Source organism: Brevibacillus sp. HD3.3A, from assembly GCF_013284375.2.
GTDB classification, from domain to species: Bacteria; Bacillota; Bacilli; order Brevibacillales; family Brevibacillaceae; genus Brevibacillus; species Brevibacillus parabrevis.
Genome location: NZ_CP085874.1, coordinates 4,412,156 through 4,469,826, shown reverse-complemented (window position 1 = coordinate 4,469,826; position 57,671 = coordinate 4,412,156). Strand labels below are relative to the sequence as shown.

The 57,671-nt window shown below is 53.0% G+C and carries 53 protein-coding genes (1 of these 53 cut by a window edge); 34 read left to right on the top strand and 19 right to left on the bottom strand.

What is annotated here, in order from left to right:
• Positions 1–67: 67 nt before the first annotated feature.
• Together HP435_RS29135 and HP435_RS20855 are read right to left on the bottom strand one after the other, a co-directional pair.
• Complete coding sequence (locus tag HP435_RS29135; RefSeq protein WP_255679119.1) at positions 68–190, bottom strand: hypothetical protein; 123 nt, start codon at positions 188–190, stop codon at positions 68–70.
• Positions 191–218: 28 nt separating this feature from the next.
• Positions 219–587 (bottom strand): hypothetical protein, encoded by a 369-nt coding sequence (locus HP435_RS20855; protein WP_173599085.1) that lies wholly within the window; start codon positions 585–587, stop codon positions 219–221.
• Positions 588–818: 231 nt separating this feature from the next.
• Here HP435_RS20855 and HP435_RS20850 point away from each other — a divergent pair, with 231 nt between their 5' ends.
• From HP435_RS20850 to HP435_RS20835, 4 genes are all read left to right on the top strand, one after another.
• Positions 819–2,909, top strand: a complete 2,091-nt coding sequence (locus HP435_RS20850; protein WP_173599086.1) for a carbon starvation CstA family protein — start codon at positions 819–821, stop codon at positions 2,907–2,909.
• On the top strand, positions 2,906–3,118 hold the full coding sequence (locus HP435_RS20845) for a CstA-like transporter-associated (seleno)protein (protein ID WP_063227988.1): 213 nt from the start codon (positions 2,906–2,908) through the stop codon (positions 3,116–3,118). The genes HP435_RS20850 and HP435_RS20845 overlap by 4 nt, the downstream gene beginning before the upstream one ends.
• Before the next feature lie 175 nt (positions 3,119–3,293).
• On the top strand, positions 3,294–4,112 hold the full coding sequence (locus tag HP435_RS20840; RefSeq protein ID WP_122963885.1) for an inositol monophosphatase family protein: 819 nt from the start codon (positions 3,294–3,296) through the stop codon (positions 4,110–4,112).
• Positions 4,113–4,300: 188 nt separating this feature from the next.
• Positions 4,301–5,401, top strand: coding sequence for a glycoside hydrolase family 15 protein (locus tag HP435_RS20835; RefSeq protein ID WP_229049727.1), 1,101 nt, complete (start codon positions 4,301–4,303; stop codon positions 5,399–5,401).
• A 50-nt stretch (positions 5,402–5,451) separates the two neighbouring features.
• On the opposite strand, the gene HP435_RS20830 is transcribed toward HP435_RS20835, so the two are convergent.
• Both HP435_RS20830 and HP435_RS20825 read right to left on the bottom strand, forming a co-directional pair.
• Positions 5,452–6,567, bottom strand: a complete 1,116-nt coding sequence (locus tag HP435_RS20830; protein WP_173599088.1) for an S-layer homology domain-containing protein — start codon at positions 6,565–6,567, stop codon at positions 5,452–5,454.
• An 85-nt stretch (positions 6,568–6,652) separates the two neighbouring features.
• Positions 6,653–7,561 carry a DMT family transporter gene (locus tag HP435_RS20825; protein WP_173599089.1) on the bottom strand — a complete coding sequence of 303 codons (909 nt, stop codon included), beginning with the start codon at positions 7,559–7,561 and terminating at the stop codon, positions 6,653–6,655.
• A gap of 153 nt (positions 7,562–7,714) precedes the next feature.
• Here HP435_RS20825 and HP435_RS20820 point away from each other — a divergent pair, with 153 nt between their 5' ends.
• A complete protein-coding gene (locus HP435_RS20820; protein ID WP_229049726.1) occupies positions 7,715–9,163 on the top strand; it encodes an aminotransferase-like domain-containing protein in 1,449 nt (482 codons plus the stop codon).
• Between the two features lie 617 nt (positions 9,164–9,780).
• Here HP435_RS20820 and HP435_RS20815 read toward each other — a convergent pair.
• The gene (locus tag HP435_RS20815) at positions 9,781–10,683 is read right to left on the bottom strand and encodes a LysR family transcriptional regulator (protein ID WP_229049725.1); all 903 of its coding nucleotides are present in this window, start codon (positions 10,681–10,683) and stop codon (positions 9,781–9,783) included.
• A gap of 134 nt (positions 10,684–10,817) precedes the next feature.
• On the opposite strand from HP435_RS20815, the gene HP435_RS20810 reads away from it, so the two are divergent.
• From HP435_RS20810 to HP435_RS20800, 3 genes are all read left to right on the top strand, one after another.
• Positions 10,818–11,609 (top strand): SagB/ThcOx family dehydrogenase, encoded by a 792-nt coding sequence (locus HP435_RS20810; RefSeq protein ID WP_173599091.1) that lies wholly within the window; start codon positions 10,818–10,820, stop codon positions 11,607–11,609.
• 178 nt (positions 11,610–11,787) lie between these two features.
• Positions 11,788–12,309 carry an SMI1/KNR4 family protein gene (locus HP435_RS20805; protein ID WP_122963891.1) on the top strand — a complete coding sequence of 174 codons (522 nt, stop codon included), beginning with the start codon at positions 11,788–11,790 and terminating at the stop codon, positions 12,307–12,309.
• Between the two features lie 246 nt (positions 12,310–12,555).
• On the top strand, positions 12,556–13,098 hold the full coding sequence (locus HP435_RS20800) for a nitroreductase family protein (protein WP_122963892.1): 543 nt from the start codon (positions 12,556–12,558) through the stop codon (positions 13,096–13,098).
• A gap of 83 nt (positions 13,099–13,181) precedes the next feature.
• Here HP435_RS20800 and HP435_RS20795 read toward each other — a convergent pair whose 3' ends face one another.
• On the bottom strand, positions 13,182–14,609 hold the full coding sequence (locus HP435_RS20795; protein ID WP_229049724.1) for a pyridoxal phosphate-dependent decarboxylase family protein: 1,428 nt from the start codon (positions 14,607–14,609) through the stop codon (positions 13,182–13,184).
• A gap of 91 nt (positions 14,610–14,700) precedes the next feature.
• Here HP435_RS20795 and HP435_RS20790 point away from each other — a divergent pair, with 91 nt between their 5' ends.
• The gene (locus HP435_RS20790) at positions 14,701–16,167 is read left to right on the top strand and encodes an aminotransferase-like domain-containing protein (protein WP_173599092.1); all 1,467 of its coding nucleotides are present in this window, start codon (positions 14,701–14,703) and stop codon (positions 16,165–16,167) included.
• A 36-nt stretch (positions 16,168–16,203) separates the two neighbouring features.
• Here the strand turns inward: HP435_RS20790 and HP435_RS20785 are convergent, their stop codons facing one another.
• The 5 genes from HP435_RS20785 to HP435_RS20765 form a co-directional block, all read right to left on the bottom strand.
• Complete coding sequence (locus HP435_RS20785; protein ID WP_122963894.1) at positions 16,204–16,575, bottom strand: YybH family protein; 372 nt, start codon at positions 16,573–16,575, stop codon at positions 16,204–16,206.
• Positions 16,576–17,151: 576 nt separating this feature from the next.
• Entirely contained in the window at positions 17,152–17,889 is a 738-nt protein-coding gene (locus tag HP435_RS20780; RefSeq protein WP_122963895.1) for an amino acid ABC transporter ATP-binding protein, read from the bottom strand.
• Positions 17,890–17,906: 17 nt separating this feature from the next.
• Positions 17,907–18,602, bottom strand: a complete 696-nt coding sequence (locus HP435_RS20775) for an amino acid ABC transporter permease (protein WP_122963896.1) — start codon at positions 18,600–18,602, stop codon at positions 17,907–17,909.
• Positions 18,589–19,425 carry an amino acid ABC transporter substrate-binding protein gene (locus tag HP435_RS20770; protein ID WP_173596836.1) on the bottom strand — a complete coding sequence of 279 codons (837 nt, stop codon included), beginning with the start codon at positions 19,423–19,425 and terminating at the stop codon, positions 18,589–18,591. Before HP435_RS20770 ends, HP435_RS20775 begins: the two co-directional genes overlap by 14 nt.
• 78 nt (positions 19,426–19,503) lie before the next feature.
• Positions 19,504–20,322 (bottom strand): amino acid ABC transporter substrate-binding protein, encoded by an 819-nt coding sequence (locus HP435_RS20765; RefSeq protein ID WP_122963898.1) that lies wholly within the window; start codon positions 20,320–20,322, stop codon positions 19,504–19,506.
• A gap of 322 nt (positions 20,323–20,644) precedes the next feature.
• Here HP435_RS20765 and HP435_RS20760 point away from each other — a divergent pair, with 322 nt between their 5' ends.
• The 4 genes from HP435_RS20760 (at position 20,645) to abc-f (ending at position 25,339) form a co-directional block, all read left to right on the top strand.
• Positions 20,645–21,046 carry a hypothetical protein gene (locus HP435_RS20760; RefSeq protein ID WP_122963899.1) on the top strand — a complete coding sequence of 134 codons (402 nt, stop codon included), beginning with the start codon at positions 20,645–20,647 and terminating at the stop codon, positions 21,044–21,046.
• 15 nt (positions 21,047–21,061) lie between these two features.
• On the top strand, positions 21,062–22,000 hold the full coding sequence (locus tag HP435_RS20755; RefSeq protein WP_122963900.1) for an AEC family transporter: 939 nt from the start codon (positions 21,062–21,064) through the stop codon (positions 21,998–22,000).
• 149 nt (positions 22,001–22,149) lie between these two features.
• Positions 22,150–22,941, top strand: coding sequence for a stalk domain-containing protein (locus HP435_RS20750; protein ID WP_173599093.1), 792 nt, complete (start codon positions 22,150–22,152; stop codon positions 22,939–22,941).
• 457 nt (positions 22,942–23,398) lie between these two features.
• Positions 23,399–25,339, top strand: a complete 1,941-nt coding sequence (abc-f, locus tag HP435_RS20745; protein ID WP_173599094.1) for a ribosomal protection-like ABC-F family protein — start codon at positions 23,399–23,401, stop codon at positions 25,337–25,339.
• A 204-nt stretch (positions 25,340–25,543) separates the two neighbouring features.
• On the opposite strand, the gene HP435_RS20740 is transcribed toward abc-f, so the two are convergent.
• Complete coding sequence (locus tag HP435_RS20740; RefSeq protein WP_122963903.1) at positions 25,544–26,719, bottom strand: MFS transporter; 1,176 nt, start codon at positions 26,717–26,719, stop codon at positions 25,544–25,546.
• Positions 26,720–26,905: 186 nt separating this feature from the next.
• Here HP435_RS20740 and HP435_RS20735 point away from each other — a divergent pair, with 186 nt between their 5' ends.
• The 3 genes from HP435_RS20735 (at position 26,906) to HP435_RS20725 (ending at position 28,341) form a co-directional block, all read left to right on the top strand.
• Entirely contained in the window at positions 26,906–27,304 is a 399-nt protein-coding gene (locus HP435_RS20735; protein ID WP_063228007.1) for a hypothetical protein, read from the top strand.
• Positions 27,301–27,507, top strand: a complete 207-nt coding sequence (locus HP435_RS20730; protein ID WP_063228008.1) for a YqgQ family protein — start codon at positions 27,301–27,303, stop codon at positions 27,505–27,507. Before HP435_RS20735 ends, HP435_RS20730 begins: the two co-directional genes overlap by 4 nt.
• A 201-nt stretch (positions 27,508–27,708) precedes the next feature.
• Complete coding sequence (locus HP435_RS20725) at positions 27,709–28,341, top strand: DedA family protein (protein WP_229049723.1); 633 nt, start codon at positions 27,709–27,711, stop codon at positions 28,339–28,341.
• 33 nt (positions 28,342–28,374) lie between these two features.
• Here HP435_RS20725 and HP435_RS20720 read toward each other — a convergent pair whose 3' ends face one another.
• Complete coding sequence (locus tag HP435_RS20720) at positions 28,375–28,833, bottom strand: NUDIX hydrolase (RefSeq protein WP_173596840.1); 459 nt, start codon at positions 28,831–28,833, stop codon at positions 28,375–28,377.
• Between the two features lie 15 nt (positions 28,834–28,848).
• Positions 28,849–29,004, bottom strand: coding sequence for a hypothetical protein (locus HP435_RS20715; RefSeq protein ID WP_167470275.1), 156 nt, complete (start codon positions 29,002–29,004; stop codon positions 28,849–28,851).
• Positions 29,005–29,133: 129 nt separating this feature from the next.
• On the opposite strand from HP435_RS20715, the gene tkt reads away from it, so the two are divergent.
• The 3 genes from tkt to HP435_RS20700 all read left to right on the top strand — a co-directional run bounded on the left by tkt (position 29,134) and on the right by HP435_RS20700 (position 34,336).
• A complete protein-coding gene (gene tkt, locus HP435_RS20710) occupies positions 29,134–31,140 on the top strand; it encodes a transketolase (RefSeq protein WP_122963906.1) in 2,007 nt (668 codons plus the stop codon).
• A gap of 169 nt (positions 31,141–31,309) precedes the next feature.
• A complete protein-coding gene (locus HP435_RS20705) occupies positions 31,310–33,889 on the top strand; it encodes a transglycosylase domain-containing protein (protein WP_173599095.1) in 2,580 nt (859 codons plus the stop codon).
• A 96-nt stretch (positions 33,890–33,985) separates the two neighbouring features.
• On the top strand, positions 33,986–34,336 hold the full coding sequence (locus HP435_RS20700) for a hypothetical protein (protein WP_122963908.1): 351 nt from the start codon (positions 33,986–33,988) through the stop codon (positions 34,334–34,336).
• A gap of 142 nt (positions 34,337–34,478) precedes the next feature.
• On the opposite strand, the gene HP435_RS20695 is transcribed toward HP435_RS20700, so the two are convergent.
• Positions 34,479–35,903 (bottom strand): L,D-transpeptidase family protein, encoded by a 1,425-nt coding sequence (locus HP435_RS20695; RefSeq protein WP_173599096.1) that lies wholly within the window; start codon positions 35,901–35,903, stop codon positions 34,479–34,481.
• Between the two features lie 67 nt (positions 35,904–35,970).
• Between HP435_RS20695 and HP435_RS20690 the strand changes: the two genes are divergently transcribed.
• From HP435_RS20690 to HP435_RS20670, 5 genes are all read left to right on the top strand, one after another.
• Entirely contained in the window at positions 35,971–36,672 is a 702-nt protein-coding gene (locus HP435_RS20690) for an AAA family ATPase (protein WP_122963910.1), read from the top strand.
• Positions 36,673–36,780: 108 nt separating this feature from the next.
• The gene (locus HP435_RS20685; protein WP_122963911.1) at positions 36,781–37,329 is read left to right on the top strand and encodes an RNA polymerase sigma factor SigX; all 549 of its coding nucleotides are present in this window, start codon (positions 36,781–36,783) and stop codon (positions 37,327–37,329) included.
• On the top strand, positions 37,326–38,504 hold the full coding sequence (locus HP435_RS20680; protein ID WP_122963912.1) for an anti-sigma factor family protein: 1,179 nt from the start codon (positions 37,326–37,328) through the stop codon (positions 38,502–38,504). Before HP435_RS20685 ends, HP435_RS20680 begins: the two co-directional genes overlap by 4 nt.
• 108 nt (positions 38,505–38,612) lie before the next feature.
• A complete protein-coding gene (locus tag HP435_RS20675) occupies positions 38,613–39,575 on the top strand; it encodes an ABC transporter ATP-binding protein (protein WP_173599097.1) in 963 nt (320 codons plus the stop codon).
• Positions 39,547–40,413, top strand: coding sequence for an ABC transporter permease (locus tag HP435_RS20670; RefSeq protein WP_063228018.1), 867 nt, complete (start codon positions 39,547–39,549; stop codon positions 40,411–40,413). Before HP435_RS20675 ends, HP435_RS20670 begins: the two co-directional genes overlap by 29 nt.
• A 126-nt stretch (positions 40,414–40,539) precedes the next feature.
• Here the strand turns inward: HP435_RS20670 and HP435_RS20665 are convergent, their stop codons facing one another.
• Entirely contained in the window at positions 40,540–40,761 is a 222-nt protein-coding gene (locus tag HP435_RS20665) for a hypothetical protein (protein WP_122963914.1), read from the bottom strand.
• A 227-nt stretch (positions 40,762–40,988) separates the two neighbouring features.
• Here HP435_RS20665 and HP435_RS20660 point away from each other — a divergent pair, with 227 nt between their 5' ends.
• The 3 genes from HP435_RS20660 (at position 40,989) to HP435_RS20650 (ending at position 44,746) form a co-directional block, all read left to right on the top strand.
• On the top strand, positions 40,989–42,299 hold the full coding sequence (locus HP435_RS20660) for a CitMHS family transporter (protein ID WP_122963915.1): 1,311 nt from the start codon (positions 40,989–40,991) through the stop codon (positions 42,297–42,299).
• A gap of 78 nt (positions 42,300–42,377) precedes the next feature.
• The gene (locus HP435_RS20655; protein WP_173599098.1) at positions 42,378–43,988 is read left to right on the top strand and encodes an ATP-binding protein; all 1,611 of its coding nucleotides are present in this window, start codon (positions 42,378–42,380) and stop codon (positions 43,986–43,988) included.
• 38 nt (positions 43,989–44,026) lie between these two features.
• Entirely contained in the window at positions 44,027–44,746 is a 720-nt protein-coding gene (locus tag HP435_RS20650) for a response regulator (RefSeq protein ID WP_122964069.1), read from the top strand.
• 21 nt (positions 44,747–44,767) lie between these two features.
• Here HP435_RS20650 and HP435_RS20645 read toward each other — a convergent pair whose 3' ends face one another.
• Together HP435_RS20645 and trmB are read right to left on the bottom strand one after the other, a co-directional pair.
• Positions 44,768–46,249 (bottom strand): sensor domain-containing diguanylate cyclase, encoded by a 1,482-nt coding sequence (locus tag HP435_RS20645; RefSeq protein WP_122963917.1) that lies wholly within the window; start codon positions 46,247–46,249, stop codon positions 44,768–44,770.
• A 115-nt stretch (positions 46,250–46,364) separates the two neighbouring features.
• Positions 46,365–47,009: a tRNA (guanosine(46)-N7)-methyltransferase TrmB gene (trmB, locus tag HP435_RS20640; RefSeq protein ID WP_173599099.1), complete on the bottom strand. Its 645-nt coding sequence runs from the start codon at positions 47,007–47,009 to the stop codon at positions 46,365–46,367.
• A gap of 453 nt (positions 47,010–47,462) precedes the next feature.
• Between trmB and HP435_RS20635 the strand changes: the two genes are divergently transcribed.
• The 7 genes from HP435_RS20635 to HP435_RS20605 all read left to right on the top strand — a co-directional run bounded on the left by HP435_RS20635 (position 47,463) and on the right by HP435_RS20605 (position 57,512).
• Positions 47,463–47,963, top strand: a complete 501-nt coding sequence (locus HP435_RS20635) for a C40 family peptidase (protein ID WP_122963919.1) — start codon at positions 47,463–47,465, stop codon at positions 47,961–47,963.
• Between the two features lie 396 nt (positions 47,964–48,359).
• Positions 48,360–49,805: a polysaccharide deacetylase family protein gene (locus HP435_RS20630; protein ID WP_370641107.1), complete on the top strand. Its 1,446-nt coding sequence runs from the start codon at positions 48,360–48,362 to the stop codon at positions 49,803–49,805.
• 115 nt (positions 49,806–49,920) lie between these two features.
• Positions 49,921–51,378 carry a polysaccharide deacetylase family protein gene (locus tag HP435_RS20625; RefSeq protein ID WP_122963921.1) on the top strand — a complete coding sequence of 486 codons (1,458 nt, stop codon included), beginning with the start codon at positions 49,921–49,923 and terminating at the stop codon, positions 51,376–51,378.
• Positions 51,379–51,404: 26 nt separating this feature from the next.
• Positions 51,405–52,718, top strand: a complete 1,314-nt coding sequence (locus HP435_RS20620) for a nucleotide sugar dehydrogenase (RefSeq protein WP_173599100.1) — start codon at positions 51,405–51,407, stop codon at positions 52,716–52,718.
• Positions 52,719–52,738: 20 nt separating this feature from the next.
• Positions 52,739–54,601: a glycosyltransferase gene (locus tag HP435_RS20615; protein ID WP_122963923.1), complete on the top strand. Its 1,863-nt coding sequence runs from the start codon at positions 52,739–52,741 to the stop codon at positions 54,599–54,601.
• 45 nt (positions 54,602–54,646) lie between these two features.
• Positions 54,647–56,410, top strand: coding sequence for a polysaccharide deacetylase family protein (locus HP435_RS20610; protein ID WP_173599101.1), 1,764 nt, complete (start codon positions 54,647–54,649; stop codon positions 56,408–56,410).
• A 34-nt stretch (positions 56,411–56,444) separates the two neighbouring features.
• A complete protein-coding gene (locus HP435_RS20605) occupies positions 56,445–57,512 on the top strand; it encodes a glycosyl hydrolase family 18 protein (protein WP_173599137.1) in 1,068 nt (355 codons plus the stop codon).
• 83 nt (positions 57,513–57,595) lie between these two features.
• Here the strand turns inward: HP435_RS20605 and ilvD are convergent, their stop codons facing one another.
• On the bottom strand, positions 57,596–57,671 hold the final stretch of the coding sequence (ilvD, locus tag HP435_RS20600) for a dihydroxy-acid dehydratase (protein ID WP_122963925.1). The gene runs 1,601 nt beyond the window's last position; 76 of the gene's 1,677 nt are visible here — the last part of the coding sequence; its start codon lies beyond the right edge, outside the window; it ends in the stop codon at positions 57,596–57,598.

Sequence of the window (57,671 nt, the reverse complement as noted above, 5' to 3'; positions counted from 1 at the left end):
GGTGTCTCAGACTGCAGCAGCCTCTTTCGCCGGAGATTGCGAGAGAGGCTGCCAGTTCTGAATCGATTTATCCGATATAATACTTCAACGCAAACAGACCGATCACGACAAAGATCAGGCTGACGGCAAAAATCTTGATGCTCTTGACCGTGCCCTGAATCATTTCCATTTCTTTTTTGCTATATTTCATAGTTAGACGACGCTCCTTTTCCGGATAGTTACATGGTCCGAAAAAGAGCGTTGTCCAAAAAACGCGACCCGAATTTGAGCGGCATCAGCTTGAGCCGGTGCAGTCTTTTTTGCACGAGGAACAGCAACAGTTCGAGCAGGAAAACTAGCAAAAACAGAACCGTCGCTGGCGGTTCAACCAGGATCGCCCGAGAGAGTCTGAGGTCGCAGGAAGCGATCGGTGCAGGCGGACGGTAGCCAGCCCAATGAAAAATCCCCTGATGGGCGGGGGTATATGTAGCAGAGTCATCTGCGGATGTCCATTCCGTTGTCAGCGAGGCCGTGGGCAACAGGCACACACAGGCAAGCAAAAGAGCTGCCAGCCATGTGCGGACCAGAGCGGAAGAATGCGCCAGCATGGGGTACCTCCGTTTTTGCATCATCCAATTCCTTACGTTTACGAACGAGGCGGGAAAAGGTTTCGGTATGGGAAAGAAAATGTATGCGTTTTCGCTCAAACGGATATGTTGCATCTCGTGCATGGTTTTGTACGGTTCAGCCATTTTTTGTTCTGTGAGGAAACCCCTTCGTGATACCTTGTACCAAGGTGAATTGCCTGAATTTTGGATAAATGGAAAGGGGCGACTCGAATGAAAAAATGGCTTCTCTCTCTCCTGATTTGGGGCGGGATTGCCGCTTTGGGTGCGGTTGGCTTCGGGATTATCGCGCTCAGCCGTGGAGAATCAGTCAATTCCTTCTGGTTGCTGACCGCTGCATTTTGTACGTACGCGGTTGCTTATCGCTTTTACAGCCGATTTATTGCGCGAAAAATCATGGGGCTGGACGACAAGCGGGCGACACCTGCCGAGGTGAACAACGACGGCAAAGATTTTGTGCCGACGAACAAGTGGATCTTGTTTGGGCACCACTTCGCCGCGATTGCCGGAGCGGGGCCGCTGGTAGGTCCGACTTTGGCGGCACAGATGGGGTATTTGCCAGGGACGATCTGGATCATTGTCGGGGTCGTCATCGGCGGGGCAGTACAAGACTTTGTCATTTTATTCGGTTCCATGCGTCGCAACGGGAAAACGTTGGGGCAGATTGCCAAGGAGGAGATCGGTCCGGTCGGCGGCGTCCTCGCCTTGGTAGGAATTATTGCAATTATGGTCATTTTGATTGCCGTTTTGGCGATGGTTGTTGTAAACGCTCTCGCGGAATCTCCGTGGGCTACTTTCACGATTTTCATGACATTGCCTATCGCGATTTTGATGGGCCTGTACATGCGCTACATTCGCCCCGGACGAGTCATGGAAGGCTCGCTCATCGGTTTGGCGCTGCTGTTTTTCTCCCTCTGGCTGGGCCAGCTTGTCGCTGCATCGCCAACGTGGGGGCCAGCTTTTACGTTCAGCAAAGTCCAGCTCGCCTGGATGATCATCATTTACGGCTTTATCGCTTCCGTCTTGCCAGTCTGGCTGCTGTTGGCGCCGCGTGATTACCTCAGCTCGTTTTTGAAGGTCGGCACCATCGCTGTGCTCGCGGTAGGCATCGTGTTGACGCTGCCGCCGCTGCACATGCCAGCTCTCACCAAGTTTATCGATGGAACGGGCCCGGTTTTTGCAGGCAATCTGTTCCCGTTCTTGTTCATTACGATTGCGTGCGGGGCGGTGTCCGGGTTCCACGCCTTGGTCTCATCCGGTACGACACCGAAGATGATCGCCAAAGAATCGCATGCTCCGCTGATTGGCTACGGCGGCATGCTGATGGAATCCGGCGTGGCGATCATGGCGATGATTGCCGCGTGCGTCTTGACTCCCGGCGTTTACTTCGCCATCAACTCGCCTGCTGCCGTCATCGGCGTCGATGCTGCGGCCGCCGCGCAGACGATTACAGGCTGGGGCTTTACCGTGTCGCCCGATCATTTGACGACGCTTGCCAACGACATTCAGGAAAAAACCATTTTGTCCCGGACAGGCGGAGCACCGTCTCTGGCTATCGGCATGGCGACGATCTTCTCCGGCATTTTGGGCGGAAAAGCACTGATGGCGTTTTGGTACCACTTCGCGATTTTGTTTGAAGCGGTGTTCATTTTGACGACGATTGACGCGGGAACCCGGGTGGGCCGCTTCATGGTTCAGGATATGCTCGGCAACGTGATCCCGAAAATGAAGCAAGTCAACTGGCTGCCGGGGAACCTGATCGGCTCGGCGATCATTACATTCGGCTGGGGCTACTTCCTGCTCCAGGGCGTCATGGACCCGCTCGGTGGCATCTACACGCTGTGGCCGCTGTTCGGTATCGCCAACCAGATGCTCGCCGCGATCGCCTTTACAGTCGGCACGACGCTGATTTTCAAAATGGGCAAGGCCGCTTATTCGTGGGTCACGCTTGTGCCTATGGCGTGGTTGACGACTGCTACCTTGACCGCAGGCTGGCAAAAGCTGTTCCATGCCGATCCGAAAATCGGCTTCCTCGCTCACGCAGACGCTTTCCAGAAGGCGTTGGATTCCGGAACGCTACCAAACGGGGGAAAGACGATCGAGGCCGCGCAAAAAATGATCATGAACGACCATATCGACGCAGCGGTGTGCGCGATTTTCATGGTCATCACCGCGGGGATTATTCTCGATGGAGCGCGGGTGTGGATCAACATCCTGCGCGGCAAGAAGTATCCGCTGCACGAGTCGCCGTACATCGAGTCCAAAGGCGTTGTGATTGACGGCAAAGGACATCATGTCGCATGAGGCGAAAGTGGAGGGAGATGCGCAAGGCATTGCGGCGGGTCAGCTCTGCGATCAAAACGATTTTCGGCATGCCGGACTACGACCGCTACCTCAAGCATTGGTACGAGACGCACGGCGCGCCGGGCATTTTCCCGATGACCGAGCGAGAATACTACATGTACGCCCTGCAAGAGCGCTTTGAAAAAGGCGGGGTAACGCGCTGCTGCTAGTTTGCAACGTCTGTAACAAAAGGTGCCCCTGTCATCAGCAGATGGCGGGTGGGCACCTTTTGTACGCGGTGAACAAGACGCAAATTCAAGTGTGAGCGCAGATTTTGCGTGTGGTGTATCAACAGGTAAAGTATGGTACACTAAAAAGAAAGTCAAGTTTTAGGTGGCGATATGCGTGCAAGCATCAACTCTGGCGGCGCTAAAAGAGCTGGCTCTGCAATGCGCCCGTTCAGCGGGTGAGCTGAGTCTGAAGCGAATGAAAGAGCCTTTTACCGTCGAATATAAGACGTCTGCCTCCGATCTTGTCACAGCAGTAGATAAAGAAGTGGAGAAGCATGTCATCAGCATGATTTTGAAACGCTTTCCCGATCACGGGATTTTGGGGGAAGAGAGCACTTTTGCGCAAGACCCCGCACAGTTCGAGACACTTTGGGTCATCGATCCCATTGATGGAACGACCAACTACGTGCACCAGCAAATCAATTTTTCCGTTTCCATTGCCGTTTATCATAAGGGAGAGGGCCTGGTTGGAGTGGTTTACGATCCTTCCCGCGACGAGCTGTTTTACGCGGTGAAGGGCGAAGGGGCGTACTTGAACGACCGCCCGCTTCATTTGGACCGCATCGTCAGTCTGGAAGAGGCGCTTTTGTGCACGAGCGTGTTCTGGAACAAGCGCGCCGAACAGATGGGCATTGACTTGATCGTCAAAAAGCTCGCGGGAAAAGTGCGCGGGATGCGCCTGCTCGGCAGCGCGGCCTTGGAGATGGCTTACGTGGCGGCAGGCAGGCTGGACGGCTATGTGAGCCTTTCGCTCAATGCCTGGGATTTTGGCGCGGGGCGAATCCTGGTGGAAGAGGCAGGAGGCCGGGTCACGACAATGACGGGCACGCCGCTTCCTTACAACGAAAAAAGCAGCGTAATGGCCTGCAACCCGACTTTTTACGAAGAATTGCAGCAATACCTGCATGTGGCGGAAAATACGCAAACCGATTAGGGGAGCAACACATCGGACAAAACCCACTGGACACAGGCTGCCAGTGGGTTTTGTCTAGGCGAGCGCCGCAAAAGGTGCCTTTCGCGGGGCTTGATGCATATGCTACAAAAAAGCGAGCAGAGCACAAGAGAGCACAAATCGTCAGGCTTTCCATGGAGAAGGCTTGTCTCATAAAAGGGGGAAAGAGTGTGGCTGCCAAAACCTTGATGGCTGACAGTGTACGGTTGATCTTGCAGCACCAGGCGGCGAGTGGAGCGTATCTCGCGTCACCTGGCTTTCTCCACTATCAATACGCCTGGCTGCGCGACGGGACGTTCACGGCGTATGCGATGAATCGCGCAGGGCAACATGACAGCGCTTCCCGCTTTTATGAATGGTGCGGAGATGTCATCGTCAGGCATGAACAAAAGGCCAGAGCAGCCATTTTGGCCGTACAGTCAGGCAAGTGGGATGGCAAAGCAGGCAACGAGCTGTTTTTGCACACGCGCTACACCGTGGATGGCAAAGAAGTGGCGGGCGAGTGGGGCAGCTTTCAACTCGATGGCTATGGGACATGGCTGTGGGGGGTGTCCGAGCATGTCCGGATGAGCGGGGAGCAAGCGATCATCGACAGGCTCGCCCCGGCGATTGAGCTGACTTTGGACTACTTGGCTGCCTGCTGGCCACTGCCCAATTTCGACTGCTGGGAGGAATGGGGCGAACGGATTCACCCTGTCACGCTCGCAGCCGTTTTTGCCGGAGTCAAAGCGATGGAGCGGCATCTGCCCGAGCGCGCATCCGAGCTTGCGCTTTTGGCGGACCGGATTCGTCAGTACGTGCTTGAGCATGGGACGGCAAACGGAAAATTCCTCAAATCTGTCGGCAATCACGCGGTAGACGCCAGTCTTTTGTGGCTGGCATTGCCGTACGGCCTGGTCGAGGTGACAGACCCGCTCATGGTGAAAACGGTAGAGGCGATCGAGCAAGAGTTGCTGTTCGGCTGCGGCGTGCATCGGTATGCGGCGGATACGTACTACGGAGGAGGACAGTGGCCGCTTTTGTCTGCCTGGCTTGGCTGGTACTATGTGCGTGCAGGCAAAACGGACAGGGCACAAGAGATTTTGGACTGGATTGTCGCCAAGCAAGCAGCGGAGGGACTGCCTGAACAGGTGCAGGAGCATTTGCTGGCGCCTGAGCAGTATGCGGCATGGATAGAGAGGGCTGGTCAGCCTGCGGTTCCCTTGTTGTGGTCGCACGCGATGTTTCTCGTTCTTGCTGTTGAGCTTGGCCTGCTTGAGTCTGGAACGTAAAACGCGGCACTCCTGGGCGGGAGGCCGCGTTTTGTTTGCGGAGGCTTGCTTTATTCTTTTTGCCAGGCAATCGACAGCGAGTTGTGTTGTCTGTATGTGATGACAAAGCGCACCTTGCTGTGAGAAAGCACCTTGTCCTCCGGGCCTTGCTTCATCTCGCTGATGGTAGCCGGAAGCTGGGGAGGAGGCTCGATTCCGAACTGGCGGAGCACATCCATGGCGATTTGCACCGCAGTCTGGTTTTGGACGTCGTTAATGTCAATTTTGGTCAGCCCGGCCAGACGCTGGTCTTGTTCGTTTTTGAAGCCGTGGAAATCGGGACCCAATTCGGAAGTATCGTCAAAATGAACATAGAGGACGGCCTGCGTGTCGTCTCCATCCTGTTCGGTTGGCGTGATTTCGCGTTGAATGGTTCGGAACATGCTGTTTACTCCCGGCTGGTATCGTTCCACAAAATAGCCTGGGTGTTGAAAAAGCACCGTGTACAGTTTCTCTTCTTTTGGATCGGCGAATTGCTGGCCAGAGAGCGTCGGCAATTTTTGCGGATCGCTAGGTTGTTGGGGACGAACCTTTAATTGTTTCAAGCCATTGCTTTTGAGCTTCTCCAAAAAGGCGACGGCTTCTGCCCGTGTCAAATAGCTTTGGCCCTGGTAAGACTGGATGCTGGCCTGCCCCGCTGCTTTTCCGCTGGCATAGCCTTTGGCAAGCAGGTAGTGAACGGCAAAATCGCCATGATAGTTCTCGCCATCGGCACCCGCGATGATTTCGGCTACCTCGTATCGGGTAATCGGTCGATCCCGGTACAAATACTGGTTGCGCTCGAAGCGGGACAAGTATTGTTGCTGCAAAGTTGAGTAAGGGTAGTGATAAGGCGCCAAAGCGTCATAAATGGGATCGGCCCAGTGGAGGGCTTGCTTTTTGCTTGGCGGAATCTGGATGTGATAAGTCCGGGCCAGCATGGTGAAAAAAGCGGCGACGGTAACGTGCTCCTCCGGGGCAAAGCGATTTCCCGGATAGCCTTGCACAATGCCTTGCTCGACGGCGCGTGCAATCGTATCTTTGGCCCAGTGTTGTTCAGGCACGTCGGTAAAAGTTGCCGCCCTGGCAGGCAAAACGGACAGCGTGGCAAACAAGACAGCCATGATTGCCAGCAAATAAGGTTTCATTTTTCAGTCACTTCCTTTGCTGTTTGCAAGCGTTAGTGGAAAAGGGGACAAGCCCGTTCATTATACGCACTTGACTGGTAGAAAGTTACAACGGAGCATCCGCTTTTATTTGCTGTTGAGGATGCTTTTTGTTCACGGCAAGCAGCACGCCTGCAAGTGTCACAACACCGCCCGCGATGGACAGCCAGGAAGGAACCTCGCCCAACCAGCCCCAGGCGATCAAAAAGGAGAGGACAGGCGTCAAGTAAAGGGAGCTGGTCGCTTCCTTCGTGCCGACAGCCGAAGTGACGTAAGCCAGAGCCAAATAGGCGACGACGCTCGGAAAGATGCCCAAGTACAGGACACTTTGCGTGACAGCCCACGGGGCGGACAAAATAGCGCTCCCAAGCCCCGGCAAAAAAACGAGCATGAACAGCGTGCCTGCCCAGAGCGTATAGGCGGTAAACGCGAAGACGCCGTATTTTTCTACGTAGTTTCGCTGAAAGGCAAAGTAGATGCTCTCACTCACTGCTGCCAACAAAATCAAGAATATTCCGTTATTAAAAGACAAGGAGCTGTCGGTTCCTAGCGAACAAACAACGACTCCCGTGAAAGCGATCAGCGCCCCAATCCAGCCTCGCGCCCCACAGCGTTCCCGGTAGAACAGAAAGGCAAACAGGGCAGAAAAAATCGGGGTAGTCGTCACAAACAGGCTGGCAACTCCGGCGCTGACCGTCAACTCGCCGATATTGAGTGCCGTATGGTAAACGGAAAAGCCAAGCCCTCCGAGCAGAAAGAAAGCGGGAATGTCTTTTTTCGCGGGAAGCGGCAGGCGAAGGAAAGGAGCAAGCACCAGCAAAAACGCAGAACCGATCAAAAACCGCAGCAACGACAGATGCTCCGGCGAATACCCTTGCAATCCGACGCGAATGCCTGCAAAAGCAGATGCCCACAGCACCAGGCTGACGCCGTGAGCGGCCAACACTCGTCCTTTGGAATTGGAATAAGCCGACACGTGTACAACATCCCCTCGCTATAAAATGAACCCAACCAGTTGAGTTGCTTTTTCCATGGTAATCAAGAAGTGGTAAAATAGCTGCAACCACTCGGGCAACAAAAAAACCAACCACTTTTGCTCAAAAAGAAAAAGGCGAGGGGAGCGGGACAAGTGAGCAGCGAAGGGCCAAACGGCGCCAAGGCAACGCCAAAATACAAGCAGATTATCGCTTACATCAAAAGCAAAATCTCGTCAGGGGAATGGCCCATCGGCAGCAAAATTCCCAGCCAGCGCGTCCTGGCAGCTACTTTTGGGGTCAATCGCAGCACGGTCATCACGGCGCTGGAGGAGCTTGCTGCGGACGGCTTGATCGAGGGCAGGCTGGGGATGGGAACGGTGGTCGTCAACAATACGTGGACACTGCTCGCCACGACGCCTCCGCCGGATTGGGACCAGTACGTCAAGGCGGGCTTGCACAAGCCGAGCCAGACCGCTGTGCATCAGATCAACGAGGATGAATTTAACAGCGAACTGATTCAACTCAGCAAAGGGGAGCTGTCGCCGGAGATTTTCCCGCTGGAAGGGATGAAGCAGGTGATGGAGCGGGTGACGCAGCGGCTGTCACGCTTTGGCTACGAGGAGCCGAGAGGGTATTTGCCGCTGCGCGAAGCGGTGAGCGAATACGTGAAAAGGTTGGGCATCCAGGCGTCCGCCTCGTCCATTTTGATCGTCTCGGGAGCTTTGCAGGCGCTCCAGTTGATATCTGTCGGGCTGTTGCATCGCGGCTCGACGGTCTATCTGGAGCAGCCTTCCTATTTGAACTCTTTGCACGTGTTTCAATCGGCGGGCATGAAGCTGTCCGGTCTGCGGATGGATCAGGAAGGGCTTGTCCCGGACGAGCTTGCACCGGGGAACAGGCAGGGGAGCGGAGCGATTCTCTACACGAATCCGTGCTTTCACAACCCGACAGGCATCCTGATGACAGAACGCCGCCGCCGCGAGTTGCTGCGGGTGTGCGAGCAAGAACGGTTGCCAGTCATCGAGGATGATATATACCGCGAGCTGTGGACGACAGAACCGCCGCCACCGCCGCTCAAGGCCAGAGATCGCCACGGACACGTCCTGTACCTCGGCAGCTTGTCCAAGTCGTTGACACCTGGTTTGCGCATCGGTTGGGTAGTTGGCCCGGAGCCTGTGATTGCCAGGCTCGCCGATCTGAAAATGCAGACAGATTACGGGGCAAGCTCGCTGTCGCAACGGGTGGCAACGGAGTGGCTGGCAAGCGGCATGTACGAGCAGCAGATGAACGAGGTTCGCTGGCAGCTGCTCATGCGCCAGGAGGCAGCCGTCCACGCGCTGAACATGCACATGAACGGGCTGGCAAGCTGGGAAGTGCCCGCGGGCGGCTTTTTTATCTGGCTGAAAATCAATGGCAAGCTGTCCATGACAGAGCTGTTTACCGCAGCGCAGCGCCAAGGGTTGCTGATTAATCCGGGCTATATATACGGCGAGACGCAAGGAGGGTACGTGCGCCTGTCCTATGCCTACGCTTCGGTGGCAGAGCTGTACACCGGGATCGAGCGTCTCGGCAAGATTGTCGCTGCGCTTTTGCAGAAATAAAGGAGGGCGAGTAGAGTAGCTCCTGTTCCGGTAACGGCGGCAACGGGTTCGCTCGCTTGGCTTGGTGACAACGGGTTATGTCTCGTTGGCAGGGTTGTGGTCAGGCCGAAGCGGCTTCATTGCCTGTATAACGGCTGCCAACTGGTTCGCCCGCCTGCCAGCGGCTGTAATGTCCCGCCAGCAGGTTTGTGGTCAAGGAGAAGCGGCTTCATTGCTTGTAACAGCGGCGCTGGTTTGCTCGCCTGCCAGTGGCTATAATGTCGCGCCAGCAGCTTTTTGTGCAGGGAGAAAAGGTTCCATTGTTTGTAACGGTGTCATTAATCTGCTAACCTGCCCACGTCACTAAACCTCCCCAACAGCTTTTCGATCAGGGAAAAGCGGCTCCATTGCTTGTAACGCTGGCAATTAATTCGCAAGCCTGCCCACGTTCCCATGCCTCGCCAGCAGCTTTGCGGTCAGACAGTAACAGCTCGATTGCCTGTAACGTCGGCAATCAATTTTGCTGTCGCAAGCCTGCCCACGCCTCTAAGCCCCGCCAGCAGCTTTGCAGTCAAACAGAAGCCGCTCTTGTTCCTGTAATGGCGGCACCAGATTCGCCGCCCCCTGACGACAACGAACTAAACCTCCCCAACAGCTTTGCGGTCAGGCAAAAACGGCTCCATTGCCTGCACGTACTTTTGACTGTGCACGGCAAATTCGGCGGTCAAGGGGGAGATCGTCTGCCAGTCGCGCACCGCGAGAACGACCTCGCGCCGGATCGGCGGGTCGAGCGGAATGGCGACGACCTTGGGCAGAACAGCGGGCATATACAGCTCCGGCATGATCGTGACGCCGATGTACTCCTGAACCATGGTCAAAATCGTGTACACTTCCCGGACTTCAAACGTAATCGCGGGCGTAATCGCGTTTTCCTGCAACATCTTTTTGATACACCCGTCTTTTGGCATGATAAAACAGCGATCGGCAATCTCGTCGAAGCGCAAAGTCGCCCGATCTTTCAGCGGATGCGTATCAGGCAAAATCACCATCATTTCGTCCAACAGCAGCGGCATCGTTTGCAGCTCGCGGCCCGGAATCGCGGTAAAAGCGATGTCCACCACCGAGCTGCTCATCCATTTGTCGATCTCGTCGCTGTCGCCTTCGAGCAGCATGATCTCCACCGCCGGGAACCGTTTGCGAAAGCTCCCGAGAAGTCCCGGCAAAAAGCGCGAAGCGACGCTCGGAATTGAGGCGATGCGCAAAGTACCGGACGCAAGCCCCCTCGCCAGATTGGCCTCTTCCGTCATGCAAGCGGTAATCGTCAAAATGTCGCGGGCATGCTGCAGCATCCGTTCGCCGATGCTCGTCGGAGTGATGCCGCTGCGACTGCGCAGAAACAGGCAGACGCCGAGTTCTTTTTCCAACGCCTGAATCATTTGCGACACAGCCGATTGCGTAAAACCGATTTCCTCCGCAGCGCGAGTAAAGCTGCCTGCCTTGGCTGCGGCGACCAGTACCTGAAGCTGAGTGAGCGTCATCATGGCTCATTCCTTTTCCATTAGTAAAATCTTATGGAATGTATTATAAAGCATTGTTTTACTGATAGAAAACCTCCCCGTATAGTAAAAGACGTAGCAAGACCAACAACGATTTGAAAAACGGGGAGGATTTTGGCATGCATCCTGAATGGCAACGAATTGCGAATGAATTTATCCAGGCTACATCGTATCGGCTGGGTGATCTGGAAAAGGGCTGGGCTGCCCGCTACGACTTTTCCAAACGGCCGCCGACCTATTTACAGTATGAAGAGGCGTTTGTGCGCATTCCTTTGGGCGAGCCCGACTTTCCAAGCTCCGGTGATTCGGCTGATTTGTGGGAGCTTCTGCAAAATCGCCGCTCCAAACGCAACTTTTTGCCCCAGCCGCTCAGCCTGAACGAGCTGAACTTGCTGCTCTGGGGCACGCAAGGCATCACGGCAGACATGGGAGACTACCAGCTGCGCACGACTCCTTCGGCAGGCGCTTTGTATCCGATCGAGACGTTTTTGCTGATCAACCATGTCGAAGGTTTGGAAAAAGGCTTGTATCATCTCGACGTGGAAAATTGGTGCCTGGAAGGCCTGAAAAAACAAGACGTGTCTGAAGTAGCCTATCAGCTTACAGAGGAGCAGGAGATGACGCGGCGCGCAGCCGTCAATTTTGTCTGGACGGCCAAAGTGGATCGGGTGCGGCATAAATACAACGAACGGGCTTACCGCTACATTTGGTGGGACTCCGGCCACACCGCGCAGAACCTGCATCTGGCAGCAAACGCTTTGGGACTTGGGGTCAGCACGATCGGCCACTGGATGGATCACGACATGAACGAATTTTTGGGAATCGATGGCACGGAGCATTTGTCCGTGTTGATGGCGTCCGTCGGCAAAATCGCCGGAGGGCATTGGCTGGAGGAGCGGCGGCCGAAGTGATGGCGGAAAGCGGGATGGCTGAGGAGGCCATCCTTTTTTATTTACCGGGGAAACAAAAGAGAAAGACTGATTGAAGATAGATTCCGAATTATGGTATGTTTGATAAAAGATTGAATTTGGAAAAACATTTCTTGTTGGTCTATTTTTTTATATTGCTGAAGTTTTGGAGGCTATGAAAATGAACAAGTGGAACCATGTGATCTTTGAAAATTGCAGTGAAAAAATCACAATGGATGATATAAAAAAAGTTGAAGCTGCGCTAGGAGTAACTTTCCCCAAGGATTTTACAGAATGCATGCTGGAAAATAATGATGGTTCCCCAGTTCCTTGCGCGTTTGATTATGGCGAAGTGGAAGGGAAAGTGTTTCATACATTTTATAGCTTGAGTGATGCAGTTGGTCATTACTATATACTTGATGCATATAATGCCACCAAGAATTACTTGCCAGAAGGGGTCATTCCGATTGGTTACGATGCTGGCGGTGGTGATATCTGCTTTGACTATACGAATGGAACGCTTTCTGACCCGGTGGTCGTGTACGCTGACCATGAATTTTTGATCTCTGAATCAGATTTAGATGAATCGGATCTGCAAGAGAAAACATTAAATGAATGGCAAAGACAAGCGATCAGCCCACTGGCAGCGAGCTTCAGTGAATTTTTAGCTAAACTCTATAACTATACGATGAAGAATAGTTAACAGGCTGTGTAAGTTTCTTTATTTGCTCGCATACGTCAAACCGATAGAAAAAGCTTCATCCCAGACGCGAAACAAGAGGTGGTCAGGGTGAAGCTTTTTTCTCCTGCCCTACCAACCTTGCTTCCCGAAAAGCAAAGTGCAGCCAACATGCTTTTCCCCTTGCTTTTCTCCCAGCCAAACGATAACATATGATACTGATAACCATTATCAGGATATAATTATGTCCGTCCAAAGAAGGTGAACGATGTGTCCATTGCCAAAGTCATTCGCGAGCGCCGCTCGATTAAAAAGGCTTATAAACCGGATGCCGTACCCGAACAACTCGTACTGGAACTGTTGAATGATGCTGTATACGCACCGAATCACGGTTTGCGCGAGCCATGGCGCTTCTTGTTTGTGCCGACGGAGAACAAGGCCGCTTTTGTAGAGAAACTGATTACAGCCTATCCGGCCGAATCGCACGAGGCGCGCAGAGAAATGTACAACCAGCCGGCTGCTTACCTGATCGTCATTATGAAGGAAGACCCGCGCCAAAAACAGTGGGAGGAAGATTTCAGCGCCGTTTGCGCGTTGATTCAAAACTTTCAGCTGTTGGCCTGGGAGCGCGATTTGGGCGTTGTCTGGAAAACGAACGCGCACAACTGGGACCCGAAGGCTCACCAGCTGCTGGGCGTTGCGCCAGGCGAGAAAATCGTCGGCTTTTTGCACCTGGGCTTTTTCGACCAGGAAGACGTGCCGGAAGCTCGTCCGCGGACGAGAGCAGAAGAAAAGTTTACAAGATTTGAATAGCAGCAGCTATCTTCCTGTTCAGCAAAAGACGTGCAAAGCGAGGCCCACACAGGGTCTCGCTTTTTTGCATGCTGACGAAGCAGTCACCCTTCCCGCGAATATCCGGCAAAACTATCGCACAACGCTTGCCAGATCACGTCCACATCTTGGCCCACTGTTCGCCAGTTGCTGAAGGCGGCTCGAATTGCCGGGCTTCCTTGATAGTTCGTCGGGGTCATGAACACACGCCCATCCCGACTGAGCTGGCCGAGAAACCGAGTGATGTCATTCATAGTCAGTGGTTCTTCCGCACGCGTTTTCCTTTTCAACGAAAAGCACACGATATTCAGCCTGACGGGCGCGAGCAGTTCGAAGCTGTCGCTGCCCGCGATTTTTTCGCCCAACAGCCGGGCTGCCTCGGCGTTTGACTCCACGATTTCTTTGTACCCAGCGCGTCCGTAAGCCTGCAAGCTGAACCAGGCGGGGAGGGCGCGGAAACGCCGGGAGTTTTCCGGAGTGAGATGAGCAAATTCGGGTTGGGCGATTGCGCTGCCCAAATACGCGGCGTTATTTTGGAAAACGTCTACCTGGAGCGACTTGTGCCGCGTGTACTGCATGGCGGAGTCGTACGGGACATTGAGCCATTTGTGCGCGTCGATGGTGATGGAGTCAGCGTGCTCCAAGCCGTTTACGAGGTGGCTGAAGCGAGGGGAGCATGCCGCGAACCCGCCAAAAGCAGCGTCGACGTGTAGCCAGAAAGCATAGTCGCTTTTCAGCCGGGCGATAGCCGCAAGATCGTCGTAGTCGACCGTGTTGACGGTTCCGGCATTGGCTACGACCACGCACGGCTCGTTGCGATGTTCCTCCAAAAAAGCGCGCAGCGCAGCGATGTCGATTGCTTCCCGGTTCGGCTGGCACGGGATCAAGTGCACGCTTTTTCTGCCGATGCCGAGCATGGAGAGAGATTTATAGATGCTGGAATGCGGAGCGCCACTGGCGATTTTGAGCGGAGGCAACTGGTACAGGCCATCGTTTGCCACGTCCACCCCTTGCTTGCGGGCAGCCCACTGCCTGGCTTGGGCCAGACCAACGAAATTCGCCATCGTCGCGCCGCTGACAAATGCTCCGCTGAAATCGTCCGGGAGCAGGAACAGCTCTCTGAGCATGGCGATCGTCTCCAGCTCCACGTAACCTGCGATCGAATCGGAAATCCCGGACAGGTTCTGGTCGTAAACGCTGACGAGCCAGTCGCCCGCGATGGAAGCCGGGGTCGCCCCGCCTGTGACGAATCCGAGGTAACGCGGCCCGGCGCTTGCGCTCAACTTTTTCGCATACAGCTGCTGAAACCGTTCCAATGCCTGCAAGCCCCCGCGGCCATCTGACGGCAACGACTCCACCGCTTCCGTTTTCGCTTGCGCAGCGACTGGCCGCTCTTCCAGTCCGGCAAAAAACTGGAGCGATTCCTGCACCACCCGATTCAAAAGGGCCGCCAAATCCTGCTGATCTGCTTGCATTTTGCTGACCATTGCCATCCACTCCCTCATCTTTTCTTCCAGTAAAGCAAACCGTTGTTATAACAGTACAGCTTGTGGTAAAACAGTTGGTAAGAAAGAGGGGGAACGGATGCATATTTTATTGGACAAAACCGGGAAAGAATCGTTGACCGTCCAAATCGCCCAAGCCGTGATCGAACGGATCAGCTCTGGGATGTACGAGGCGGGCGAGCTGTTGCCGTCTGTGCGCAAGCTGGCAAAAGAAATCGGGGTCAGCGTGTTGACGGTCATTCGCGCCTATAAAATCGTCGAGGAAAAAGGCTATGCCGTGACGCTGCATGGCAAGGGAACATACGTCAGGCGGCTGGAAAAAGCGGCTCCACCCGCTGCCAGTCACGACTACGAGTGGCAAGAGTCGTATTACGATTACGTGGGAAGGTCGATTTTCGGGCAGCAGACGCCGCGCGGGAGCCGCCTGCTTTTTCCTTTTCACTCTGCGACCTTGTCAAAAGAAGAGCACCTTCCGTTCGAAGCGCTGCAAAAGGCAACCGCTTTGGCAGCGCGTGATCCGCATACTTTTGCCGAATATTCCTCTCCACTCGGCGATCTGCCGCTGCGCGAGCATTTGGCGCATGCTTTTCAGCAAAGAGGCATACGCGTTACGGAAAGCGAGCTGATGGTGACGACGGGATGCCAGCAAGGGATTGACCTCGTGGCTCGCACCTTCGCAGGGCCGGGCGACATCGTCATGGTGGAATCTCCGACGTACCCTGCTGCTTTGGATGCGTTTCGCTCGCGCGGGGCGACGATTTTGCCGATTCCTTGCGACAGCAGCGGAATCCGCATCGATCTGCTGACACGGATGTTCGACCAGCGCCCGCCCAAGCTGATCTACGTGATTCCGACCGGGCAAAATCCAACCGGAAAAATCATGAGCGAGCAGACGCGGAGAAGTTTGCTTGCGCTGGCTGAAAGTTTTCACTGCCTGATCGTCGAGGATGATCCGTGGTCAGAGCTGCATTACACGGCAACCATACCGCCAAGCATTTGCAGCATGGATCAAAACGGGCATGTCATCTATTTGAAAGGCTACAGCAAAGTGATTGCGCCTGGCTTGCGCATCGGCTGTCTGGTTGCCAGAGGGTCTGTCTTTTTGCGGCTGGCCAATGTCAAAGCGATCGCCGATTTGGCGACGCCGCTGTTCAATCAGCGCAGCTTCTATCATTTGTTGCAAAACGTCTCAGACGAGCGTTACTTCGAGTCGGTTTGCGCCAAGATGAAGCGAAAAAAAGAGCGGGTGGACAAGCTTTTGCGGCAGCATGGCGGAGCTGCGCTCACATGGGAAGCGCCGCAGGCTGGCCCTAATTTTTGGCTGCAAACGAGTGCGAATACAGAGGCGCTGTCGCTTCTCGCCAAGCCGCACGGTCTGTCTTTTTTGCCGGGGGCAGCCTGTTTTACCGATTTGTCAGGAGGCGGGCACATCCGGATCGGCTTCGGCTCGGTCCCGGACGACAAGCTGGAGGAAGGCATTGCGCTTTTGTGCAGACTGATCGAAAAACAAGGAAAGGAACTGTACGAACCGGATGCGTTGTCATAAACCATCCTGCTCCTGGCAGTTCCTCTCTCCGGTCTTTTATTTAGGCTGATTGCTCAGATGCTCGTGAATCAGCTTCCAGTCGCCGTCTGCCGTCTTCGTGAACACGTTGGTGGCGCGGCCGCTTCCGGTGACGAACTGGCCGTTGTAGTAGCCCTCGTACTGGTACGTGTACAGACAGGTCGCACAATGCTGGTCTACCGCGATCCATTGCACATCGACAGCGGAATACACTTCTTCCTTGATCACATTCCAGGCGTTCTCGAAGTAACGGCCGATTTCTTCAAGCGATGTGCAGGTCTTGTCCGAGAACCAGTAGACGGCATGTGGGTGCAAGACTTTTTCCACCTGGGAAAAGTCGTGTGTGTTCGTAGCGGCGATGTACTGTTCAAGCGCTTTTTGATAACCCATGGCGAAAATGACCTCCACAACAAAATTCAGGGAATTGTTCAACTATTATGTATTGTAGCGGATTTGGGAAAGGGGCACCAGCCCGCGAAAAAGCCACGAAAAAAAGCCCGCCCGATCTAGAAGGGGGCTATTCGGGCGGTAATGGAGGACGTAATGTCCATCGTAGGGTCTGACAATACCATCATAGACCGGACATGTTAAGGGAGAGTAGAGCCAGCATGAAGCATTTGTTAATTTTAGGCGAAAAGCGGGCGAGAAGGGCAAGCACCCGTTTTTTTTATTTTGCGAGTCAACTAGACAGGCATCCATGCGGACAGAGTTAGGTTGTCATAAGCTGAAAGGAAGCGCTGGCTTCTTTGCGAGTTTACGAGGCCAGTTTTGCTTGATGACGTGAGAAGAGAGGAGAGAAAAGCCATGGGATGCAGGCGCGGTGGTGGTTTCGGCTTCGGAGGTGGCGGGTTTTTTTGGATCATCCTCATCATTCTTCTGGTCACTTCTTTCTGGGATGACTAAGCACGGATAGACGTTAGCAAAAAAGACTCTGCCCGCTTTACTGCGCTGGCAGAGTCTTTTGCTTTACGCTTTCAGGTGCTGCAAAAACTGGCGAGTGCGCTCCTCGCGCGGCTGGGCGAACAGCTTGGCAGGAGTGTCGCGCTCCACGATTACGCCCTGATCCATGAAAATGACTTCGTCCGCCACCTCGCGGGCAAATCCCATCTCATGCGTGACGACGACCATCGTCATGCCTTCCTGGGCCAGCTCCTTCATGACCTTCAATACTTCGCCGACCAGCTCGGGATCGAGGGCGGAAGTCGGCTCGTCGAACAGCATGACTTGCGGGTCCATCGCCAGGGCGCGGGCGATTCCCACGCGCTGCTGCTGGCCGCCGGAGAGCTGCGCCGGGTAATGATCCAGCTTGTCTCCGAGACCTACTTTGGACAACAGCTTGGCTGCTTTCGCCCGCGCGCTGTCCTTGTCTGCCTTTTTGACAGTCACGGGACCTTCCATGACGTTTTCCAGCGCGGTCATATGCGGGAATAGATTGTAGCTTTGAAACACCATGCCTGTCTGTTTGCGCAGTCGGGGGATGCTTGAACGATCAACCTTTTGCGAAAAGTCGAGCTTGACTTCGCCGATCTGCACGCTGCCGCTGGTCGGTACTTCCAGTGCGTTCAGGCAGCGCAGCAGCGTCGTTTTCCCGGAGCCGGAAGGGCCGATGATGACGACGACCTTGCCTTTTTCCACCGTCAGCGAAATTCCTTTTAACACTTGCAAGTTGTGAAACTGTTTATGCAAATCCGTGATGGTAATCATCTGCGTTCACCTGCTTTTTAGACGTAGCGGTCCAGCTTGTTTTCGATCCGGTCTTGAATAAAGGAAAGGACAAAGCAAATCATCCAGTAGATGAGCGCGGCTTCCGAGTAGACAAGCAACGGTTCATAGGTCGAGGCGACGATTTCCTGTGCTTTGCGAAACATCTCGGGAACGAGAATGGCCGCGGCGAGTGACGTATCCTTGACCAGACTGATAAACGAGTTGGACAGAGGGGGAACCGAAACGCGCGCTGCCTGCGGCAACACGACCCGGCGCAACGCTTGCCAGTACGTCATCCCGAGAGAGTAGGCGGCTTCCCACTGTCCTTTGTGAATGGACAGAATCGCGGCGCGCACGACCTCGGAGGAATAGGCGCCGACGCTGAGCGAGAAGCCGATGACGGCCGAAGGAAACGGATCGATCATGATTCCTACGCTCGGCAAACCGAAGAAAATGATGAAAAGCTGCACCAACAGCGGCGTTCCACGGATGAGCGATACATAAAAACGGGCAAGGCCAACCAGCGGCTTGATGCCGGACAGGCGGGCCAATGCGGTCAAAACAGCGAGAATCAGGCCAAAGAAAAAGGAAACGATGGCAAGCGTCAAAGAATAGAGCAAGGCTCCTTTCAGCAGAGGCAGAAAGGAGCTTTGCGCGATATCGATCCATCGGTTCAGGCGTTCCGGGTTGTCAAAGAAGTTACTTAGAAACATCTGCACCAAACCATTTCTCGGAAATTTTTGCGAGCGTACCGTCTTTCGTCATGTCATCCAGCGCTTTGTTGAACGCTTCAACCAGCTCTGTGCTGCCTTTGCGGAAGAGGAACCCGTTTGTCGCTACATTCGGATCTTTGGCGACGATCTTGATTGGCGTATCAGGCTTTTGCTTCAGGAAGTCAAGCAAGGAAAGACCGTCGTTGATCGTAATGTCGACGCGCTTGGAAGTCAAAAGGTCGATCGCCTGGTTGAAACCCTCTACTCCGACGATTTCCGCTCCGTTTTTCTTCGCGATGTCGGTGAGGTTGCTCGTCAGCGTTTGCGCTGCTTTCAAGCCTTTAATATCTTCAAAGCCTTTTACCGTCGTGTTGTCCTTGTGAGTGACGAGCACTGCTGTCGATACGGTATACGGATTGGAGAAGTCGTATTTTTCCTGGCGGTCAGGGCGGATTCCGACCTGATTCGCTACGACATCAAAGCGCTTGGAATCCAGTCCCGCGAACATGGCGTCCCACTGTGTCTCCTGGAACACTGGCTCAACGCCAAGGCGCTTGGCGACTTCGGTTACGACTTCGACGTCATATCCGGTCAGCTTGCCGGATTGATCGTGAAAGGTGAAGGGGGAGTAAGTACCCTCGGTACCAATCAAAATTTTTCCGTCCGCTTTGACTTTTTCCAGCAAGTTTTGCTCTTTTTTCTCTTCGCTGGCAGCTGGAGCAGGCGAAGCGTTGTTTTGTGGCGCCTGAGAGGAAGAGGAGCCGCAACCGGCCAAGGCGACCAGCAAAGCAGATGTGAGAACGGAAAACAATAGTTTTTTCATAAATGAAACCCCCACTAAACCGATATGATTTTTATTAGGAACATACTAAAAGGGACAGACAATTTTGTCAATGAATGTTTACTTCGTGATATCTTCGCTGAACCATTTTTCCGAAATCGCCTTCAACGTGCCGTCTTTTTTCATCTCATCCAGCACCTTGTCAATCTCGGCGACCAGTTCTGTGCTGCCTTTGCGGAACAGGAAGGCGGTTGGCTGGCCTTTGTCGTTTTTAGTGACGATTTGGATTGGCGTATCCGGTTTTTGTTTCAAAAAGTCGAGCACGGACAAGTTGTCGTTGATAGCGACATCGACGCGTTTTTGCGCGATCAGGTCAATCGCCTGGTTGAAGTTGTCGACAGCGACGATCTCTGCCCCGTTCGAGCGGGCGAGGTCTGCGTAGTTGCTGGTCATGGATTGCCCGGCTTTCAAGCCTTTGATGTCTGCAAAACTTTTTAGCGTCGTATTGTCTTTGTGCGCGACGAGAACAGCGCGCGAGATCGTGTACGGCTGGGAAAAATCGTATTTTTCCTGACGGTCAGGGCGTATCCCTACCTGGTTGGCAACCACGTCAAAGCGCTTGGAATCCAGACCCGCAAACATGGCGTCCCATTGCGTTTCCTGGAAAACAGGCTCCACACCGAGCCGCTTGGCAACCTCGCTTACGACCTCCACGTCGTATCCGGTCAGTTTGCCGGACTGATCGTGGTATGTAAACGGCGAGTAAGTGCCTTCTGTCCCGATGACGAGCTTTTTCTCCGCTTTGACTTTTTCCAGCAAGCTTTGCGAAGCAGCTGGCGGTGTAGCGCTATCGGTTTGGGAAGGGGCGCCAGAGCTGCTGCAACCAACGATTCCTACCAACAGACAAGAGAGCAAAGTAGAGAAAACGACTTTTTTCATGATGATTAAATCCCCTTTATGCTGATCGAATTTCATGGATTCATAGTAGTAGCCTCATCGGTCTTTGTCAATCATAAAAATATTTATTCCGATTTGTTTACTATGAATTTCTTGGTCTGCAAACGGTTCCTTTCTCAGGATTCTCCAATTGCCCTATCGCTATGTGCAGGAGCGTCAGAGGGCTTGCAAGTAGTGGTTGAGGTTGTGGGGGCAGATAGCGTACAATAAGTACGACCTTGGGCGTTTGCCCATTTTTTCGGACGAAACATCTTGATGCTTTGGGACAAAGACAACCATGAATGGATAAAAGGAGTCAATCAGCATGTTAAACGACTGGCGTATGTATACCGATGGCAGTGGAACGGAGCAGAAGCATGTAGCCTGGCACGAAGTATTGAAGGAAATCGCGCAGTTGAATGGCGAGAATCGCACGCTGGTGCATGCCGCATACGGTGACCACGTGGATTTGGTGGTGGCTGGCGGCAACAACGGCAAAGTGCTTGTCCAGTGGAAAGAGCACGAGCCAGGCGAGCAGCATTTTGTGCTGACGAATGGCGAGCAGAACGCGGTGATGGCATCGCTCGTGATTGAAGGCAGCGAAGCGGTGTTCCCGCTCTCCTGGTGCGTTCCGCTCGAACAAGCTGTTCCGCTTTGCGGGGATGTTTTGCGGACATGCGATAAAGGCGAGCCGGCAAATTTGCAATGGCTCCCGATCGAAATGTAAGCGGGGGACGGTGCGATGGAATTTCAGACGTTGCAGCAATCCGTACTCATCATGGCCGTCATCATCGGCATTGGTAGCCTGATCGGTTACCGACAGCCGTTGACGGCCGATTCGCGGCAGCTCGTCATTACGATCATTATCAACGTGGCGATGCCCTGCATCATTTTGGACGGGATTTTTCAAACCCAGATCGATAACCAGCTTTTGGTGCAAATTTTTGCAATATTCGTCATTTCGATTGTGTTGAACTGTTTGGGCATCCTGCTCGGCTGGGCAGGAGCGAGGACATTGCCGTTGCCTGCCAAAAAGCGCAGGGAAATCGCGATCTTGTCTGGCCTCGGCAACACGGGCTTTATCGGTCTGCCGCTGTGCGCAGCGCTGTTCGGGCCAAAAGGTGCGCTCCTGGCTGCCATTTTTGACGCTGGCGTCGACGTCGTGCTGTGGACAGTCGGGGTCATGATGCTCCAGGAAAAAGGCTCGTTTTCGCTCAAAGGGCTGAAAACGCTGATCAACATCCCGATGATTGCCATCGTGTTCGGGCTTGGTTCCGCGCTGATCGGCTTTGCCCCGCCTGAGCCAGTCAAGCACCTGTTTGGCACGCTGGCCAAACTGGCTTCGCCGCTCGCCATGATGTATATCGGGATGCTGCTCCCGCTGTTTTTGCGCAGCAAGCCGCAAGTATCATTGCCGCTGCTTGGCATGCCGCTTGCTTTCAAGCTGTTTGTCTTTCCGCTTTTGACGGCGCTGCTGCTCTCCGTGTTTTCGCTGGACAGCGATATCGTCAGTGTGACATTGGTACAGGTGGCCATGCCGACTTTGACGCTCGCCTCGATTTTGTTTGGACGCTACAAGGCAGATGAGGAAATGGGCGCGATGACGACCGTCTTTTCGACGTTGCTGGCGCTTTTGACGATTCCGGCTGTTGTGCTGATGAGCAACTGGCTGTTGCACTAATTTGTTTTTTCCATGGACAACCGGTCTGCTTTCTGGTCAGGCCGGTTGTTCTTTTTGTGGCAAGAGCACTGAAACGAATAAGACCTGAGGTAAGTCTAACAAGATAGAAGATAGAATGAATCCCGGCAAAAAGGAATGGAGGAACGAAGATGAACAAAAAAGCATGGCTGATTGCAGCCCTCAGCCTCCAGCTTGTGTCCGTCTACTCGGTGGCGGCAGCGACAAGCGGGAGCCAAGTACAGACAGCAACGATTTCCGTAGATGGAAAAGCGGCGGCTTTGCAAAAACAGGCCGTTTTGCATCAGCAAAAAACGTACGTACTGGCCCAAGATGCAGCGAGCATCCTGAAAGCAAAGTGGACGCTGCAAGGACAAACAGGGCAGATGAAAGTCGGCAACCATACGATCGCCTACCAGCTGGATTCCGGAGCGGTGACGGTTGACGGCAAGGCGGTTCAAGGTGGCGAAGCAGCGCTGCTTCGCGGCAAAGACGTGTATGTGCCGCTGAGGTGGCTAGTGGAGCAGGCAGGCCAAAAGATTGCCTGGAATGCGGAGAAAAGGGCGGTGGAGATTGTGTCATCCGGACAAAATGATTCGTTCGTCCTCGTGGATGAAAAGCAGTTGACCGAAGCAGAGCAGGAGTTCGTCGAGTCCGTCAAAGGCAAGCAAGGCATTCACCAACAGGGAGACTTGTACGTGATCGCGCGCGGCCAATCTCCTCACCCCGGTTACGGCCTGCAAGTCACGAAGGTGCAGCAGAGCTGGGAGCAGCTTTTGGTCTACGTGAAATTGACGGAGCCAGTTCCAGGGATGATGTATCCGCAAGTGATCACCTATCCGTACTTGACGGCAAAAGTGAAGCTCCCGCCGTACAACACGATTGTGTTCATCGATGCCGATACGAACAAACCTTTGTTTGAAGGGGCGCAAAGCAACCAATAAGTAGCCGTTTCTTTTGCTGACTGCCCCTTGTTTTTCGCTCGCAGCTGTACTATGATGGTGGATAAGATTTACCTAATCCTTGGGAATGGAGGTGTGTGTACGTGTTCGGAACCGTTCAGGCGTGGTTTGTGGTAGAAACTTCCAGTATGACGCATGATTTTTCTTTCAACGGGATCAGTCTGCCCATTTTTGCGCATACAACTGAACGAAGTTTCCATAGGCGTACCATGCATCGACCAGGGACGGTTTGTTCTTGTCAATAATGGGTGACTGATTCGGGCAGCATTTTTGGCTGACGATATCTTCCCCTCGCGATGCCGCAGGTAATGGCCTGCGGCTTTTTTGCGTCCATTTTTGCCTTTTGGCAGACAGATGGCATATGGGGGCAAAAATCGCCGGGGCCGGCCAGGAAAGACCATTATGTTGAACCGTACCACATACCAGGGAGGAAAAAATCATGATTATCGTCGCAACTACTCAATTACAAAAATCGTACGGAGCCGATCCGGTTTTGCAAGATATTACGTTGGAAATAAAAGCGGGCGAGCGGGTAGGAATCGTCGGCCCAAACGGTGCGGGCAAGACGACCTTGTTCAAACTGCTGGCAGGCATCGAAAGTCCGGACTCAGGCGAGCTGTACCGGGCAAAAGGAACGGTGTGGGCGTATTTGCCGCAATCCCCGCAGTATCCGCAGGAGTGGACGGGGCGAGATGTGGTGGCGAGCGCTTTTGCTGAAGTTCGCCACATTCAGGAGCAGATGCGCGAGCTGGAAAGCCAGATGGCGCTGCTCTACGAGGACGAAGCGGCGTTGAATCGGCTGATGCAGCGTTACCAGAAGTTGCAAGACGAATTTGAGCAGCAGGATGGCTACCAGTGGGAGACGCGCATGACTCAGGTCGTGCAAGGATTGGGAGTAAGCGAAGAGCTGCTCGCTACGCCGTTTGCCCAACTGAGCGGAGGGGAGAAAACGAAGGCGGGGCTTGCCAAGCTTTTGTGCCAAAAGAGCGATGTCCTGCTGCTGGATGAGCCGACGAACCATCTGGACGTGGAGTCGATGGAGTGGCTGGAGCAATTTTTGCAGAGCTATCCGGGAACGGTGCTGATTATTTCCCACGACCGTTATTTCCTGGATGCAGTCGTTACTTCTGTCTACCATGTGGACGGCGGGGAAGCGGAGTTTTACATCGGAAACTACAGCGCCTTTGCCACCGAGCGGGAGGAGCGTTTGCTGCGGCAGTTTGCCGCCTACCAGGAGCAGCAGAAAAAGATCAAAAAAATGAAAGAGACAATCAAGCGGCTAAAAGAGTGGGGCAATCGCTCCAACCCGCCAAACGAGGCGTTTCACCGTCGGGCGAAAAGCATGGAAAAAGCGTTGGCCCGGATCGAACGCATCGAGCGGCCGAAAATGGAAGCGGACCGGATGGGGCTGCAATTCAAAAAGACAGACCGCAGCGGCCAGGACGTGCTGATCGTAACAGACGTGCACAAGACGTACGGCGGAAAGCAGCTGTTTGCAGACGCCAGCTTGCTGCTTCGTTTCGGGGAGCGCAAAGCACTGCTCGGGCCAAACGGCTGCGGGAAGTCCACGTTGATCCGCATGCTTTTGGGAGAGACAGAGCCGGATGCAGGCAGGCTCGCAATCGGCAGCAGCGTCAAAGTCGGCTATCTCTCGCAGCAAGCGTTGGAAGGGGATCAAAACCAGCGGCTGATCGAAGCGTTCCGCGATGTCGCGAAAGTGACGGAAGCAGAGGCGAGACATTTGCTGGCGAAGTTTCTGTTTTACGGCGAGCATGTGTTCAAAAAGGTCAGCCAGCTGAGCGGTGGCGAGCGAATGCGTTTGCGCCTGGCCCAGTTGATGCATCAGGACATCAACCTGCTCATTCTCGACGAACCGACGAACCATCTCGATATTGAAGCGCGGGAAACGCTGGAGGAAGCGCTCGCCGATTTCCACGGCTCGCTGTTTATTGTTTCCCACGACCGCTATTTTCTGCAAAAAATGGTAGACGGCGTTTTCTGGGTGGAAGACAAGCGGATCGTGCATGACGTAGGCACGTATGAAGAGGCGAGAGCCAAGCAAAAGGAACGTTCGCAGAAGAGGGCGGACAGACTTGCGGGGGAAGCAAAAGCCAAGCCAGCAGCAAAGCCAAAGCCGCCAGAGCCTAAGCGGGAAGTGGTAGCCACAGAAGCAGCGCCAAAACGCCCGAACACTTACAAGCTGTCTGAGCTGGAACAGCGAATTGCCAAGCTGGAAGAGAAAAAGGCGAGCTTGACCGGGCTGCTTTCCCAAGCAGAGACGGACTATCAGCAACTGGCTGCGTGGCAAACAGAAATCGAGCACGTCCAGCAAGAAATCGATGACTGCTACGTCGCCTGGGTGAGCATGCAGGAAGTGTAAGGCAGGCGGCAAGTGCGTCGATTTGGAAAAGGTTAGAGACTATGTTCATAAAAAAGGCAGCAACAGTCGTCAATAAGACTGTTGCTGCCTCGCTTTTTGCCTGGCGATGTGACTAGGCTTGAATGATTGGCTCCGGGTTCAGCAGTCCTCACCGACGCCTCAAGATCGAACTTTCGGCTGCTGTTCCAGCTCTCGCCTATGGCTCTAAGCTTGCACCGTCGGCTCCGGGTCCGGCAGTCGCCGATGGCTCAACTGGAACCAGAGCAGAATCAGCACCATCAGGACGCCGCCGAGGAAAAACGGGCCGCTGTGCGAAAAGGTGTAGACGGCGCCGCCAGCCAGCGGGCCGAGAATGCGACCGAGGCTGTCCATCGAGCTGATCGCTCCGCTTGTGATCCCCTGGCCTTCCGTTGTTCGCTGCGTAATCATCGCGGTGGCAGTTGCGCGAATCATGCCTTGGCCCGCGCCGAACAAAGACAGAATCAAAGCGAGTACCCAAAAGTTTCCCGACAGCGGAATGGCGAAAAAGCCGATCCCGTAAAAAATCATCCCCACGGTGAGAATGGCCGCTTCCCCGAACTGCTTGACCAGGCGGCCGATCAAGCCGCCCTGCACACAGGCTGCAATGATGCCCATGACGAGGAACATGTAGCCGAGGTCTTTGGATGTGAAGCCGTACAAGTCATGGATGTACAGGGCAAAAGTCGTTTCCAGACCGGAAAAGGCAAACGACACGACGAACAAAATGCCGTACAAAAGAGACAGGGAGCCAAAGAGCGAGACCAGCGGGTTTTGACTGGCCTCTTTTCGCAGGCTCGTCCGCTTTTCCTTCGGCAAGCTTTCCGGCAACGCATAAAGAATGAAGAAAAACGTCAGCAGCGCGACAAGCCCCGAAGCGTAAAACGGAACGGCAAAGCCGTAGCCGCTGAGCAGGCCGCCTATGACAGGGCCGAATACAAAGCTGAGCCCGATGCCCGCGCCGACGACCCCCATCCCTTTTGCTCGCTCTTCAGTTGGGAGCAAATCGGCAACCATCGCCGTTACAGTCGGCAACGCGGCAGCAGAGACGATTCCGCCCAGAATGCGGTAAACGAGCATTTCCGTATAGCTTTCCGCCATTCCGAACAGGATAAACGTCACGGCAAAGCCGAGTAGCCCGAAAGAAACGAGCGGCTTGCGCCCGATCCGGTCCGAGAGAGTTCCCCAAACGGGTGCAAACAACAGCTGCATAATATTGTAGCTGGCGAACAGAACGCCGATCTGAAAAGAGGTCGCACCCAGTTTTTCTGCAAAAAAGGGAAGGATGGGAATGATAATACCGAATCCGAGCATGGTCAAAAATGCGACGAAGAACAAGAGGGCAAGATGCTTCTTCTTCACAACAAATTACCTCGTTTCACACAAAAATCATCACTATCAGTTGCTTGCATTTTCCACCTTACGTGAACGAACTGTCGAAGTCAAGCGAGTGGCGTGGGCAGCCGTGCACTTCTCGTGCTATAATGGAAAAGAAAGAAGAATCGTTTGGCAAGTTGTCTAGTATATATCCATGAGGTGTTTGTGATCATGTCTACTGCAATGCTGTACTACCTGGCCTGGCATGAAGATGATTGGCTGGATGAGGTTCTCGACCGTTTTCCGGAAGTGAACGCGATGGTGCCTACTGCAAAAACGTTTGAACTGATTGCCGGACAACGGGAGTCAAAGGAAGTGGAACGCGCGGTACTCGTTCTGAATGCGGCACAGGAGCAGGACAGATGCCGCGAATTTTTGCGTCTGTGCCAGGAGCACCCGGAGCTTTCCAAAGATCCGCTCTATCTTGTCGGATTGAAACCGGATGAGGAGGAGGCGTGGAAAGAGGCGTATCCGTATGCGAAGATCATCGTTATTACCGGCTTTGCTGTCGAGTTTGACTACGATGCCGTCCTCGCGAGGATGGAAATCGATCTGGAGGGAGCCTATTGAAAGCCAACCCCAATGATTTCGATTTAAAGGCGTTTCTGCACCGCTTCGGCTTGTTCATCTACACGGGGGACCCGGTGGGGGATCTGTTGCTGATAGAAGACGAAATTCGCGAGTTGTACGAACTGAATGTGATTGAAAAAGAAGAGTTTATGGAGGCCATGTCAGCTGTGCACAGCAAGCGCAAAGCGATGGAAGCCCGATAAACCAGGGACAGGCGTGTTTATCTGCCGTTTTGCGACGCGGCGATGATAAGCGCGTTTTTTGTTTTGTGCGCCTGTTCACACCCGTGCCGCTCTCTTAAGAAATTCTTCAGGATTCCTTTTAGAAAACTTAAGGCATTCTCTCTCTTTTAGAAAGGTTTACCCGCTACGATAGAAGCAGGGAATCGGAGAGGGGGAGCGGCTGTGGAGCAGGCGAGTTTTGCAATCATGTTTCATTCGTTATGGAAACAATTTTTTTGGCAGCTTTTACCCGATGAGATGTCAGTGATCGGCTTTGGCGCACGAATGGCGCATGTGGACACCGGGTTTTTGGTTGTGTATGCAGCGGTGTTTGCGGCTGTGAGCGCGGGAGTGGGGGCTGGCTATCTGGTGAGTGCCTGGCTGGGAGCGCCCGTATTGGCAAAATGGGCAGGCAAGCGTTGGCACAAACACGTCAGGCTCATGGACTGGGAGCAAGAATACATGGGCTGGGTGCTGGCAATCAGCATGTTTATTCCGGTGATTCGCCATATCGTGCCAATCGTCGCGGGCTTGTATCGGATGCCGCTCAGACAGTTTGTAGCTTTCTTTTTACCGAGCACGTTTGTCTGGACGCTGCATTATTTTCTCATGGGCTACTGGTTTGCCGCTGAGCTGGATGTGATGCTTGCAGGCGTGTCTTCCTACAGCAAAATTACGTTGACGACGGTAGCGCTGGCAGCCGCTGTCTACATGGTGATTCGCCAGTACATACGACTGCGTTGCTTTATGCTTCCTGCCGACTCGCAGGAAAGCGGGGATTGCTCTCAACAATTGAAAAAGGAGCCGACTGCCTGAGCGAAGAGCTTGCAGGTACAGTTGGCTCCTTTTTCAATTGGCGGCGTGTGCAGAGGAAGCTTCCCAGCCGAAGCTGTCAAACCACTCATTCCTTCTGTAATTGGAGATGGCTTGTCTCACATAGGGAATCATATTGTCGGGCAGCTTGTCGAGGTCGACCCAAATCAGTTCGTCGCACTTGTCAGGCTCGGCGTTGACGATCTCGCCCTGCCAGTTACGCGCGGCGACGAAAAAGTCGATGCGCTCGTCAAAAGACCGTCTGTGCATGACGCCCGCAAGCGAAAGGTCCGCTGGTGCGAGGTCGATCCCGCACTCTTCCTTGGCCTCGCGAATGGCTGCTGCCTTGACTTCTTCATTGCCGTCCAGATGTCCGGCCGGAACGCTGTAGTTTCCGTCTTCATATCCGGTATTGTAACGGCGAAGCAATAAAATTTCCTGTCCGCGCAGCAAAAACAGGTGCACGGCAACTGGCATCGTAAAGTAGTTTCGCATGACGAGGTTCCTTTCTCAATGCTCTTCGGGACGATGATTTTCGGCCGCTTTTCTGCGCAGTTTTTCCCGGTTTTTCTTCAGGGCAGGGGAACTGCTCATCGCTGCGAACAGCATGCCGAAACCGGCGATGGCCAAAACAATTCCAATGATGAGGTAGAGCGTAGAAGACATTCGAAAAAGACCTCCTTATTCTATGAAAGCAAGCATGAATCTGACTTTGAACTGTGCTATAATGGCACAGTGTGTTTTACCCGATACTAGGTATGATTTTATAGAAAAGCACAGGGAGGATTTCGCGAGATGACTCAGCATACGTCTGTCGATCAGCTATCCATTAACACCATCCGCACGCTGGCTATTGATGCCATCGAAAAAGCAAATTCCGGCCACCCGGGAATGCCGATGGGCGCTGCCCCAATGGCTCATGTTCTGTGGAGCCGTTTCATGAAAGTAAATCCAAGCAATCCGCAATGGATCGACCGCGACCGTTTTGTCTTGTCTGCGGGACATGGCTCTATGCTATTATACTCGATGTTGCATTTGATGAAATACGATGTTTCTCTGGAAGACCTACATAACTTCCGCCAGTGGGGCAGCAAAACGCCTGGCCATCCGGAGTTCGGACATACGGCTGGTGTTGACGCAACGACTGGACCGCTGGGACAAGGGATCGCGATGGCGGTCGGTATGGCCATGGCGGAAAAACATATGGCAGCTGTCTACAACCGCGACAAGTTTGACATCGTGAACCACTACACGTATGTCATCTGCGGTGACGGCGACCTGATGGAGGGCGTATCCAGCGAGGCTTCTTCCCTGGCTGCTCACCTGAAACTGGGCAAAATGATCGTGCTGTACGATTCGAACGATATCTCGCTGGACGGCGAACTGTCCCGCTCGTTCTCGGAAAATGTGGCAGGACGCTACCAAGCGTACGGCTGGCAATATTTGCGCGTAGAAGACGGAAACGATCTGGCAGCGATTGATGCCGCCATCGCTGAAGCGAAAAAAGATCTGGATCGTCCTACGCTGATCGAAGTCAAAACTGTCATCGGCTACGGCAGCCCGAACAAAGGCGGCTCCAGCGCTTCCCACGGCGCACCGCTCGGCAAAGATGAAGTGAAGCTGACAAAAGCAAACTACGAGTGGTCGCATGACCAAGAGTTCCACGTTCCTGCGGAAGTGGCTGATTTCTACGCAGGACTGGCAGAAGCGGGCGAAAAAGCGGAAGCGGCATGGCGTGACCTGTTTGCCGAGTACGCCAAAGCATATCCGGACCTGGCTGCGCAATTCACGACAGCACAGGAAGGCCACCTGCCAGCAGGCTGGGATGCCAACATGCCGGTATACGAAGCAGGGGCGAAGCTGGCAACCCGCGTCGCTTCCGGAAACGCAATCAATGCATTGGCAACATCCGTGCCGTTTTTCCTCGGCGGTTCCGCAGACCTGGCTCACTCCAACAACACGGTGATCAAAGAAGCGGGCAACTTCCTGCCAGGCTCCTACGATGGACGCAACATCTGGTTTGGTGTTCGCGAGTTCGCCATGGGGGCAGCACTCAACGGTATGGCTCTGCACGGTGGGGTAAAAGTATACGGCGGTACGTTCTTCGTCTTCTCTGACTACGTGCGTCCGGCTATCCGCCTGTCTGCTCTGATGAAACAGCCGGTTGTGTACGTGTTCACGCACGACTCCATCGCTGTAGGGGAAGACGGCCCGACTCACGAGCCGATCGAACAATTGGCGTCCTTGCGCGCGATGCCAGGACTGACCATTATGCGTCCGGCTGATGCCGTAGAGACAAACGAAGCTTGGAAATACGCTGTTTCCCGCACAGACGAGCCAGTCGTACTGGTTTTGACTCGCCAAAACTTGCCAGTCTTGCCAGAGACCATCGAGAAAGCGGAAGCAGGCGTGAGCAAAGGGGCATATGTGCTCGCAGACGCTCCAAGCGGCAATCCGCAACTGATCTTGCTCGCTACCGGCTCCGAAGTATCCTTGGTGATGCAAGCGCGTGAAGAGCTGCTCTCCCGCGGAATCGAGGCACGCGTCGTGTCCATGCCAAGCTGGAACCTGTTCGAGCGTCAGCCGCAAGAGTACCGCGATGCGGTCATTCCTCCGACAGTAAAAGCGCGTGTAGCAGTAGAGATGGGCTCTCCTATGGGCTGGGAACGTTATGCTGGAGATGGCGGAAAAGTGATCGCGATCAACCAGTTCGGCGCCTCCGCACCTGGCGACCGCATCATGCGCGAATACGGCTTCACCGTAGAAAATGTAGTGGCTACAGCAGAAGGGCTGCTCAAATAAATTGCCTTTGCTTCATAAGAAAAGCCTATCTCTCACAAGGAGATAGGCTTTTCCAGTGACAAAACCGAAACAGTGTGGAATGATAGACACGTGCCAAAAGGGAGAAACTTTTTTCAAAAGCATCCGTCTATATAAGATGCGGGGGAGAGAGAAAACCAGGAGGTAAGAAATGGCAACAAAGGCCAAGAAGAAAGTCAGGAAGAAAAAGAACAACTTGCTGATGATTGCCGTAGGATTCGCCGTCTTTCTCATCTTGAGCGTCATCGGGGGATACTTTTCCCTGTTGTACGCGGGAGACCGGATGATTGCGGAAAACGAACAGAAGCTGAAAGACTTGAAAGCAGAACCAACGGTCATATATGACAAAAACGGTGAAGAGATGACGAGTCTGATTCGTCAAAAAAACCGTGAATACAAACCGATCAACGAAGTGCCCAAAGTGTTGATTGACGCATTCCTTGCTGTCGAGGACAAACGGTTTTACGAGCACAAAGGCGTCGATATGGTACGGATCGGCGGAGCTATCATCAATGACATTAAAAAAGGTTCATTGGCTGAAGGGGGAAGCACGATCACCCAGCAGCTTGCCAGAAACGTTTTCCTCAACCTGGACCAAACGTTTTGGCGCAAGACCAAAGAGATGAGCATTGCGATCGGACTGGAGCGCCGTTATTCCAAGGATCAGATTTTGGAAATGTATCTCAACCGCGTGTACTTGGGTGAAGGGGAGTTCGGGATCGAGGACGCTTCGAACTACTACTTCGGAATGTCCGTCAGCTCTGATAAATTTACGGTTGCCAAAGCAGCGATGCTCGCAGCAATTCCGAAAGCGCCGACGACGTACTCGCCGTTCAACAACCCAGAGAAGGCGAAGCTGCGGCGCGATACGGTCATTCGCCTGATGTACGAGCAAGGCATTATTACCGAGGCACAAAAAAATGAAGCGCAGGCGGAGGCATTGCCTACCGAGCCGACAGAGACGGCTGGAGCGAGCCTGAAAAAAGGCTACCGCGCTTTCTTCGACCATATGGTGGACGAAGCGGAAGCAAATTACGGCGTGACGGAGGAAGAGTTGTACCGTGGCGGCTGGCACGTCTATACGACCTTCGATCCGAAAGTACAGGATGCGATGATCGCGGAGTACGCCAACGCGAAAAACTTCCCGAAAGACGGCGCAAAACGCGGCGTCGAGTCCGCGATGATTGTCGTGGATGCGAAAAACGGCGGGATCGCCGGAATGATGGGCGGCCGCAATTACGCCGCAAAAGGCTTTAACTACGCGACCGATATGAAGCGTCAGCCAGGTTCCAGCTTCAAGCCGCTGGCGGTGTACGCGCCTGCGGTTGATATGGACGGCAGAAAATGGGGGCCGAACTCTTCCCTCAGCAACAAAAAGCAAAGCTTCAACGGCTATGAGCCGCGCAACTACAACAACAAATACAGCGAAACGGTGAGCATGAACCGCGCCCTGATCGACTCGCTCAACGTGCCTGCTGTTTGGCTGTTAAATGAAATCGGAGTCAATAACGGGCTGGATTACCTGAAAAAATTCGGCGTCGACCTGGCGCCGGAGGACCGCAACCTGGCCATCGCCCTCGGCGGTCTTAGCCAAGGGACGTCTCCGTTGAAAATGGCGCAGGCGTACACGACTTTTGTCAACGGCGGGGTTATGTCGGAAGCGCACACGATTGCCAAAATCGAAAACAAGAGCGAAGGCGTCGTTCGTGAATACGAAGACAAGCAAACGCAAGTGCTTAAGCCGCAGGCGGCGTGGACGGTTCACACGATGCTGGAGCGGGCGGTTCAGGAAGGGACGGGGAAAGCTGCCCGAATCTCTGGCCGTCATGTAGCCGGAAAAACCGGGACGACCCAATCGATTGCCGGAGACAGCGGTGTGAACAAAGACGCCTGGTTTGTCGGCTATACGCCAGAATACGTCGGAGCGGTCTGGATGGGCTTCGATCCCGAGGACAAACAGCATCTGATGCGTCAGGGAAGCAGCTTGACGGCGCAAATGTTTTCCAAAGTGCTCGCAGCAGGTCTGAAGGGCGTGAAGGCGACAGATTTCCAACCGCCAGCAGGTGCCGTCGAAGAACAGCCGGAAGAAGAGACAGTGCAGCCGCTGCAACTGGCAGCAGACCTGACTATGGAAAACAACCAGATGAAAGTAGTCTTGAGCTGGATTGGCGGTTCTCCTGATTACACGTATGACGTCTACCGCGTCAAGCAAAATGACGAGCGCGTGCTGATCGCTTCCGGCTTGAAGGATACGACTTATGTCGATGTGCTGGATGATCCGAACCAGTATCGCTATGTGGTGGTTCCGCGCAACGCCCAGGGCGAGGAGCAGACTCCTTCCCCGATCACCAAGATTAACATGCAAAATCTGGAAAACCTGATTAACGACGGAGAAGAGCACCACGAGGACGGCAACAATCAGGGACAAAATCCGGATGAAAACAATAACGGCAATGGCGACGGCTCTGTGACGATTCCGCCGAATTTCGGCGGCGACAACCAGGGCAACAACAGCAACAACGGCGGCCAGCCGAACGGTCAGAATCCGAATCCGGGCCAGGGCAATACGGGCAACCCGGGAAACCCGGGAAATCCTGGAGAGATTCCGCCTGATATCGCCAATCCGGGAGCCAACCAGCCGGGGGGAGTTTCTGACGGCAGCCAGCAGCCAGTACAGCCTGTAGACGGCGGCCAACAGCAGCCGCCAGCAAATGGAACAACCGGCGGCTGAGCGGCATAGGATAGACAACTCGACAGATTCAGCTATTTGCACATCTTCTTTCGCGTGGTACAATACCAGTAAATCGGGAGACAGGGGGGACAGTCCATGTCTGACTTCGCACAAAGAGATTTGCCCACTTTTTTCAAGGAACAACTTAGCCGAGCCAAAGTGAATTTTGAGCGAGCTCTCGACTGTAAACATACCGATTTTGACGACCTGTACCCATATATGAACGAGCAGCCACAGTTTTTCTGGTACAAACGCTACGTCGCTTGGTCAGAGCTGTTGACTGTCGTGCGGTTGGCGGAGGAATTAGGCGTCGAATGGACAGAAGATTTCAGTGAGCAGCAGGTGGAGTTTATCAAAGGCAAGGTTCTGCAAGGCAAAGTGCTCGACTACTGGAATCCGGAAGAAGAACAGGAAGAAACGATCAGTCAGTTGGAAGAAGAAAAATAAGACCAAATACAAGTAGCGCGTTCCCGCTTGGGGAGCGCGCTTTTTTCGTCCGCGGATGCGGGTTCGGCGACTGGCTTGGATGGAATCTCCACGTAACCAGACGAAGGGCTGATTCGTCTTTTCAAAGGAAAAAGGCTGCACATTAATGCAGCCAGGTGTAAATGACTTGTGGCGTTTCTTCTTCCGGTCCCGCCGGAAGGACGAACAAAGGCGGATTGCTCCACGGGCTTGCGGGAGCAGGGGCATCCGAGATGATAAATTCGGTGCCCAGTGAGACGAAGGAGTACAGTTCCTCCACAGCGGCATTGAGCAAGCGCACACAGCCGAGAGACACGGAGGTTCCGATGCTCTCCGGATGGTTGGTGCCGTGGATCGCATAGCCGTTTCCTTGAAAAACCATCCCTCGTGTGCCGTATATGTTGTCATGGCCGCGCGGTTTGTTGATTTTTTGCAAGATCGTATAGTACCCCTCTGGCGTCGAGTCGTTTTTGCCGATGCCCGCCGGATAGCTGCGCACGAGATGCGTGCCGCTCAAAAGCTGGAGCGTGTGCGACTTTTGTGCAAGGCGAACTTGCAGCGGTTCCAAAGGCGACAGCGGCTCAGGATAGCCGGGAAGCGGCAGGACATCGCGCAAGCTTGCCCATGCCGCTCCGCTCTGAAAAGCAGCGGGGTGATACGGATAGCTTTCCAGCAAGAGACGTTTTGGCGGAACAGGGATTTGCGGCAAATAGTTGCCGGGGTAGCTTGCTGCCAAATCTGCCAGCCTGGTTGGAAGGGTCCCTTTTTGTTGATAGTAGCGATAGAGGGCATTGCGCAATGTCAGCACGTGCTGGAGTGTTTGCTGCTCGGTTACGAGGTCTGTGCGCGCTGTTGCAAGCGCCGCCTCCTGAGCGAAGCTGGCTGGCGCTGCAAACCAGCGCTGGCTGATGACACTCCGGCTGGCGGGATTGTATTGCACAATCCCTTTCACCTGTTTGGGCTGATAAAACAACAGTGGCGTAAACAGCGGCGATCCGGGCACTTCCGGAACGACGATGACTGTATACGGCTGTGTCAGCGCCGGACGACGCCCCTCTACATAACGGCGAACCTGGCTCTGCAATTGTTTCGGGTCAAGTGCCGCAGGAACCGCAATCACCTCGACATGAGGCTGCGATCCAGCAGGAGTGCCGACAGGCTTTTCCGCTGTCTGTGTGCGGGCAGCAGGAGCGGCATCTTGCAAAGGCCCGGGTGAGAACACAAACTGGGCGTACAAAAAGGCGAGTGCCGCCAGAAGCAAGCGTGCCTGGTTGCGCCAGTTCTGGCGTTTTTGCTCGCGAAGCAATTTTTGATAGGCGTCTCGCGCCTCGTTAAAATAAGGGCCTTGTTTGGCAAAAAGACTTTGTCTGTAAGCGGCGAGCGCCTGCTGCGTGTCGCCTTGCGCTTCTTTTGCTTGGCCAAGATGGTACCAGCCAATCGCTTCATCCGGGTGTTGCTGGGTAAACCACCGGTAGAAGGAGAGGTCGCTTTGCTCTGGATATTTCATATGAAAGGCGCTTTTTTCCTGAAGAAAGGAAACCTTGTCCACCGATACTCCCCCCTATATGGTTGTATCGGCGTGGCTCGGCAAAAAAGTGAGTGTGGAGGGGAAAATAATGGTTTATTTACGGACGATCAAGCTGTTACGCGAGAAGTTTCCCGAGGCGGGGCGGTATCCGTTTGACCTGCCGTCGCTGCGAAATTTGGAGGCGATCGAGCTGGACACGAGCGTGACTTTTTTGGTCGGGGAAAACGGTTCGGGCAAGTCGACGATGCTCGAAGCCGTCGCGTATCAGTGCGGCTTTCACACGGCTGGCGGATCGCGCAACAATTATTATGACGTCCACAAGTCCGAAGCGAGTCTGGGCGACTATATCCGGCTTTCCTGGCTTCCGAAGCAGACGAACGGTTTTTTCTTGCGGGCCGAGAGCTTTTACCAGTTTGCCAGCCACATCGACTCGATCGGCGGCAGCGGCAGTTACGGCGGGAGGTCGCTGCACGCGCAATCGCACGGGGAAGCGTTCATGTCGCTGTTCACCAACCGCTTCAACAGCAAAGGCATTTACTTGCTGGACGAACCTGAGGCGGCCCTGTCGCCCAAACGTCAACTGGCCTTCTTGTTTTTGATGCGGGAACTGGTGGCAGAGGGCGCGCAGTTTGTGATCGCGACTCATTCCCCGATTTTGATGGGCTTTCCCGGAGCGAAAATCTTCAGCTTTGACGAATCGCCTGTGCAGGAAGTGCGGTATCAGGAGACGGAGCACTACCAACTGACCCGGCGGTTTTTGGAGAAGCCGGCTGCTTTTTTAGACGAATAACGATTTTTTTTAAAATATCCTGTCACAAAAAAGGTCCCGGCGGTTTCTATAAGGTGTAGAACGCGATAGAAGCTGAGTCAGCGGCCTTTGCAGGAAGGAGGAGACGTGATGGAGGTGCAGGCAAAACTGGCGATGAACCAGACGCGGGTGCAAGACGATGCAGACTCGTTTCACGATCTGTTTACCGCTTACTACCCGTTCGTTGTCCGGCAGGCGATGCGGATTGTCCGCGAGCAGCAAGCAGCAGAAGATGTCGCTCAGGAAGTGTTTCTCTCCTTTTACGATACAGATCGCTCCACTGTAGAGAATATCCCGGCTTGGCTATCCAAAGCGGCACTCTATGCAGCCTGCAACTATTTGCGATCAGAGAAGCGCAGGCAGGATAGGCAGGAGCGCACTACTGCGGATCAGGCGCACACCACGCCGTCATCCGAGGAAGCATGGCTGGAAAAAGAAGCGATCAGCCACGTGCAAGAGGTGCTGGACGAGCTGGATGAGCGTGAGCGTACTTTGCTGGTCATGAAATACTCCGGCTTTCCCTACGCCGAGCTGGCAAAAGCGACTGGAACTCCGGTTCAATCTGTCGGAACGATTTTGGCGCGAGCGAAAAACAAATTTCGCAGGCTATACGAGCGGATCAGGGGGGAAGAGGGATGAAATGTGCAGATACGGGCTTTATCCAGGCTTTTCTGGATGGAGAGTGCGAAGCCCGGGAAAGCGAGCAGTTCCGCAGTCACCTGACGGAGTGCGAGCAATGCCGTGCTCGCCTGGATGAGCTGATGGCTTTGGATGTCTGGTCGCGGGAACAGATCGAAGCAGACGTATTCGCCCGTGCCGATCAGGTGAAAGTGAACACGGACGCAGCTTGGCAGCGGTTTTCGCAAACAGTAGGAAAGGCAAACAAGAGCAATCAGTTGCGTGAGTGGAATCACCACAAAGAGCGCAAAGCAAAAAGGAGCTGGAACGAAATGAACAAATCGACGAAACGCTGGGTAACAGCGGCATCGGCAGCAGCTGTGGTCGCCGTGTCTCTGTCTTTTCCGCAAGTACAGGCGGCGGCTAATGACTTTTTGTCCATGTTTCGCATGAGCAAAGTCGAATTTGTCAAAGTGACGCAAGAAGACTTGCAAGAAGTGGAAAACTGGATGGCAAGCGGCAAAGCCGGGGAGATCGATCTGAAAGGAATCGGAAAGATCGAGATCGACGGAATGGATGACAACAAACAGGAAAGCCGTAACCACTACTACAACAACCGGGAAGCTGCGGAAAAAGCGGGAGTCAAGCTGCCGTCAGTGCCTGCCGACATGGCTGTGGAAGGGGTAGAAGTTACCTCGCCGTATCGCATGCATCTCGAAATCGACACCGAGCGGGCAAACAAGCTGCTTGCCCAACTGCAAATCGATGCTCGCTTCGACGACGAGCTGAATGGCAAGCGCATCTCGCTGGAAGTGCCGAAAATGCAAACAACATATATCGGCACCGGAAAAGAGAGCTATTCCTACACGATTGTGGACGCGCCTGAGCTGAAAGCTCCCGATGGCGTAGATCTGGAAAAGCTGCGCGAGACGATGCTGGCTCTGCCGTTTATCCCGGAGCAAGTGAAAAAGCAAATGCTTGACATCAAAGACTGGAAACATACGATTCCTGTTCCGTACATGGCGGACGGCAAAAGCGACATGAAAGAAGTCAAAGTGAACGGCGAAGAGGGTATGCTGCTCACAAGCGAGTACAATACGCATCTCGTTTGGCAAAAAGACGGGAAAATCCACATTTTGGATGGCAGCGAAAAGCGTGGAGAAGAACTTCTGGCTTTGGCAAAACAGCTGAACTAAAGAAGCAGCATAAAGCGAAATATAAAGCGGAATGGCAGAGTTTTCCTGTAGGGGAGGCTCTGCTTTGTCCCGTTTTCCGCTAAAGTTTCAAGTTTTAGGAGGCATGAGATGTCCAATTACGTAATCGAGACCTGGGATTTGTCCAAGCAGTACAACGGCAAGGCGGGCTGCAAAAACATCACTTTGCAAGTGCCGCGTGGCAGTGTGTTTGGATTTCTCGGGCAAAATGGCGCGGGGAAAAGCACGTTTGTCAGAACGATGCTCGGTCTGCTGCACCCGACAGCGGGCAAGGCCGTCATGCTTGGGCATCCGATCGGCACGGTGGAATCGCGGCAAAAGGTCGGGTATTTGCCGGAGCTGTTTCGCTACCCCGATTGGCTGACGGGCCAACAGCTCCTGGAGCACCACGCCCAGCTGTGCGGATTGTCCCGTTCCCAGGGCAAAGCGGTCATCCGGGATGTACTGGAGCAGGTAGGGCTGGCAGGGCGTGAGCGCGAGCGCATTCGCGGCTATTCCAAAGGCATGCAGCAGCGCATCGGAATCGCTTGTGCGCTCTTGTCCGATCCCGAGCTGATTTTTTTGGATGAGCCGACCTCGGCGCTGGACCCGATTGGGCGAAAAGAAGTGCGCGAGTTGATTACCAGGCTCCGCGATCAAGGAAAAACGATTTTTCTCAACAGCCATTTGCTGAGCGAGATGGAGAGCGTCTGCAACTATGTAGGGATTATTCACCGCAGCGAGCTGGTCGTGCATGGAGATTGGCGCAAGCTGAGCAGCGTTGCCCCGCAGGTGGAGCTTACGGTGGAAGCGGCGAGTTTTTCGGCGGGGGAGGAGCTTCCGGCATTCGTGACAGAGAGCAGATTGCTCAGGGAAGCTGCTTCTCGTGCCACGTGGCTTTTGACTCTGGATCAGGACAACCGGGTTCCGGCTCTTTTGCAGGCGCTGGTTGGCCGAGGCGCGGCGGTACATGAGGTTGTGCAAAAGCAGCAATCGCTGGAGGAAGTATTTTTGTACTGGGTGCAAAAGAAGGAGGGGGAAGCACATGTGGCCGATCATGAAAATCACGTATAGGGAGATGATCTCCAAGCGGATTTTTACGATTACGATATTGATGTCGCTGGCTTTCCTGTTGCTGTTTGGCGTAGCGACCTGGTATGCGGCGCGGGAAATGAACGAGTCATGGGGTGGCAGGGCAAGTGACATGCTGCTGCAAAAAAACTTTTTCTCCACGCAACTGCTCGGCATGGGCCTGTACTTTGGTTCGTTCATTACGGCGCTGCTCGCGATCCTGAGCAGTGTCGGCAGTATTGCCCACGAAGTCGAGAGTCATCAGATTGATACGTGGTTGGCCCGGGCGTTGCCGCGCCACCGATACGTCCTGGGGAAGTTCGGCGGATTGACGAGCATGCTTGTCCTCTATGCGCTCCTGATGTTTCTCGGCATTCTCGGGATCAATCAATGGGTTGGCGGAGGCATGCTGGCGGTTGACGTGAGTGCGCAGCAAATAGGGACTTCGCTCGGGTATTTTATCCTGATGCCAGTGATTCTCGTCTGCGTCTCCTTGCTGCTCAGCAGCATCACGACGACGGTAACAGGCGGCATCATCCTGATCATTTTGTACGGAATCAGCTTCATCGGCGGGTTTGTCGAGCAGATCGGGTCGATTTTGGGGGAGAACGCACTGATCAACATCGGGATTATATCCAGCTTGTTGTTTCCTACCGATTCGCTGTTCAGACAATCGACGGTCGCGCTTTTCGAGGCAGCGGAGGACCCGATTTCGTTTGCTTCCCAGGGGATATTTGGCACCACGTCTCCGCCAAGCCAGTTGATGTTTTTCTACACGCTGTTTTACGGCGCGGCGACGCTGGCGCTGGCTGTCCGGTTGTTTGGAAAGCGGGATGTGTAGATCGCACAAAGATGAAAATAATAGCAGCCCGAGCCGTGAAGAGACGGACTCGGGCTTTTTTCTGGGAAAAACGTCGAGACGTTTTTCATGAAATGGGATGTGAGTGCTTGCGGTCAACAGGACGGTCTAGCGTGTGTCAAGGTGGTCGGATTGCGGGGGAGCGGCTGGTTCTTTTTGTTCGCCTTTTTGTAGAAGCTGGATCAATTGGTCCAGCTTTTCATTTCGTTCTTGGTCGAGGGCAATTTTGTTGTTCATGAACCGGATCAGGCTAATGAGCAAATAAATGATCAGGCCGTAAAACAAAAGCATGATGAACAGTGGGATGGATGCGATTCCGAAATCGAGCATGCAAACCTCCGTTTGGAAAAATATAGGTTGTCACTATTGTACCATTTAAACGAATAAGCAGACAGGCGTATCGTGAATTTTATGACGTTTATGACAAAAATGCGGGTAAAACTGTTTATGCGCAAATTGTATTCGGATTTTTACGAACATTGCTATAATGACAGCAGCAAATGAAAGCGCATTCGTACACGTTGTTGTAAGCGCATTCTCCCAAGGAGGAAAAAGGTATGCTGTCATGGCTTGGCTTTTTAATGGTAGCCGTTTTCATGTATTTGATCATGTCGAAGCGACTTTCGGCTTTGGTTGCACTTATTGTGGTTCCTGTTGTGTTTGCTTTGCTCGGCGGCTTTGCGGATCAGCTTGGCACGATGATGCTTGCCGGTATCAAGCAGATTGCGCCTACGGGAATCATGCTGCTGTTTGCCATCCTGTACTTCGGAATCATGATGGATGCTGGCTTGTTTGATCCGCTGATTGCGAAAATATTGCAGATCGTCAAGGGCGATCCGCTGAAAATCGTCGTCGGTACGGCGATTCTCGCCAGTCTGGTCGCATTGGACGGAGACGGTACGACGACTTACATGATTACGGTCACGGCCATGTTGCCGCTGTATCAACGAATGGGGATCAAACCGATGATTTTGGCGGTCATTCCGATGCTTGCGCTGGGCGTCATGAACATGGCGCCGTGGGGCGGTCCGACTGCGAGAGCGATGAGTGTGTTGGGACTGGACGCATCCGAGCTGTTTACTCCGCTCATTCCTGCCATGGCTGCCGGGATCGCTTGGGTCATTTTCGTCGCCTGTATATTGGGCAAAGCAGAACGGAAACGGCTGGGGATTATCGAGCTTGGCGGTGCATCTCGCGCATCGTCGCCAGCACAAGCCGAGTTGGCGGCGGCTCATGAAGCAACTGCGAGCAAGCGTCCACAGTTGCTCTGGTTTAATCTGCTGCTGACCGTTGCGCTGATGCTCGGACTTATCACCAGCTTTTTGCCTTTGCCCATCTTGTTCATGATCGCGTTTGCCATCGCGCTGTTGATCAACTATCCCAAAATGGAAGACCAGAAGGAGCGGATCGCAGCGCACGCGGGCAACGCTCTCGCGACTGTCTCGATGGTCTTCGCTGCCGGAATTTTTACGGGCATTTTGACCGAGACAAAAATGATTGACGCCATGTCGAATACGGTTGTCTCCTGGCTGCCGGACTCGCTTGGCTCGCACATGCCTGTATTGGTCGCTTTGACCAGCATGCCTTTTACGTATTTCATGTCCAACGACGCCTATTATTTCGGCGTGGTGCCGATTTTGGCAAATGCGGCAGCAGCATATGGAGTCGATCCGGCAGAGATCGGGCGGGCGTCGATTCTCGGCCAGCCCTTGCACGTTTTGAGTCCGCTGTTTGCCGCTCAATATTTGCTGCTGGGGATGGTTGGCGTGGACTACGCGCAGACGCAGCGCTTTATTATGAAATGGGCATTCGGCACTTCGCTTGTCATGATCGTTGTCGCGTTGCTTACGGGAGTGCTCACGTTGTAGCAGAGAACTTGCGAACTTGCGGGAAAAAGGGGCCGGGCGAAGGGCCTCTTTTTCAGTTGGACGCAAAATTGGGTTACAATGAGAAGAAGGGGGGAGAGGAACGTGCGTTTTCACAGCAAGCTGATGTTGATCATCTGTTCGCTCCTGCTGGGTGTCATCGTGATTTTGGGGATTACGTTTGAGCGGATGCTCGCGGATGCCCTGGAAAAAGAGATTGGCAGACGGGCGTTGGACACGGCGAAAACCGTGGCGCAAATGGAGGAAATCAAGCAGGCGTTTTACACAGAGGACCCGGCCAAAATTATCAATCCGATTGCGGAAAAAATCCGGGTAAGCACGAACGCCGCTTTTATTACAGTTGGCAATTTGCAAGGGATTCGCTACTCCCATCCAGACCCGGATGAAATCGGCAAGCCGATGGTCGGGGGCGATAACGAAACGGTGTTCGAAGGAAACTCGATCATCTCGGAAACGGTCGGATCGCTGGGGCCTGGCCTCAGGGGAAAAACGCCGATCTATAATGAAGCAGGGCAAGTGATAGGAGTCGTATCTGTCGGATTTTTGTTTGCCGATATTAATGAGACGATTGAAGCGTACCGCGACCGGATTGTGCTCGTCGGGATCATCATGCTGCTTTTGGGCGTCGTGTGTACGATGCTGCTTGCCCGGAATGTCAAAAAAGCGATTTTCGGCTTGGAACCAGCGAGCATCGGACGGTTGTATCAGGAGAACCAGGCTGTGCTTGAATCGATTCGCGAAGGCATTGTGGCGGTCAACGAGACAGGGGCGATCACGCTTGCCAATCAGACGGCGCAACGACTGCTCGGCCAAAAGCAGGAAAAGGAGCGCGATTGTTTGACAGAGAAGCAGGACGACCTGGTGCACGCGCTTGGCCTCACGGAAGTAATCGAGACGGGGGAAGCCGAGTTTGACCGCGAAGCGCTGGTGAACGAGCAGGTGCTGATTGTCAACCGCGTGCCGATCAAGGATGCGAACAACCAGATCACGGGCGCTGTCGCCAGCTTCCGCAACCGTTCGGAATTGTTCGAGGTGACACAGGAGCTGTCCAGGGTAAAGGAATATGCTGAAGTGCTCCGCTCGCAAACGCACGAGTATTCCAACAAGCTGCACCTGATCTCCGGTTTGATCCAGTTGGAGTCGTATCAGGAAGCGATCCAGTTTATCTCGTCTGAGCTGGATGCACACGTCAGCCATACGCGATTCATTTTGCAAGAGGTGCCAGACCCGCTGATCGCCGGACTTTTGCTCGGCAAGCTGAATCAGGCCAATGAGCGCAAAATTGAGCTGAAAATCGATCCGGAAAGCAACTTCCGCGAAATTCCAGCGGCTATTGATCGCGCCCAACTGATTGTCATTTTGGGAAATTTGCTCGATAATGCGATGGATGCCGTCTGGGCACCGGGCGCCTTTGCCCAGGAGATCACGATCTTTTTGCTCGATATGGAAGAGGTGCTGTTGATCGAAGTAGAAGATCGCGGCCCAGGCATCTCGCGGGAACATGCCGAGCGGGTATTCGAGCTTGGCTTTTCTACCAAGCAGCAGCCGAATCACGGGTACGGCCTGCATCTGGTGCAACAAGCGGTTTCCAAGCTGCATGGCAATATTACGCATACAGGTAATCCGGCGGGCGGAACTATTTTTACGGTGACGCTGCCGAAAGAGGTTTGAACGTCGCAGATGAAGGAGGGAGAGCTGTATTGAAGAGCATGGCGGGAAAAAGCGCAATACGGGTTTTGATTGTAGAGGACGATTTGAGGATTGCCGAAGTAAATCGTCGCTTTGTGGAAAAGGTGGAAGGGTACGAGGTTGTCGGCATTGCGACCAATGCCCAGGAAGCCAGGGATCAGCTGGAGCTGCTTCAGCCCGATTTGGTGCTGTTGGACATTTATTTTCCGGACATGGACGGACTGGATTTCTTGTCTGTGATCAAGGAGCAGTTTCCCGCGTGCGACTGCATCATGCTGACAGCAGCCAAAGAGGTGGATACCGTCGTAGAAGCGATACGCTACGGCGTCTTTGATTTCATCACCAAGCCGCTGATTTTTGCCCGCCTGCAACAGACTTTGCAGAGCTACCAGGAGTTCAGGCAAAAAGTGCGGGAGTGGAAACAGGACAGGGAGCAAATCAGCCAGGCCCAGATTGATGAGCTGATTTCCCGGACAAGCAGCAAAAAACCAGCGGAAGGAAGAGCCGTCAAAGGGATTGATCAGATTACACTGGACAAAATATCCGGCTATCTGATGCAAACACAAGAAGCTACTACCGAGCTGGTCAGCAAAGAAACGGGCATCAGCCGTTCAACGGCCCGTCGCTATTTGGAGTATCTGGTTGCTATTGGCGAAGCCGTCGCTGACCTTTCCTACGGCGTGGTTGGACGGCCAGAACGTGTGTACAGAATGGTGAGCGGGCGAAAAGACGGCAACTGAACAACTAGCGGCTTTTCAGGATTAAACCAGCGGATGAGCGCCGCCGACCATGTCGGACAGCTCCTTTTTCCGTCTGGTTTTTTCTTTGTACATGGCTGCATCAGCTTGCTCGATCATGTCCTCGATCGTTACATCCATACCAGAGCAGAAATAAAACAGTCCGTGGCTCGCCGTAATGAGGTACGGCTTTTTCTGGGCGGCATTGATCGCCAAAAACTGCTGCCAGATGACGTCCCAAAGCGCATCGACTGCTTCTTGCGACTTGCCGGTAAAGAGGATGATGAACTCGTCACCGCCGTAGCGAAACAAAATGTCGTCAGCGCAGATGACGCCTCTGATCACATCGCACACCGTCGTGATCAGCGCGTCGCCCTCCCGGTGTCCGTACTGGTCGTTTACTTGCTTGAGATTGTTGATGTCGACGAAGCAAATCGTGCATGAAATCCAGGAGCTGCGGGATTCAGCGACGATCTGTTGCAGGGCTTCGATCCCGCTCCGGCGATTCAACTGACCAGTCAGCAAGTCGATCGAGGCGTGCTTTGCCAGCTCGCTTTCTACTTTTTTCAACTCGGTGATGTCTGTCATCCCGGATAAAATGCACGGGATGTTGTCGTACTCGATCACTTCATAGTGAACCATGGCCCAACGGGTAAAGCCCGGCGCGCTTTTTTGCTGGAGCACGTGGTTTTTGATGCTGCCTGTTTTGCGCAGTTGCTCGACGACTTCCTGGCGATCTGCTGCGTCTTGAAAAACATAGCTCGTGTCGTAACGTTCTTCGTCACCTGCTGTGCAGGGCCATTCTTTTTGGGCGCGCTCGTTCATCAGCAAAATGCGCCCGTCAGAGAGACGGGAGAGAAGCAGCGGGTACGGATTGATGTCAAACAATTTGCGCAAATTTTCCGCTGATTCCTTTTGCTCACGCTTGTAGTTGAACTCTTTTTTTCTATAAGAATGGAAAGCAAGCACGATGAAAAAGGAGATGCACACCGTCATGCTCGTATTGATCTGTTTGGCGTGAAGCGAGAAATCATCCTGGGGAATTTGCGCCAACACATACAGAAACAGCAAGTGACAAGGCACAAGAATATAGGCGAAGTACCGCGGGCGCAGCGGAAAGACGGCTGCAACCCCGATGAGCACGACGACGTAGGCGTCAATATTTCCCGAGAGTCTGTGGCTGTTCAAAGACGACAGAGCGCTTGCTAGGACGTAGCCCGCCACGAACAAAATGATCAGAGAGTGCGGCCAGGAGGAGCGCATGAAGCTTTCGCTCTTCTGAAATTTTTGATAGATGAAGACGAGAATCAAGGAGGCGATAAAGCCTGATGTATGTATAGAAGTAAGCGTGTAAAGAAACAGCGGATTGCCGACGTCTTTAAGCAGGACGAGATCGACGTACAGAAAGACGGGATAGCACAAAAGCAAGAATATCGAGGTCATCCGTAACCGCGCGAACAAAAGGCTGTTATTCCATTCGTGAAAGGCATCATCGTAGCGATTCATATGCTTTTCTCCCAATCCTTTGCTTGAAAGATCGAAAAAACCCCACGCAAGCACGAGCTGTATCCATAGCGTGTTCGCGTGGGAGTCATTTACTTGTAAAAGCGTTGCGCTTCGCTTACTTTATCAAGCAGCTGGCTTCTACCCGGTAGATTCGCTGTCCTCTGGAAGAAAAGCGCTCTTCGTACTCGGTCATCACGTTTTCTTCTGCGAGCTTCGATTGGTGAAGATCAAAGGTGATGTTCTTCATCTGAAAGCGCTCGGCAGCGAATTGATTGAGGGAGAACTCAAACAGCTTTTCGTTGTCGGTCTTCATATGAATTTCGCCGTCTTGGGTGAGCACCTGGCGATAGTTGTTCAGGAAGCTGGCGTAGGTGAGGCGGCGCTTGGCATGGCGCGCCTTTGGCCACGGATCGCTGAAATTCAAATAAATCCGGGCAATTTCATGATCGGCGAACAGTTCACTGATCTTGGAGGCGTCGAACTGGATAAATGCCAGATTCGGAATCGTCTCGTACTCGGTTCGCTGCAAGGCCCGCAAAACAACCTCTGCTTTCAGTTCAACCGCAATGAAATTCGTATCAGGGTGACGCTTTGCCAGTGTATTAATGAAGCGTCCCTTTCCACAGCCGATCTCCACGTGGATCGGATTGTCATTTCCGAAGCGTTCCTTCCATCTTCCTTTATAGGAAAGCGGGCTGTCTACAAATGTCGGATATTCACGCAGGGCCGCTTCGGCGCCTGGGATGTTACGCAGTCGCATATGTTCCTCCTTCAAAACGAACTCCTATCTACTTTACGATGACTCTCAACAGGTTGCAAGCATAGAGAAGAGAGAGAAGGAAGAAACCATTTTTGCCCGCGTGAAAATAGCGCGAAAAGGGATTTTTTGCAAGTGGGTATAGGTCATAAGTCGCATATGATGCGGACAATCGGCGAATCGCACTGGATACAATTGGACAAAACCGGAGGAACATTTTGGCATGAAAATAAACTGAAAATTTAAGGAATGCCTGTTACAGCGGGCTTGAGGGCGTCAAGCGGAAATCACATCCATTTGTTCAATCGGTTTCTGCCAAGTTTTTGGTAATTTCACAGCACGACAGCTTTGGTAAAGTAGAGAACAAGTGAGAGGTCACCCAAACTTTGCATAAATAAAGCTTCTACCGAAACCATCTCGTAGAAGCGCGTTCTGTCAAAAGGGAGGATGAACAACATGAAATTGCGAAAAACCCTCATCGGAATCGTAATGGGATTGACTTTAGGAGTAACAGCGATTGCACTGCCAATGCCAGGAGAGCAAAATGTAGCTCACGCAGCCTGGACGCAAGCGAAGGCAGACAAAGTCATCAGCACAGGTAAAAAATATCTGGGGACCCCCTATAAATTTGGTGCAAAGAGCTCGACAACAGCTGTTTTTGACTGCTCTTCTTTCACGCAGCGCGTATTCCGTGTAGCAGTAGGCAAAAGCTTGCCACGTACCTCGCGTGACCAGGCGAAAAAAGGCGTGAGTGTGTCCAAGGCCAACCTGAAAAAAGGGGATTTGGTATTTTTCAAGGCGAGCACGACGACGAAGTCCAAGCGGATTACTCACGTTGCTATTTATGCGGGAAACAACAAGATTCTACATACCTACGGGCAACCGGGTGTGACCTTTACCGCATTTAAAGGAACGTCCTGGGAGAAGCGCTTCGTTTCTGCGCGACGTGTTCTGTAGCTGATTCTTTGTTCTCTTACTTAGTAATACGTCTCGCAGCGCAGATTGTTGCGAGAAAAGCGCAAGCAAATTTTGGAAAAGAACAAGCCGCAATGCTTCTCGGAACGATCCTTTGTGGATCGTTCTTTTTGTATACGTGCGAAAATGGTAGAAAAGTGACTGATAATGTTTATGGTAAACTACAATATGTATGTTGTTCATTCATAAGCCGTTTATGTAAAATGAACACAGGCATACGCAGGGAAAGTGTGGAATTTAGGGCTTTACTACCTCTTTAAAAGTAGTGTATAGTGCGAAATTAGAAAGAAAACTGCTTTTCTGGAACTTTTTTCATAGGTAAAATTACCTATATTGTCATTCTTGTACATATTTTATGACAAGGGGAAAGGAAAAATGATGGTTACTACGCGTACGCCACGCAAACGGCGGGTTCTGCCGTGGAGTGCATGGATGATTGCAAGCTCTTTGCTTGTCGGCTGCCAGTTTGGGGTTGAAGAAGCAAACAACGTTCCGAAAGCGAATACGACTCAAACGATTCCCGCGAGCAACGGTGAGAAGAGCAAAGTCATTCCTTTTGTATATACAGCAAAGAAAGAACTGACCCTGACCTTCAACGGGATGGGGGATGACGCAACCATGAAGAAGCTGCTGGACGAGCTGGACAAGTACCAGATCAAAGCGACCTTTTTTCTCCCGGGGATGCGGGTTGCGGAAGAGCCGGAGATCGCCAAGGAAATCCTCAAGCGAGGGCATGAAATCGAGAACAACACGCTGAATCACTTGGACGATGCCCAACTCAGCTATGAGCAAATCTACAAAGAGATTCAGCTTGGCAACGACGTAATCAAAAAGCAGACCGGAGTCACTCCAAGCTATGTGCGCACCAAATCGGGGGATGTTACCGATAATGTCCGTCTGGCTGCGGCTGCGTTGGGAATGAAAGGCGTAGTCAGCTACAGCATCAATCCGAAAGACCGGGACATGAAAAAGGATGCAAAGGCGATTGGCGAGTACGTGGAGAGGTTCATGACCAGGGGCGGGATTATTACGATGAATACAGACATCAATCCCGAAGTGATTCCCGCCATCTCCTATATTGCGAAAGCGGCCAATGACATCGGCTACAAGCTCGTTCCGCTGGGGGAGCTTGTGAAAAACGGAGGAGAGCGCAAGCCGCTGGAACAAATTCCTGGCTATGATGCGGCAAAAATTAATCCCGACACGAAAAATGCCACCTATCACCTCATCTATCAGATGGAGACGAACGAACCGAAAATTGCCCTGACTTTTGACGACTGGGGCAGCGACAAGACGGTTACGAAGATTCTCGATATTTTGGAAGAGCACGATGTCGTCGCGACCTTTTTCCTGCGGGCAAAAGGGGTAGAGGACAACCCCAACCTGGCGCGGGCGATGGTGGAAGGCGGGCACGACGTGGCGAACCACAGTTACAGCCATCCGGTCGTCACGACGATTTCGCCGCAGGAGTTGCAAGAAGACTTGGTGAAAGCGCACCGTGTCATTACAGATGCGATTCAGCAGCAGCCTGTGATGCTGTTTCGTCCACCGACAGGAGTCGTTAACGACGAGACAGCCCGATTGATCTCGGCAGTCGGATACAAAAACATCGCGATGTACGACGTGACGATGCTGGACTGGGATGCCAGACACAGCGCCGATGATATCGTCAACGGAATCATGACCAAGACGAAAAACGGCAGCGTCATTTTGCTTCATATGCTCGACAACATACATACAGTTGAAGCGCTGCCTGTTGCCTTGGAAAAGCTGAAACAGAAAGGCTTCAAATTCGTCAAAATGGCTGACATGGTTCCAAAGTAAAACGCGGGAAAACTGCCTGGAATTGACTATAGCTGTTTTCTTTCATAAGGAGTAGTATGAAGGACTGTAGTCGAGGAATTTTCTTTGCGTATATCGGGAGAAAAGGAGAAAAGACATGCCCAAAAAGATAGGAAGAAACCAAAAATCATTCTTGTTTTCCATAGCCATGGCGATGCTTGCGATTGCCGTGTTAGCAGGATGCGCTCCGCTGCACGATCGGGGCCAGCCATTTGGCTACGCTGCGCAAAAAACCAAAACGACTCAAAAGATCATTCGCTATACAGGAGAAAAAAGCAAGGGCATTCCTTTCGTCTATACGACCAAGCGAGAACTGGCTCTTACCTTTAACGGGATGGCTGACAGCAAGAAGATGAAACAACTGCTCGATGCACTGGACAAGCAGCAGATCAAGGCGACTTTCTTTTTGCCTGGCATGCGTGTAGCCGAGGAGCCGAATCTGGCAAAAGAAATCGCTGCCCGCGGCCATGAGGTCGAGAACAATACACTGAATCTGCTCGATCTGAGCAAGCTTCCCTATGACAAGATCAGCTCCGAGATCAAGCTGGCCAAAGATGTCATTGAGAAGAAGGCAGGGATTAAAACACGTTACGTGCGAACAAAATCGGCGACCTATACCGATGACATTTTGTTGGCCGCAGCGGGCGCAGGCCATGAAGCTGTTATCTCCACCAGCCTGTTTTTGCATAACTGGGAAAAAGAGACAGAAGAACAAAAAATGCGCTACGTCAGAAAATACATCAATCGTGGCGGGATCATAACCATGGACACCGTTGAGAGCAAGCAACTCGCCGAGAATGTTGCTCTTTTGGCGCGGGCAGCAAACGATGCCGGATATCGCTTTGTTCCTTTGAAAGACTTGATTGCAGGCAGCCAAGAGAGAAAGCCAGCTGAGCAAATTGAAGGCTATGACGCTGCGAAAATCAATTTGGATGTTCAAAATGTTACTTATCGATATGTACAAAGAGACGAGTCAGACAAGCCGCAGATCGCCCTGTCTTTTGACGACTGGGGAAGCGATGCTACTGTCACAAAAATTTTGGACACATTGGACAAGTACCAGATTAAAGCTTCGTTCTTCTTGCGGGCCGACGGGGTGGCAAAAAATCCGAACCTCGCCAGAGCGATATATGAAGCAGGACACGATGTGGCGAACCACACGTACTCTCATCCCGTTTTGACCAAAATCACAGTGGCTCAGATGCAGGAAGAAATCGTCAAAGCGCATCAGATCATTACAGGCGCGATTCAGCAAAAGCCGACCATGTACTTCCGACCACCGACCGGAGCCATTAATGACAATACATTAAAAGCTATTTCAGCGACTGGTTACCATACCATTACGAACTTTGATGTAGATCCTTCCGATTACATGAAAACAAAGACGGCGGACGAAATTGCAAACATCGTCATCGAGAAAACAAAAAATGGCAGTGTGATCCTGCTGCACATGCTCGATGACATAAAAACCGTAGACGCGTTGCCAACCATCATTGAGAAGCTGCAAGAGAAAGGCTATACGTTTGTGAAAATGTCAGAAATGTTTGGTTCGTAATCGACAATGAGAGAGGAAGAAACATCATGGATCTGTTTGACGCAATTGTAGAGCGCCAGGAAAAAATTGCTGTCGTCGGACTCGGATATGTAGGGTTACCAGTAGCAGTTGCGTTGGCAGAAAAAGTGTCTGTAATCGGTTTTGATGTCAATCGTGCAAAAGTGGATAATTATCAAAACGGGCTATGCCCGGATGGAAGCATGGACGAGGAGCGGCTGCGAGCCAGTACGATTGACTTTACGTCAGATGAAACAAGACTGTCGGAAGCGCGGTTTTTCATCGTCGCCGTGCCCACGCCGATCAAGAGCGGCAATGTGCCTGATCTGCACTACGTACAGGCGGCGACGCGGACGGTAGCGAAACACATGCCGAAAGGATCGGTTGTCGTCTTCGAATCGACCGTGTATCCGGGAGTGACCGAGGAAATATGCATCCCGATACTGGAAAGCGAATCGAACATGCGCTGTGGAGAGGATTTCACAGTCGGCTATTCGCCGGAGCGCATCAATCCGGGCGATGACGTGCACCGTTTTGAATCGATCGTGAAGATTGTATCAGGCATGGACGAACAAACATTGGATACGGTGGCACGGGTGTACGGGCTGGTTGTGGAGGCGGGCGTGTATCGGGCGGAGAGCATCAAGGTCGCCGAAGCAGCCAAGGTCATTGAAAATGCCCAGCGCGACATCAATATTGCGTTCATGAATGAGCTTGCGATGCTGTTTCATCAGATGGGCATCGATACGAAGGCCGTGCTGCAGGCTGCCCGGACGAAGTGGAACTTTTTGCCGTTCACACCGGGTCTGGTAGGAGGGCACTGTATCGGCATCGATCCGTATTACTTGACCTACAAGGCAGAAGACAGCGGGTACCATTCCAAAATCATTTTGGCGGGTCGCCACATCAATGACGGGATGGGCAAATACATCGCGGAACAAATCATCAAGTCTGTCGTACGGATGAAGCTGGACGTCAAAAACGTGAAAATCGGCATCATGGGCTTGGCCTACAAGGAAAACTGCCCGGATATTCGCAACTCGAAAGTAGTGGACATTGTTTCCGAGCTTCACGAGTACGGGATTGTGCCGCTTATCGTCGATCCGCTGGCTGATCCCAGACTGGCGTACGAGGAATACCGGATCGAGCTTTCCCACCCGGATGCGCTGAAAGAATTGGACGTGGTGATCGTAGCGGTTCCGCACGCCTTTTTTGCCAGCATGAGTGTGGACGACTTCGATGCCATGTACGGAAGCGGTCAGACAAAAATGATTTTCGATATCAAAGGAGTTTATCAAAAAGCCGATTTTGTGAATAAGGGTTACCATTACTGGAGCTTGTAAGAGGGAGTGGAGAAGCGACAGTGATATTCAAAAAGAAAAAGAAAAATACAGATGAAGTGCTGACGGTTTCTCGAGCGGATCGGCGACTCCTCTCCAATGTTCCAGACCCAGAAAATATTCGGACACAGGCAGATCGAAGAGGACAGGCTGCGGATGTGGCTCAGGATGATCCAGCTTACCTGGACAGGTTGCGGATGCTGAGCCTGCGTTACATGGCCAATTTTGATGTCGTGGTCTACACGCGCAAGAAACAGAAAAAAAGCGCGTTCAAGGGGCGCGCAGTCGATATTTCCACAACAGGTCTTTTGTGCGAATTTGGGCCAGCTGCCCAAGAGCGGCTGTTTGTGGGAAAAACGGTTTCGATTCATTGCGATATTCCTCCAGGTACGATGCCGGAAGGATTTGAATCATCCGTCAAGTTAGAGGCGAAGGTCGTCCGAAACTTTACGAAGACCGAGGATGAGCAGGAGAAGCTGATGGTGGCGTTTGAATTTGCCAAGCCGCTGACAGAATATCTGCAAAGAAAACGATGGGGCTACGCCATTTACGGCTCCAGCGCCATGCTGTTGTTCTCGACGATTTTCATCATGCTCATGCGCGCGGAGAGCGTGATTTACTTCCAGTACAACATTCTTTTGTACATGTACAGCTTGATCGCGGCGGCCTTTTTGCTGACCCGCTACTTTTTTGGCGCCCTGTACCGGGATGTGCCGATCAATCCGGACTTTACGCCGGGAGTCTCGATCATCATCCCGTGCTTTAACGAAGAGGAATGGATTCATCGCACGATTTTGAGTTGTGTCAATCAAAACTATCCGATCGACAAACTGGAAGTAATCGTGGTCGATGATCGCTCGACGGACCGCTCGGTGGAGCAGATCGAGAAGGTCATCGAGATGATCCATAACGAGGCCGACCGCTTCATGACGAGAGAAAGGGTGCGCATGCATGTCCTGCCCGAAAATGGCGGGAAGCGCGTCGCTCTGGTCAAAGGCGTGGAGATGGCGAAGCACGATCTGGTCGTGTTTGTGGACTCGGACAGCTTCCTGGAGCCGACCGCGATCCGCCATCTGGTTCAGCCTTTTCAGGACCCGAAAATGGGCGGCGTAGCCGGGCGGACAGACGTGGAGAACAAATACACGAACTCGATTACGAAGCTGCAAACGGTTCGGTACTATATCGCTTTTCGCATCATGAAAGCGGCAGAAGCCTGGTTCGACAGCGTGACGTGCTTGTCCGGGCCGCTGTCGTGCTATCGCAAAGATTTGATCACCAAGCATTCCGATGCCTGGCTGAGTCAGAAGTTTCTCGGTCAGCCTGCGACTTTTGGCGACGACCGAAGCATGACCAACTACATTTTGCAGACACATCGAACCTCTTACCAGGACTCGGCCATCTGTTCGACGATTGTGCCGTCGAAGATGAGCGTGTTCTTGAAGCAGCAAATGCGCTGGAAGCGTTCGTGGCTGCGTGAATCGCTGCGGGCCAGCATGTTCATCTGGAAAAAAGAGCCGTTCATGGCGCTGTTCTTTTACATTGGCCTGATTGTTCCGATTGCAGCACCTGTCATCGTGTTGTACAACCTCGGATACGTTCCGCTCGTCCATCACGTGTTCCCCGGAACGTTTTTGATGGGGCTTTTGCTGATGGCGATGCTGATGAGTCTGGCTCATTTGCTGTTCCGCAGGAGCAAGCTGTGGGTGTTCGGGTTTGTTTTTTGCGTGTTCTACGAATTTGTCTTGCTTTGGCAAATGCCTGTCGCCTGGGTGACGTTCTGGAAATCGACCTGGGGCACACGGGAGACACCGCAAGACATTGAGGCGAAATTGAAAAAAGAAGCCCGAAAACAAAAAGGCAAAAAAGGATTCAGCTTGCCGTTTTAAACACAGTTGCTGCGTGGGAGATTTCGAGAGCAAGGGGGGGATGAGATGAGAGGAAAGCGTAGTGCCGCCCTGGATTACAAAAAGAAGGATCGCCGAAAAAAGATTCGCACTGTCTGGCAATTGGCGATTTTGCTGCTTGTCGGCATGATTGTCTATCAAGCTGTTTTCGATACGAAACAATACGTGCAGGCAGATACGACACAGTGGCAAAATCAAAAAGGATTTATTGCCCTTTCCTACTTTGGCGTCGGGCGCAACGGCACACCGAAGCTGATTGCCAAAGAGCTGCTGGATGAACATCTGAAGGCGCTCCGCAAGCAAGGCTACGTGACGATTTCGCAACAAGATGTTCTGGATTTTTACCAAAAAAACAAGCCGCTGCCAGACAAAGCTTTGTTTCTCGCTTTTGAAGATGGGCGAAACGACTCTCATTTGTTTGCTCAGCCGCTTCTGGAAAAGTACAACTACAAGGCAACTGCGCTGACGTACGCCAACAAGATGGGCAACAGCGACAACAAGTTTCTCCAGCCCAAAGATTTGCTGCGCATGCAGGAAAAAGGCTTCTGGGAAATGGGCACAAACGGTTATCGGCTGACCTACATCAATATTTTTGACCGGGACGGCACGTTTATCGGCGTGAGAGACGAAAACCAGCTGCCTACGAAAAACCACGTGGAGTATTACAACCATTTTTTGATGGACTTCATCCGCGATCAGGACATGATTCCGGTGGAGAATCGGACGCAGATGGAAGAACGGATTACCCACGACTATCAGTTGATGAAAGATATTTACACCGAGCAGCTCGGGTCTGTCCCGCGCGTGTACATGATCATGCACGCCAATACGCTCTATCAAGGGATGAACCGGCTCGTTTCCGATGTCAATGATGCGAACATCCGCAAGCTGTTCGCCATGCATTTCAACCGGGAAGGCAACGTGTACAATTCGCGTGACGAGAGCTTGTACAACTTGACTCGCGTGCAGCCTGCCCCTTATTGGTCGACCAATCATTTGCTGATGAAAATTCAGAAGGATACGCAGCAAAAGATGAAATTCGTGCTGGGAGACGAGAACCAGGCGAAACAATGGGAGCGCATGAGCGGGGCGGAGGAATTTAAGGACAACCGACTGATTTTGACTTCCCCGCCGAGCGAGAACGGCCAGATTTATTTGCGCGACAGCGAAAACTACAAAGATGTGGGCTTTACAGCAAAGCTCGAAGGCAACGTCGTCGGCAAGCAAGCGATTTATTTGCGCTATGACCGCAAGAAAAACGCGTTCATTCGCCTGACTTTGGAAAACAATGAACTCAAGCTCGAAGAGAAAAAGCCTGGCAGCGCTGTAAAAGAGCTGTCCAAGACCAAGCTCGGCGAGGTACAATGGAAGCCGGAAGATTTGGCGTACGACAAGGCGACCGTCTACAGCAAGGCCCAGACGGAAGCGGGTGCTCCCAAGGAAGACGAGGGATACCCGATCAATATTCAACAATCTAGGCTGCTTGACATCACTCTCCGGGACAATCAGTTATCTGTGGCTGTGGACAAACAGCTGCTGATAGACAAACAGCAAATAGATGCTACCATGGAGAAAGGCGGCTTGGCACTGGAAGCCCAGTACAGCAAGCAAAACAAAAAAGATGACATTTACGATGCGATTTTTACGGACATGAGCGTGTTTGTTCCGACCAATGGCGAGGCGAGCGATGCTATCCTGTTCAAAAATTCGTATTCGGGCTGGGATGAAGTGGTGCACGTATCGGAGAAAGCGTTCCATGCTGCCATCGACTGGGTCATCGAAACGTTCTAACATAGAAGGAAAAGGGGAACCAGGTCAGGTGACGATGAAGAAGCGGTTCAAAAAACAGACGATTGTTCTCGCAGTATGCCTCAGTGCTATTGGGACGTTACTCGGGGGCTGCGATATCTTGGGAAGCACTTCCGATTCGTGGAAAAGTGTGGAGGCGGCAGAACAGCCGATGGAGAAGACAGCCTGGGTCACGGACTGGCAATGGATGGACGGCTCCGCGGATTTGCAAGGCATGACGAACGGTTTGACCAGTGTGCAGATGTTTGCCGCCTATTTTGACGAAGCGGATCAACTGCTGTTTACCGATATGTTCAAAGAGGGGTTGCCCAAAGTCCAGGAAATCTCGCGAAAAAGCAGTCTCGTCCATGTGGATTTGACGATCGTGAACGATCAGAAGCGCAAGAATGGCACGGACAGCCAAAAGGACCCGGCGATCGTAACGCGGCTGATGGCGACGCCGCAAAGCCGGACGAAGCACATCGACCAGATCATGGAGGCGGTAACGACGTACCAGTTCCATGGGGTGGAGATCGACTACGAACGGGTTGCGGACAAAGACTGGCAGAACATGCTGCTGTTTATCCAGGAACTGCATAAGCGCCTTCAGGCAAAAGAAAAGACCCTCCGGGTGGTGCTGGAGCCGCGGACGCCGATTGAAACACTCGCGCTGCCCAAAGGCCCCGTCTATGTGATGATGGCGTACAACCTGTACGGAACCTCGACCGGGCCAGGACCGAAAGCGGACCGGGCGTTCATCAAAGAACTGGCAACCCGCATGAAGGTCGTGCCGGGAGAAAAGGTAATTGCTATTGCGTCTGGCGGGTTTGACTGGACAGCTTCGGGCAAGGCGGTCCAGGTAACGGAGCAGCAAGCCGTGTATTTGGCGAAAGTCAATATGGCGCAACCGCAGCGTGACGAGGCGAGTGGCAGCCTTTATTTCCAGTACGTAGACGAGCAAAAACAGAAGCACACGGTTTGGTATGCCGACGAGACGACATTGCAAACCTGGTCGCAAGTCATTGCCAGTGAAGGCTACCACAAGCTCGCTTTGTGGCGCCTGGGTGATTTGAGTCCGGCAAGTGTTTCGTTCATGAATGAATAAGAAGAAGCCCCCTTCCTTTGCGGCCATTACTTCTAGGCCAGCGGGAAGGGGGCTTTTCTCTTTTCTATTAGGTCGTGCGCGTACTAGATTTTCAGGATGCCGCCCATGCTCGCATTCGTTACCATCTTGGAGTAGCGTGCCAGGTAGCCTGTTTTCACT

Excerpts from the sequence above, each read along its gene's own strand:
- HP435_RS29135 (WP_255679119.1), bottom strand. The coding sequence starts at position 190 with ATGAAATATAGCAAAAAAGAAATGGAAATGATTCAGGGCACGGTCAAG.
- HP435_RS20855 (WP_173599085.1), bottom strand. The coding sequence starts at position 587 with ATGCTGGCGCATTCTTCCGCTCTGGTCCGCACATGGCTGGCAGCTCTT.
- HP435_RS20850 (WP_173599086.1), top strand. The coding sequence starts at position 819 with ATGAAAAAATGGCTTCTCTCTCTCCTGATTTGGGGCGGGATTGCCGCT.
- HP435_RS20845 (WP_063227988.1), top strand. The coding sequence starts at position 2,906 with ATGAGGCGAAAGTGGAGGGAGATGCGCAAGGCATTGCGGCGGGTCAGC.
- HP435_RS20830 (WP_173599088.1), bottom strand. The coding sequence starts at position 6,567 with ATGAAACCTTATTTGCTGGCAATCATGGCTGTCTTGTTTGCCACGCTG.
- HP435_RS20815 (WP_229049725.1), bottom strand. The coding sequence starts at position 10,683 with ATGATGACGCTCACTCAGCTTCAGGTACTGGTCGCCGCAGCCAAGGCA.
- HP435_RS20810 (WP_173599091.1), top strand. The coding sequence starts at position 10,818 with ATGCATCCTGAATGGCAACGAATTGCGAATGAATTTATCCAGGCTACA.
- HP435_RS20805 (WP_122963891.1), top strand. The coding sequence starts at position 11,788 with ATGAACAAGTGGAACCATGTGATCTTTGAAAATTGCAGTGAAAAAATC.
- HP435_RS20795 (WP_229049724.1), bottom strand. The coding sequence starts at position 14,609 with ATGGCAATGGTCAGCAAAATGCAAGCAGATCAGCAGGATTTGGCGGCC.
- HP435_RS20790 (WP_173599092.1), top strand. The coding sequence starts at position 14,701 with ATGCATATTTTATTGGACAAAACCGGGAAAGAATCGTTGACCGTCCAA.
- HP435_RS20785 (WP_122963894.1), bottom strand. The coding sequence starts at position 16,575 with ATGGGTTATCAAAAAGCGCTTGAACAGTACATCGCCGCTACGAACACA.
- HP435_RS20780 (WP_122963895.1), bottom strand. The coding sequence starts at position 17,889 with ATGATTACCATCACGGATTTGCATAAACAGTTTCACAACTTGCAAGTG.
- HP435_RS20775 (WP_122963896.1), bottom strand. The coding sequence starts at position 18,602 with ATGTTTCTAAGTAACTTCTTTGACAACCCGGAACGCCTGAACCGATGG.
- HP435_RS20770 (WP_173596836.1), bottom strand. The coding sequence starts at position 19,425 with ATGAAAAAACTATTGTTTTCCGTTCTCACATCTGCTTTGCTGGTCGCC.
- HP435_RS20765 (WP_122963898.1), bottom strand. The coding sequence starts at position 20,322 with ATGAAAAAAGTCGTTTTCTCTACTTTGCTCTCTTGTCTGTTGGTAGGA.
- HP435_RS20760 (WP_122963899.1), top strand. The coding sequence starts at position 20,645 with ATGTTAAACGACTGGCGTATGTATACCGATGGCAGTGGAACGGAGCAG.
- HP435_RS20755 (WP_122963900.1), top strand. The coding sequence starts at position 21,062 with ATGGAATTTCAGACGTTGCAGCAATCCGTACTCATCATGGCCGTCATC.
- HP435_RS20750 (WP_173599093.1), top strand. The coding sequence starts at position 22,150 with ATGAACAAAAAAGCATGGCTGATTGCAGCCCTCAGCCTCCAGCTTGTG.
- abc-f (WP_173599094.1), top strand. The coding sequence starts at position 23,399 with ATGATTATCGTCGCAACTACTCAATTACAAAAATCGTACGGAGCCGAT.
- HP435_RS20735 (WP_063228007.1), top strand. The coding sequence starts at position 26,906 with ATGTCTACTGCAATGCTGTACTACCTGGCCTGGCATGAAGATGATTGG.
- HP435_RS20720 (WP_173596840.1), bottom strand. The coding sequence starts at position 28,833 with ATGCGAAACTACTTTACGATGCCAGTTGCCGTGCACCTGTTTTTGCTG.
- HP435_RS20715 (WP_167470275.1), bottom strand. The coding sequence starts at position 29,004 with ATGTCTTCTACGCTCTACCTCATCATTGGAATTGTTTTGGCCATCGCC.
- tkt (WP_122963906.1), top strand. The coding sequence starts at position 29,134 with ATGACTCAGCATACGTCTGTCGATCAGCTATCCATTAACACCATCCGC.
- HP435_RS20705 (WP_173599095.1), top strand. The coding sequence starts at position 31,310 with ATGGCAACAAAGGCCAAGAAGAAAGTCAGGAAGAAAAAGAACAACTTG.
- HP435_RS20700 (WP_122963908.1), top strand. The coding sequence starts at position 33,986 with ATGTCTGACTTCGCACAAAGAGATTTGCCCACTTTTTTCAAGGAACAA.
- HP435_RS20690 (WP_122963910.1), top strand. The coding sequence starts at position 35,971 with ATGGTTTATTTACGGACGATCAAGCTGTTACGCGAGAAGTTTCCCGAG.
- HP435_RS20685 (WP_122963911.1), top strand. The coding sequence starts at position 36,781 with ATGGAGGTGCAGGCAAAACTGGCGATGAACCAGACGCGGGTGCAAGAC.
- HP435_RS20680 (WP_122963912.1), top strand. The coding sequence starts at position 37,326 with ATGAAATGTGCAGATACGGGCTTTATCCAGGCTTTTCTGGATGGAGAG.
- HP435_RS20675 (WP_173599097.1), top strand. The coding sequence starts at position 38,613 with ATGTCCAATTACGTAATCGAGACCTGGGATTTGTCCAAGCAGTACAAC.
- HP435_RS20670 (WP_063228018.1), top strand. The coding sequence starts at position 39,547 with ATGTGGCCGATCATGAAAATCACGTATAGGGAGATGATCTCCAAGCGG.
- HP435_RS20665 (WP_122963914.1), bottom strand. The coding sequence starts at position 40,761 with ATGCTCGATTTCGGAATCGCATCCATCCCACTGTTCATCATGCTTTTG.
- HP435_RS20660 (WP_122963915.1), top strand. The coding sequence starts at position 40,989 with ATGCTGTCATGGCTTGGCTTTTTAATGGTAGCCGTTTTCATGTATTTG.
- HP435_RS20655 (WP_173599098.1), top strand. The coding sequence starts at position 42,378 with ATGAGAAGAAGGGGGGAGAGGAACGTGCGTTTTCACAGCAAGCTGATG.
- HP435_RS20650 (WP_122964069.1), top strand. The coding sequence starts at position 44,027 with ATGGCGGGAAAAAGCGCAATACGGGTTTTGATTGTAGAGGACGATTTG.
- HP435_RS20645 (WP_122963917.1), bottom strand. The coding sequence starts at position 46,249 with ATGAATCGCTACGATGATGCCTTTCACGAATGGAATAACAGCCTTTTG.
- trmB (WP_173599099.1), bottom strand. The coding sequence starts at position 47,009 with ATGCGACTGCGTAACATCCCAGGCGCCGAAGCGGCCCTGCGTGAATAT.
- HP435_RS20635 (WP_122963919.1), top strand. The coding sequence starts at position 47,463 with ATGAAATTGCGAAAAACCCTCATCGGAATCGTAATGGGATTGACTTTA.
- HP435_RS20630 (WP_370641107.1), top strand. The coding sequence starts at position 48,360 with ATGGTTACTACGCGTACGCCACGCAAACGGCGGGTTCTGCCGTGGAGT.
- HP435_RS20625 (WP_122963921.1), top strand. The coding sequence starts at position 49,921 with ATGCCCAAAAAGATAGGAAGAAACCAAAAATCATTCTTGTTTTCCATA.
- HP435_RS20620 (WP_173599100.1), top strand. The coding sequence starts at position 51,405 with ATGGATCTGTTTGACGCAATTGTAGAGCGCCAGGAAAAAATTGCTGTC.
- HP435_RS20610 (WP_173599101.1), top strand. The coding sequence starts at position 54,647 with ATGAGAGGAAAGCGTAGTGCCGCCCTGGATTACAAAAAGAAGGATCGC.
- HP435_RS20605 (WP_173599137.1), top strand. The coding sequence starts at position 56,445 with ATGAAGAAGCGGTTCAAAAAACAGACGATTGTTCTCGCAGTATGCCTC.